The sequence below is a fragment of the Cellulosimicrobium sp. G4 BAM 1002 genome (assembly GCF_057126935.1).
In genome coordinates, this window is the sequence record NZ_CP182109.1 from 678,929 (window position 1) to 735,044 (window position 56,116).

The 56,116-nt window shown below is 73.6% G+C and carries 51 protein-coding genes and 2 riboswitches (2 of these 53 cut by a window edge); of the genes, 35 read left to right on the forward strand and 16 right to left on the reverse strand.

What is annotated here, in order from left to right; genetic code table 11:
* Positions 1–936: the 3' portion of an ABC transporter permease subunit gene (locus ACMXGY_RS03115; RefSeq protein WP_483775426.1), read on the forward strand. The gene continues 252 nt to the left of window position 1, outside the view; the window shows 936 of its 1,188 coding nt (coding positions 253–1,188); the start codon falls outside the window, past its left edge; its stop codon occupies positions 934–936.
* Positions 937–941: 5 nt separating this feature from the next.
* Entirely contained in the window at positions 942–2,234 is a 1,293-nt protein-coding gene (locus ACMXGY_RS03120; protein ID WP_483775427.1) for an ABC transporter substrate-binding protein, read from the forward strand.
* A 955-nt stretch (positions 2,235–3,189) separates the two neighbouring features.
* Here ACMXGY_RS03120 and ACMXGY_RS03125 read toward each other — a convergent pair.
* The 5 genes from ACMXGY_RS03125 to ACMXGY_RS03145 form a co-directional block, all read right to left on the reverse strand.
* Positions 3,190–4,914 (reverse strand): AMP-binding protein, encoded by a 1,725-nt coding sequence (locus ACMXGY_RS03125; RefSeq protein ID WP_483775428.1) that lies wholly within the window; start codon positions 4,912–4,914, stop codon positions 3,190–3,192.
* Positions 4,915–4,969: 55 nt separating this feature from the next.
* The gene (locus ACMXGY_RS03130; protein WP_483776775.1) at positions 4,970–6,202 is read right to left on the reverse strand and encodes an acyl-CoA dehydrogenase family protein; all 1,233 of its coding nucleotides are present in this window, start codon (positions 6,200–6,202) and stop codon (positions 4,970–4,972) included.
* 2 nt (positions 6,203–6,204) lie between these two features.
* The gene (locus ACMXGY_RS03135) at positions 6,205–7,278 is read right to left on the reverse strand and encodes a phosphotransferase family protein (RefSeq protein WP_483775429.1); all 1,074 of its coding nucleotides are present in this window, start codon (positions 7,276–7,278) and stop codon (positions 6,205–6,207) included.
* A gap of 164 nt (positions 7,279–7,442) precedes the next feature.
* On the reverse strand, positions 7,443–7,898 hold the full coding sequence (locus ACMXGY_RS03140; RefSeq protein ID WP_483775430.1) for an acyl-CoA thioesterase: 456 nt from the start codon (positions 7,896–7,898) through the stop codon (positions 7,443–7,445).
* Positions 7,895–8,656, reverse strand: coding sequence for a QsdR family transcriptional regulator (locus ACMXGY_RS03145; RefSeq protein WP_483775431.1), 762 nt, complete (start codon positions 8,654–8,656; stop codon positions 7,895–7,897). The genes ACMXGY_RS03140 and ACMXGY_RS03145 overlap by 4 nt, the downstream gene beginning before the upstream one ends.
* Positions 8,657–8,756: 100 nt before the next feature.
* On the opposite strand from ACMXGY_RS03145, the gene ACMXGY_RS03150 reads away from it, so the two are divergent.
* Together ACMXGY_RS03150 and ACMXGY_RS03155 are read left to right on the forward strand one after the other, a co-directional pair.
* A complete protein-coding gene (locus tag ACMXGY_RS03150) occupies positions 8,757–9,953 on the forward strand; it encodes an acyl-CoA dehydrogenase family protein (protein ID WP_483775432.1) in 1,197 nt (398 codons plus the stop codon).
* A gap of 55 nt (positions 9,954–10,008) precedes the next feature.
* Positions 10,009–11,232 carry an acetyl-CoA C-acetyltransferase gene (locus ACMXGY_RS03155; protein ID WP_483775433.1) on the forward strand — a complete coding sequence of 408 codons (1,224 nt, stop codon included), beginning with the start codon at positions 10,009–10,011 and terminating at the stop codon, positions 11,230–11,232.
* A gap of 117 nt (positions 11,233–11,349) precedes the next feature.
* On the opposite strand, the gene ACMXGY_RS03160 is transcribed toward ACMXGY_RS03155, so the two are convergent.
* The 3 genes from ACMXGY_RS03160 to ACMXGY_RS03170 are packed head-to-tail and all read right to left on the reverse strand — an operon-like array spanning position 11,350 to position 13,762.
* A complete protein-coding gene (locus tag ACMXGY_RS03160; protein WP_483775434.1) occupies positions 11,350–11,889 on the reverse strand; it encodes a MaoC family dehydratase in 540 nt (179 codons plus the stop codon).
* A complete protein-coding gene (locus ACMXGY_RS03165) occupies positions 11,886–12,647 on the reverse strand; it encodes an SDR family oxidoreductase (RefSeq protein WP_483775435.1) in 762 nt (253 codons plus the stop codon). Before ACMXGY_RS03165 ends, ACMXGY_RS03160 begins: the two co-directional genes overlap by 4 nt.
* Positions 12,644–13,762, reverse strand: a complete 1,119-nt coding sequence (locus tag ACMXGY_RS03170) for an alcohol dehydrogenase catalytic domain-containing protein (RefSeq protein WP_483775436.1) — start codon at positions 13,760–13,762, stop codon at positions 12,644–12,646. Before ACMXGY_RS03170 ends, ACMXGY_RS03165 begins: the two co-directional genes overlap by 4 nt.
* A 132-nt stretch (positions 13,763–13,894) precedes the next feature.
* On the opposite strand from ACMXGY_RS03170, the gene ACMXGY_RS03175 reads away from it, so the two are divergent.
* The 3 genes from ACMXGY_RS03175 to ACMXGY_RS03185 all read left to right on the forward strand — a co-directional run bounded on the left by ACMXGY_RS03175 (position 13,895) and on the right by ACMXGY_RS03185 (position 17,952).
* The gene (locus tag ACMXGY_RS03175) at positions 13,895–14,281 is read left to right on the forward strand and encodes a DUF1304 domain-containing protein (protein ID WP_483775437.1); all 387 of its coding nucleotides are present in this window, start codon (positions 13,895–13,897) and stop codon (positions 14,279–14,281) included.
* Positions 14,282–14,344: 63 nt separating this feature from the next.
* A complete protein-coding gene (gene purL, locus ACMXGY_RS03180) occupies positions 14,345–16,702 on the forward strand; it encodes a phosphoribosylformylglycinamidine synthase subunit PurL (protein ID WP_483775438.1) in 2,358 nt (785 codons plus the stop codon).
* Between the two features lie 242 nt (positions 16,703–16,944).
* Positions 16,945–17,952, forward strand: coding sequence for an endonuclease/exonuclease/phosphatase family protein (locus ACMXGY_RS03185; RefSeq protein ID WP_483775439.1), 1,008 nt, complete (start codon positions 16,945–16,947; stop codon positions 17,950–17,952).
* 70 nt (positions 17,953–18,022) lie between these two features.
* Here the strand turns inward: ACMXGY_RS03185 and ACMXGY_RS03190 are convergent, their stop codons facing one another.
* A complete protein-coding gene (locus ACMXGY_RS03190; RefSeq protein ID WP_483775440.1) occupies positions 18,023–20,638 on the reverse strand; it encodes an MMPL family transporter in 2,616 nt (871 codons plus the stop codon).
* 62 nt (positions 20,639–20,700) lie between these two features.
* Positions 20,701–21,441 (reverse strand): helix-turn-helix domain-containing protein, encoded by a 741-nt coding sequence (locus tag ACMXGY_RS03195; RefSeq protein ID WP_483775441.1) that lies wholly within the window; start codon positions 21,439–21,441, stop codon positions 20,701–20,703.
* A gap of 169 nt (positions 21,442–21,610) precedes the next feature.
* Positions 21,611–21,734: riboswitch (SAM riboswitch) on the forward strand.
* Positions 21,735–22,066: 332 nt separating this feature from the next.
* Between ACMXGY_RS03195 and ACMXGY_RS03200 the strand changes: the two genes are divergently transcribed.
* From ACMXGY_RS03200 to ACMXGY_RS03280, 17 genes are all read left to right on the forward strand, one after another.
* Positions 22,067–23,221, forward strand: a complete 1,155-nt coding sequence (locus tag ACMXGY_RS03200; protein ID WP_483775442.1) for an LLM class flavin-dependent oxidoreductase — start codon at positions 22,067–22,069, stop codon at positions 23,219–23,221.
* 19 nt (positions 23,222–23,240) lie between these two features.
* On the forward strand, positions 23,241–24,638 hold the full coding sequence (locus tag ACMXGY_RS03205) for an NtaA/DmoA family FMN-dependent monooxygenase (protein WP_483775443.1): 1,398 nt from the start codon (positions 23,241–23,243) through the stop codon (positions 24,636–24,638).
* A gap of 43 nt (positions 24,639–24,681) precedes the next feature.
* Positions 24,682–25,626, forward strand: coding sequence for a DUF1684 domain-containing protein (locus ACMXGY_RS03210; protein WP_483775444.1), 945 nt, complete (start codon positions 24,682–24,684; stop codon positions 25,624–25,626).
* Entirely contained in the window at positions 25,623–26,222 is a 600-nt protein-coding gene (locus ACMXGY_RS03215; protein WP_483775445.1) for a GNAT family N-acetyltransferase, read from the forward strand. Before ACMXGY_RS03210 ends, ACMXGY_RS03215 begins: the two co-directional genes overlap by 4 nt.
* A complete protein-coding gene (locus tag ACMXGY_RS03220) occupies positions 26,219–27,319 on the forward strand; it encodes an amino acid ABC transporter permease (protein ID WP_483775446.1) in 1,101 nt (366 codons plus the stop codon). The genes ACMXGY_RS03215 and ACMXGY_RS03220 overlap by 4 nt, the downstream gene beginning before the upstream one ends.
* Positions 27,316–28,128: an amino acid ABC transporter ATP-binding protein gene (locus ACMXGY_RS03225; protein ID WP_483775447.1), complete on the forward strand. Its 813-nt coding sequence runs from the start codon at positions 27,316–27,318 to the stop codon at positions 28,126–28,128. The genes ACMXGY_RS03220 and ACMXGY_RS03225 overlap by 4 nt, the downstream gene beginning before the upstream one ends.
* A gap of 107 nt (positions 28,129–28,235) precedes the next feature.
* Positions 28,236–29,258 (forward strand): ABC transporter substrate-binding protein, encoded by a 1,023-nt coding sequence (locus ACMXGY_RS03230; protein WP_483775448.1) that lies wholly within the window; start codon positions 28,236–28,238, stop codon positions 29,256–29,258.
* A gap of 7 nt (positions 29,259–29,265) precedes the next feature.
* Entirely contained in the window at positions 29,266–30,444 is a 1,179-nt protein-coding gene (locus tag ACMXGY_RS03235) for an FAD-dependent oxidoreductase (RefSeq protein WP_483775449.1), read from the forward strand.
* Entirely contained in the window at positions 30,441–31,361 is a 921-nt protein-coding gene (locus tag ACMXGY_RS03240; RefSeq protein WP_483775450.1) for an NADPH-dependent oxidoreductase, read from the forward strand. The genes ACMXGY_RS03235 and ACMXGY_RS03240 overlap by 4 nt, the downstream gene beginning before the upstream one ends.
* Positions 31,362–31,421: 60 nt before the next feature.
* Positions 31,422–32,738, forward strand: coding sequence for an LLM class flavin-dependent oxidoreductase (locus ACMXGY_RS03245; RefSeq protein WP_483775451.1), 1,317 nt, complete (start codon positions 31,422–31,424; stop codon positions 32,736–32,738).
* A gap of 28 nt (positions 32,739–32,766) precedes the next feature.
* Positions 32,767–33,153, forward strand: a complete 387-nt coding sequence (locus ACMXGY_RS03250) for a rhodanese-like domain-containing protein (protein ID WP_483775452.1) — start codon at positions 32,767–32,769, stop codon at positions 33,151–33,153.
* Positions 33,154–33,196: 43 nt separating this feature from the next.
* Complete coding sequence (locus ACMXGY_RS03255; protein WP_483775453.1) at positions 33,197–34,312, forward strand: LLM class flavin-dependent oxidoreductase; 1,116 nt, start codon at positions 33,197–33,199, stop codon at positions 34,310–34,312.
* Between the two features lie 247 nt (positions 34,313–34,559).
* Positions 34,560–35,657, forward strand: a complete 1,098-nt coding sequence (locus ACMXGY_RS03260) for an LLM class flavin-dependent oxidoreductase (protein ID WP_483775454.1) — start codon at positions 34,560–34,562, stop codon at positions 35,655–35,657.
* Between the two features lie 168 nt (positions 35,658–35,825).
* A riboswitch (SAM riboswitch) is annotated at positions 35,826–35,939 on the forward strand.
* A gap of 48 nt (positions 35,940–35,987) precedes the next feature.
* Positions 35,988–37,616: an ABC transporter substrate-binding protein gene (locus ACMXGY_RS03265; RefSeq protein ID WP_483775455.1), complete on the forward strand. Its 1,629-nt coding sequence runs from the start codon at positions 35,988–35,990 to the stop codon at positions 37,614–37,616.
* A 27-nt stretch (positions 37,617–37,643) separates the two neighbouring features.
* On the forward strand, positions 37,644–38,594 hold the full coding sequence (locus ACMXGY_RS03270; protein ID WP_483775456.1) for an ABC transporter permease: 951 nt from the start codon (positions 37,644–37,646) through the stop codon (positions 38,592–38,594).
* Positions 38,591–39,613 (forward strand): ABC transporter permease, encoded by a 1,023-nt coding sequence (locus ACMXGY_RS03275; RefSeq protein WP_483775457.1) that lies wholly within the window; start codon positions 38,591–38,593, stop codon positions 39,611–39,613. Before ACMXGY_RS03270 ends, ACMXGY_RS03275 begins: the two co-directional genes overlap by 4 nt.
* On the forward strand, positions 39,610–41,325 hold the full coding sequence (locus tag ACMXGY_RS03280) for a dipeptide ABC transporter ATP-binding protein (RefSeq protein WP_483775458.1): 1,716 nt from the start codon (positions 39,610–39,612) through the stop codon (positions 41,323–41,325). The genes ACMXGY_RS03275 and ACMXGY_RS03280 overlap by 4 nt, the downstream gene beginning before the upstream one ends.
* Before the next feature lie 62 nt (positions 41,326–41,387).
* Here the strand turns inward: ACMXGY_RS03280 and ACMXGY_RS03285 are convergent, their stop codons facing one another.
* The 3 genes from ACMXGY_RS03285 to ACMXGY_RS03295 all read right to left on the reverse strand — a co-directional run bounded on the left by ACMXGY_RS03285 (position 41,388) and on the right by ACMXGY_RS03295 (position 43,099).
* The gene (locus tag ACMXGY_RS03285; protein WP_483775459.1) at positions 41,388–41,873 is read right to left on the reverse strand and encodes a Dps family protein; all 486 of its coding nucleotides are present in this window, start codon (positions 41,871–41,873) and stop codon (positions 41,388–41,390) included.
* A gap of 183 nt (positions 41,874–42,056) precedes the next feature.
* A complete protein-coding gene (locus ACMXGY_RS03290) occupies positions 42,057–42,725 on the reverse strand; it encodes an NUDIX domain-containing protein (protein ID WP_483775460.1) in 669 nt (222 codons plus the stop codon).
* Positions 42,722–43,099, reverse strand: coding sequence for a DUF4406 domain-containing protein (locus tag ACMXGY_RS03295; RefSeq protein ID WP_483775461.1), 378 nt, complete (start codon positions 43,097–43,099; stop codon positions 42,722–42,724). Before ACMXGY_RS03295 ends, ACMXGY_RS03290 begins: the two co-directional genes overlap by 4 nt.
* Before the next feature lie 26 nt (positions 43,100–43,125).
* On the opposite strand from ACMXGY_RS03295, the gene ACMXGY_RS03300 reads away from it, so the two are divergent.
* Entirely contained in the window at positions 43,126–43,911 is a 786-nt protein-coding gene (locus tag ACMXGY_RS03300; protein WP_483775462.1) for a DeoR/GlpR family DNA-binding transcription regulator, read from the forward strand.
* 120 nt (positions 43,912–44,031) lie between these two features.
* A complete protein-coding gene (locus tag ACMXGY_RS03305; RefSeq protein WP_483775463.1) occupies positions 44,032–45,066 on the forward strand; it encodes an aldo/keto reductase in 1,035 nt (344 codons plus the stop codon).
* Positions 45,067–45,075: 9 nt separating this feature from the next.
* Here ACMXGY_RS03305 and ACMXGY_RS03310 read toward each other — a convergent pair whose 3' ends face one another.
* Positions 45,076–45,537, reverse strand: a complete 462-nt coding sequence (locus tag ACMXGY_RS03310) for a hypothetical protein (protein WP_483775464.1) — start codon at positions 45,535–45,537, stop codon at positions 45,076–45,078.
* A gap of 170 nt (positions 45,538–45,707) precedes the next feature.
* Between ACMXGY_RS03310 and ACMXGY_RS03315 the strand changes: the two genes are divergently transcribed.
* Positions 45,708–46,127 (forward strand): hypothetical protein, encoded by a 420-nt coding sequence (locus ACMXGY_RS03315; RefSeq protein WP_483775465.1) that lies wholly within the window; start codon positions 45,708–45,710, stop codon positions 46,125–46,127.
* A gap of 49 nt (positions 46,128–46,176) precedes the next feature.
* Here the strand turns inward: ACMXGY_RS03315 and ACMXGY_RS03320 are convergent, their stop codons facing one another.
* Both ACMXGY_RS03320 and ACMXGY_RS03325 read right to left on the reverse strand, forming a co-directional pair.
* On the reverse strand, positions 46,177–46,755 hold the full coding sequence (locus tag ACMXGY_RS03320; protein WP_483775466.1) for a flavin reductase family protein: 579 nt from the start codon (positions 46,753–46,755) through the stop codon (positions 46,177–46,179).
* A complete protein-coding gene (locus ACMXGY_RS03325; RefSeq protein ID WP_483775467.1) occupies positions 46,752–47,375 on the reverse strand; it encodes an NADPH-dependent FMN reductase in 624 nt (207 codons plus the stop codon). The genes ACMXGY_RS03320 and ACMXGY_RS03325 overlap by 4 nt, the downstream gene beginning before the upstream one ends.
* Before the next feature lie 213 nt (positions 47,376–47,588).
* Here ACMXGY_RS03325 and gdhA point away from each other — a divergent pair, with 213 nt between their 5' ends.
* The 8 genes from gdhA to ACMXGY_RS03365 form a co-directional block, all read left to right on the forward strand.
* Complete coding sequence (gene gdhA, locus ACMXGY_RS03330) at positions 47,589–48,926, forward strand: NADP-specific glutamate dehydrogenase (RefSeq protein WP_483775468.1); 1,338 nt, start codon at positions 47,589–47,591, stop codon at positions 48,924–48,926.
* Positions 48,927–49,009: 83 nt separating this feature from the next.
* Entirely contained in the window at positions 49,010–49,831 is an 822-nt protein-coding gene (locus tag ACMXGY_RS03335) for a copper homeostasis protein CutC (protein ID WP_483775469.1), read from the forward strand.
* Between the two features lie 221 nt (positions 49,832–50,052).
* Positions 50,053–51,735, forward strand: a complete 1,683-nt coding sequence (locus tag ACMXGY_RS03340) for an ABC transporter substrate-binding protein (protein ID WP_483775470.1) — start codon at positions 50,053–50,055, stop codon at positions 51,733–51,735.
* A 46-nt stretch (positions 51,736–51,781) separates the two neighbouring features.
* Positions 51,782–52,780: an ABC transporter permease gene (locus ACMXGY_RS03345; protein ID WP_483775471.1), complete on the forward strand. Its 999-nt coding sequence runs from the start codon at positions 51,782–51,784 to the stop codon at positions 52,778–52,780.
* A complete protein-coding gene (locus tag ACMXGY_RS03350; RefSeq protein WP_483775472.1) occupies positions 52,773–53,924 on the forward strand; it encodes an ABC transporter permease in 1,152 nt (383 codons plus the stop codon). Before ACMXGY_RS03345 ends, ACMXGY_RS03350 begins: the two co-directional genes overlap by 8 nt.
* Before the next feature lie 50 nt (positions 53,925–53,974).
* Positions 53,975–54,874, forward strand: coding sequence for an ABC transporter ATP-binding protein (locus ACMXGY_RS03355; protein WP_483776776.1), 900 nt, complete (start codon positions 53,975–53,977; stop codon positions 54,872–54,874).
* Positions 54,871–55,758 (forward strand): ABC transporter ATP-binding protein, encoded by an 888-nt coding sequence (locus tag ACMXGY_RS03360; RefSeq protein ID WP_483775473.1) that lies wholly within the window; start codon positions 54,871–54,873, stop codon positions 55,756–55,758. Before ACMXGY_RS03355 ends, ACMXGY_RS03360 begins: the two co-directional genes overlap by 4 nt.
* A gap of 93 nt (positions 55,759–55,851) precedes the next feature.
* Positions 55,852–56,116: the 5' end (the start) of an RNB domain-containing ribonuclease gene (locus tag ACMXGY_RS03365; protein ID WP_483775474.1), read on the forward strand. The gene runs 1,316 nt beyond the window's last position; 265 of the gene's 1,581 nt are visible here — the first part of the coding sequence; the start codon lies at positions 55,852–55,854; its stop codon lies off the right edge, out of view.

Consider the following 56,116-nt stretch of genomic DNA (forward strand, 5'->3'; position numbering starts at 1 on the left):
GGCTACGCGCTCACCGCGAACGCGCTGACCGAGGCCGGGCTCGAGGGTGCCGCACGGGTCGTGCCGTCCGTGCTCGCCGGTGCCCTGGTCGCGGGGGCGCTCGGGCTGCTCCTCGGGCTCGCCGGTGCACGTCTGCACGGCCCGTACCTCGCCGGGCTCACGCTCGCCCTCGTCCTCGCGCTCCCCGCGCTCGCCACGACGTGGAGCACGGTGCTCCGCGGCGACCAGGGCGTCCAGGTCGCGTTCGACGGCGTGCCCGAACCCTTGCAGCGGTTCGTCGCCCTCGAGCAGTGGCAGGCGTGGGTCGCGGTCGTCGTGGCCGCCGTCGTCGTCACCGGTCTCGCGCTCCTGCGCGACGGCCGCCTCGGCCTGCGCATCCGCGCGGTGCGGGACGACGCCGTCGCCGCCCGGCTGGCCGGCATCCCCGCCGGGCGGGTCATGGTCGCGACCTTCACGGCGAGCGCCGTCGGGGCAGGCCTGGGCGGCGCCGTGCTCTGCTACGTGACCCAGTCGGTCGCCCCGGGCGGCTACGGGCTGGCGCTGTCGCTCCTGCTGCTCGTCGCCGTCGTCCTGGGCGGCCTCGGCAGCCTGCGCGGCGCGACGGTCGGCGCCGTCCTGCTCGTCCTCGTGCCCTGGCTCGCCGGTCTCGCGGCCGACGCCCTGCCCGTGCCCGCGGACCTGGCCCAGCGGCTCGACGGCAACCTCGCCGTCCTGCTGTTCGGCGTCCTGCTCGTCGTCGTCATGGTCGCCGCCCCGGGCGGCGTCGTCGGCGCCCTGCAGTCCCGGTCGAGGTCCCGGCACTCGTCCCGGCCGAGCCGCGCGCCGTCGACCCCGGCCCCCGGCCCGGCCGGACCGGCCGCCGCCGGACCAGCCACCGCAGCGCCAACCCCCGCAGAACCTCCCGCCGAACCGACCTACGCCGACACAGAGAGGTGACGTCGATGTCACTCCCCACCCGCCGCCCGCGCGCGGCCGCAGCCCTCGTCCCCGTGCTGGCGCTCAGCCTCGCGGCCTGCAGCGTCCCCGGGTCCACCGCGACCGACGACGACGGCGGCGACGCCACCGGCGTCACCGACTCCACGGTCACCGTCGGGACGCACACGCCGCTCACCGGCCCCGCCGCCGCCGGCTACTCGTCGATCTCGGCCGCGGCCACCGCGTACTTCGCCTACCTCAACGAGAAGGGCGGGATCAACGGCCGCACGATCGAGTACGTCGTCAAGGACGACGGGTACAACCCCGCGAACACCCAGACCGTCGTGCGCGAGCTCGTCCAGGAGGACGAGGTCTTCGCGATCCTCAACGGGCTCGGCACGCCCACCCACTCCGCGGTCCTCGACTACCTCGACCAGAACGAGGTGCCCGACCTCTTCGTCGCGTCCGGCAGCACGAGCTGGGACCAGCCCGAGGAGTACCCCTGGACGTTCGCGTTCAACGCCGACTACGTGGTCGAGGGCAAGGCCCTCGCCCACTACGCCCAGGAGGAGCTCGACGGCACCACCTACTGCGTGCTCGGCCAGGACGACGACTTCGGGGAGGAGTTCCGGCAGGGCCTCGAAGCGGTCCTCGGCGCCGACGGCCTCGCGTCCGTCCAGACGTACTCCGTCTCGAACCAGGACGTCTCCGCGCAGATCGGCGCCATGCAGGCCGCCGGGTGCGACACGAACTTCCTCGCGACCGTCAACGGCTTCACGGCGCTCGCGCTCGGGACGGCGGCGAAGCTCGGCTACCAGGCCCGGTGGCTCTCGTCGTCGTCCGGCGGCGACTACCCGACCCTCGCGGGCTTCCTCGGCGAGGACGTCGCGCCCCTGCTGCTCGAAGGCTTCGTCTCGACCAACTACCTGTCCTTCAGCCCCGACGACCCGTGGGTCGCGCACTTCCGCGAGGTGAACGACGAGTACAACGACGGCGCGCCGTTCGACGGCAACACCGTCTACGGGATGTCGGTCGCCTACACGTTCGCGGAGGCGCTTGCTCGGGCCGGCGTCGACCCGACGCGCGAGAGCCTCGTCGAGGCGCTCGAGTCCGGCGACGTCGTCGGCGCGGGGATCATGCCGCTCGGCTTCTCCGCCGACAGCCACTCGGCGTACGACGGCGTCGGCATCACCGTCGTGGCGAGCGGCGTCCAGGACTACGTCGGCCCGGTCTACGCCACCGACTCCGCCGACGGCCCCGTCGAGGACTTCACCGGCGACCCGGTCCCGTTCGAGAACGACGGCATCCCTCAGCCCTGACGAGCGAGAACCCGAGTCCGCCGAGGGAGGACCGCGGTCGCGCGAGATAGAACCCCGGTCTGCCGAGGTAGAACCGTGGTCCGCCGAGGTAGAACCCTGGTCGCGCGAGATAGAACCCTGGCCGCGCGAGGTAGAACCGTCGTCACGCTGCCCGACGGCGCGTGGTCGCCCTGGGTTTCGGGGTGGGTGGGGGCGCCGCGTCTATCCGCGCCGCTCGTTCCTCGCGGCGCTCCCGCCAGGCCCGACCACGACGCGGCGCCCCCACCCACCCCTCCCGGCGTCGTCCCACCCCGGTCCTCGCTCGCCTCGGGCGACCGCCCGGATGCTGGGTCGAGCGTTAGGGGGCTCACCCGGACGGTGCTGACGGGGCCTCGCCGAGCGGGCGAGCGGGCTCGTCCTACCCGGGTGACCGGCAACGGCACTCCGCGCCCGCGAGCTGGTGATCAGTCGACCCGCCCACAGCGGGCTCGCGCACCCGGGTCCCGCACTTCGGCGCCCGACCAGGGCCGACCACGGCTCTACCTCGCACGGCCAGGGTTCTATCTCGCGCGACCACGGTTCTACTTCGCGCGACCACGGTTCTACCTCGCCCGACCAGAGGGTTCTACCTCGGCGGGCCGGGGTTCTGCCTCGCGGCGCCACGGTTCTGCCTCGCGGCGCCACGGTTCTGCCTCGGCGGGGCCCGGCCGCGTGCTGCCCGCGGAGAGGTGAGGGCTGAGCGGGTGGGGCGGCGTCGGATGCGAAGGGCGTCAAGGCCGCGCTCCTCAAACCCAAGCCCGAAAGGCCAGGGTGACGGCGCGGACAGCCCGAGCACCGACGCCGCCCCGCACGCGGACCCGACCACCACCGCCCGCGCCGCCCGACCGAGGTCATACCTAGGTCGACCAGGGTTCTACTTCGGCGGACCAGGGTTCTACCTCGGGCTACCAGGGTTCTACCTCGGGCTACCAGGGTTCTACCTCGGCGCTGGCTCAGCGGGATCGGTGGTGCGGGCGGCCTCGAAGGTCGCGACGAGCTCGCGCTTGAGGACCTTGCCCGAGCCGCCCAGCGGGAGGGACTCGACCAGGTGCACGTGGCGCGGGAACTTGTACGCGGCCACGCGCTGCTGGGTGAACTCGATGATCTCCGCGGGATCCGCCGTCCGGCCCGGCATGAGCACGACGGCGGCGTGCACCTCCTGCCCGCGCGTGTCGTCCGCGAGGCCGAACACCGCGGCCTGGGCGACGGCGGGGTGGCCCGTCATGACGTCCTCGACCTCGCTCGGGTACACGTTGTAGCCGTTGCGGACGATCATGTCCTTCTTGCGGTCGACGATCGTGACGATGTCGTCGGCGTCCTTGGTGCCGAGGTCGCCGGTGCGGAACCAGCCGTCGACGACGGTCTGCGCGTTCGCCTCCGGGTTGCCGAGGTACCCCTTGAAGAGGTTGTGGCCCCGGATGACGATCTCGCCGAGCTCGCCGGGGCCCAGGAGGTCGACGCGGTCGTCGACGTCGGCGGCGGCGATCTCGACGTCCACGCCCCAGAGCGGGCGCCCGACCGTCCCGGGCCGGATCGGCTCGCCGACGGGGTTGAACGCGGCCGTGGGCGACGTCTCGGTGAGCCCGTAGCCCTCGTGCACCTCGGCGCCGAACGTGCGCGAGAACGCCTCGAGCAGCGGCACGGGGAGCGCGGCACCGCCGGACACGGCGTAGCGCAGCGGCGGCCGGTCGGGGTTGCGCTCGGCGGCCTGGACCATGCCGACGAACATCGTGGGGACGGCCGTGAACACCGTCGCGCGGTGCCGGACGAGGAGTGCGAGCGCCTCGTCCGGGTCGAACTTCGGCAGCAGCACGATCGCCGCGCCCTTGCGGAACGCGATGTTGAGCACCGCCATCTGCCCGAACGTGTGGAAGAACGGCAGCCCGCCGAACACGACGTCCTCGGGCCGCAGGTCGAACGTGTCGATGAGCGCGACGTGCACCTGCTCGATCATCGCCAGGTGCGAGCCGACCGCGCCCTTGGGGCGCCCGGTCGTGCCGCTCGTGTAGAGGATCGTCGCGGCGGCCAGCGGGTTGACCGACGCGTACGTGCGGACCGGCTCGGCCTGTGCGGCCTCGTCCTCCAGCCGCGGGAACGGCACCTGGTCGCGCAGCGCGTCCGGCACGAGCACGGTCACCGTCGGGATCCCCGCCGCGGCGGCCGCCGGCCCCGCCTCGGCGAGGAACGGCGCGCCCGCGACGAGGAGGCTCGCTCCGGCGTCGCGCAGCACGAACTCGATCTCCGTGGCCTTGAACAGCAGGTGGATCGGCACGACGACGGCGCCGATCGACAGCGCCGCGTAGTAGACGCGCGCGAAGTCGGGCACGTTGGGCACGAGCATCGCGACGCGGTCGCCCGGGCGCACGCCGCGCGCGAGCAGCGCACCGGCGTACGCGCGCGTCTGGTCCCACAGGTCGCCATAGGTGACGACGGCGTCGCCCACGAGGAAGGCCGTCGCGCCCGGCCGGCGGTGCGCGGTCTCCGCGAGGTTGGCCGCGATGGACAGAGTGCCGAACCCCGGGCCGGTCAGCACGGGGTCGGGCACGAGGCCGGCTCGGGCGTCAGGGGGAGTGGACGACGACGGCGCGGGCGCCGGGCGGGAGGCGTCGCCCGGTGCCGGTGCGGGGGAGAGGTCACGGTCGAGGTCACCTGGAGCAGTCATTGGTCGAGGTCCCTTCGGTGTCGGTGGTGCGTGGCGGGTGTCGGTGGTGCGACGGTCACCGGCGCCCGGACGGCGTCGGCGGTGCGGGGGTGGCGAGCTCGGCGCGGCCGAGCGTCGCGAGGTGGACCTCGTCGGGTCCGTCGGCGAGCCGCATGGCGCGTGCGGCGGCGAACATCTCGGCGAGCGGCTGGTCGCCGGAGAGGCCGGCGGCGCCGAACACTTGGATCGCGCGGTCGAGGATCTGCTGGACGGCGCGCGGCACCGCGATCTTGATGGCCTGGATCTCGCGCATCGCCGCGCGGTTGCCGACCGTGTCCATGAGCCACGCCGTCTTGAGCACGAGCAGTCGCAGCGCCTCGAGCTGGACGCGCGACTCGGCGACCCACTCGCGGACGACGCCCTGCTGGGCGAGCGTGCGCCCGAACGCGGTGCGCGTCGTCGCGCGCTCGCGCACGAGGTCGAGCGCGCGTCCGGCCATGCCGAGCGCGCGCATGCAGTGGTGGATCCGGCCCGGACCGAGCCGGGCCTGGGCGATGCGGAACCCGTCGCCCTCGCCCGCGACGAGGTTCGACGCGGGGACGCGGACGTCGTCGAGCACGATCTCCGCGTGGCCGCCGTGCTCGCGGTCGTCGTAGCCGAACACGGTCAAGGGCCGGACGACGCGCACGCCCGGGATGTCGCGCGGCACGAGGATCATGCTCTGCCGGCGATGGCGGTCCGCGTCCGGGTCGGTGGACCCCATGACGACGAGGATCCGCGCGTCGGGGTTCATCGCGCCGGTCGACCACCACTTGCGGCCGGTGATCACGTAGTGGTCGCCGTCCCGGCGGATGCGCGTCGCGATCTGGCTCGCGTCCGACGACGCGACGTCGGGCTCGGTCATGCAGAACGCCGAGCGGATCTCGCCGCGGAGGAGCGGGGCAAGCCACTGCTCCTTCTGGGCGGGCGTGCCGAACTCGTGCAGGAGCTCCATGTTGCCCGTGTCGGGTGCGGCGCAGTTCATCGCGACCGGCGCGAGGCGTGGGCTGCGGCCGCTGAGCTCGGCCACCGGCGCGTACTGGAGCGTCGTGAGGCCGCCGCCGTCCGGCCCGGGCAGGAACAGGTTCCACAGGCCGCGCTCGCGCGCCTCGGTCTGCAGCTCGCGCACGACCGGCCGGAACGACCAGTCGTCGGGGGTCGCCTCGACCTGGCGCGCGAGCACCGGCTCCGCGGGGAGCACGTGCTCGTCGAGGAAGGCCTGGGTGCGCGCGACGACGTCGCGCGTCGTGGCGTCGGGCTCGAAGTCCACGGTCATCCCCTCCGGGCGCCCGCGAGTCGCGCGAGGCCCTCGTCGGCGAGCGGGGTGACGAGGTCGCCGATGACGTCGAAGCCGTCGCCGACCGTCTCGCCCGCGCGGTAGCGGAAGTGCACGCCCTCGAGGATCACGCCGAGCTTGTACGCGCCGAACGCGCGGTACCACGACAGCTCGGGGACCGGCCAGCCGCGCCGGGCCTCGTACGCGTCGACGAGCTCCTCGAACGCGGGGTACCCGGCCGCGGCGTCGACGGCGCTCGTCGCGACGCCCGCGGCGGCCTCGCCGAGCGCGCGGATGTCCCAGTACAGGCCCAGCATGCCGAGGTCGACGGTCGGGTCCCCGAGCGTCGCCATCTCCCAGTCGAGGATCGCCGCCACGCGGGGGGCCCTCCCGGCCCCGCGGCTCACGATGGCGTTGTCGAGCCGGAAGTCCCCGTGCACGATCCCGGCTGCCAGCTGCTCGGGGACGTGCTCGCGGAGCCGCGCGCCGAGCTGCTCGAGGGCGGGCACGTCGCGCGAGCGCGACGCGTCGAGCTGGGTGGCCCACCGGCGCAGCTGGCGCTCGAGGTAGCCGTCGGGCCGGCCGAAGTCCGCGAGGCCGACGGCGGCCGGGTCCACGCGGTGCAGCTCGGCGAGGGTCTCGGCGAGCTCGAGCGAGAGCGCGCGCAGCTCCGCGGCGGAGTACGCCGCGTTCTGGGCCGGGTCCGCCAGCACCTCCCCGGCCACGTGCTCCATGAGGAAGAACGGCGTCCCGGTCCCGGCCGTGCCGTCGTGGTCGTCGACCAGGTCGACGACGCGCGGCACCGGCACGGGCGTGCCCTGCAGCGCCGCGATCACGCGGTGCTCGCGCGCCATGTCGTGCGCGGTGGACAGCACGTGGCCGAGCGGGGGCCTGCGCAGGACCAGCGGCACGACGGCGCCCTCGACGCGGTAGGTGAGGTTGCTGCGGCCGCCGGCGATCACCGTCGCGGACAGCGGGTCCTGCGTGGCGAGCTCGGGGTGCGTCCGGCGCAACCACTGGTCGAGCCGGTGCACCTCGAGCCCGGGCGGGCTCGCCGTCGGACGGGTCATCGTCGACCACCTCTCCGCGCTGCGTCGCGCGTCGTCGGGATGCCGGGCGACCCCGGCTCGGTCGATCATACCGCGCGGTCGGTATGGGGCGATCGATCCTCCGCTGCCGCTGAGTGCTGGAGATTTGTCGTCGTCGCGGCCTCTCCGCGACAAGAGGCCCGCACTCAGCGCGCGGAGACCAGGAGGTCGCGCTCGATCGCGGCACGGATCGGGTCCGGGACAGGCGTCGGGCGCCGCGTCTCGCGGTCCACGAACACGTGCACGAACCGGCCCTCGGCGATCGGCACGTCCTCGCCCGCGCGCAGGATGCCCAGCTCCCACCCGACGCTCGACGTCCCGAGGCGTCCCGCCCGCAGGCCGACCTCGAGCGCGTCGGGGAACGACGCCGACGCACGGTACTCGCACGAGCTGCTCACGCACAGCCCGATCGCCGGCCCGGCCAGCCGGTCGAGCCCCGCGACGCGCACGAGCCACGTGTTGATCGCGGTGTCCATCGCCTCGTAGTAGACGGTGTTGTTGACGTGGCCGTAGACGTCGTCGTCGTTCCAGCGGGTGGGGAACGGCGAGCGATGTCCGTAGGCGGGGGGTGCATCGGTCACGGGCTCCTCCGTGGTGGTCATGCGGGCGAGGGTGCGCCCGTACCGGGGCGGTCGAGGTGCAGCACGAGCTCGAACGCGGTCCGCGCACGCGTCGCGCTCGGGACGTCGCCCGCGATGAGGTCGGCGTACGTGAACGACTCGCTGATGCGGACGAGCAGGTAGGCGATCTCGCGGGGCTCGATGTCGCGGCCGAGGGGGCGCGGGCCGAGCTCGGCGTCGACGAGCGCCTCGACCTCGGCGACGTAGCGCCGCTGGATCTGGCTCTCCTTCGTCGTGAGCAGGCGCAGCGCACGGGCGGGCTCGCGCTGCAGGAACGTCCGGAAGTACCCGGCCGTGATGAGGTCGTGGACGAAGGTCGTCAGGACCGACGCCACGCGCTCGGCGCCGTGCAGCCCGGCGGCCGCGGCGTCGGCCTGCTCGAGCGTGGGCACGGCGAGCGACCACAGCACCTCGGAGAGCAGGGCGTCACGGTTCCCGACCCAGCGGAACAGGCTCGTGCGGTCCACGCCGAGCGACGTCGCGAGGCGGCCCATGTCGATCCGCTCGCCCGCGATGAACGTCTCGCGCGCCCGGCGGAACGCCGTGACGGTGTCGGCGTGCGTCCCGGAGACGAGCCGCTCCGACAGCCACGACGGCGCGGCCGCCGTCCCCACGTGCCCGAGCCGAGCCTCCGGCAGGGGCACGCCGGGTGCCGGGACGGTCGCGCCGGTCGCCAGGGCCGTCGTCGGGCCGGCCGCTCGGGTCGTCTCCGCGCCGGGGGCGTCGTCGTCACCTGCCATGCCGGGCACTCTACCGCCGTGGAAACCGATGCGTGCAACATTTTCGATTTTGATGCACACTGGCGGCGAGGAGATCACCGACGATCCACCGGAGGCACGCATGACCACGACCACCGCGGCACCGCCCGCGACGCTCGCGAGCGACTTCTACGGGGTGCAGACCGAGCTCTCGCCCGACGAGCAGGGACGCGTCCTGACGATCCGCGAGTTCCTCGAGCGCGAGGTGCGCCCGATCGCCGACGACTGCTGGGACCGCGCCGAGTTCCCCCACCACCTGATCCCCGGGCTCGCCGACCTCGGCCTGTTCGGCGCGCACCTGCCGGAGACCGCGCGATTCGAGAACGGGATGCTCTACCGCGGCTGGGTCGCGCTCGAGCTCGCGCGCGTCGACCCGTCGATCGCGACGTTCGTCGGCGTCCAGACCGGGCTCACCATGACCGCGATCGCGGGCGGCGGCTCCCCGGAGCAGCGCGAGCGCTGGCTCCCGCCGATGGGCCGGGGCGAGGTCATGGGCGCGTTCGGGCTTACCGAGCCGTACTCCGGGTCCGACACCTCGCGCGGCCTGCGCACGACGGCCGAGCGTCGCGGCGAGACGTGGGTCCTGCACGGGGCCAAGCGCTGGATCGGCAACGCGACGTTCGCGGACGTGATCGTCGTGTGGGCCAAGGACGTCGCCGACGACCAGGTCAAGGGCTTCCTCGTCCGCACGGGCACGCCCGGCCTGACGGTCACGAAGATCGAGCGCAAGCAGGCGCTGCGCACCGTGCAGAACGCCGACATCGAGATCGACGGCGTCGAGGTCGCCGAGGAGGACCGCCTGCAGCGGGTCTCGTCGTTCCGCGACGTCGCGGCCGTGCTGCGCCCCACGCGGGCCGAGGTCGCGTGGCAGGCGGTCGGGCTCGCCGTCGGCGCGTACGAGGCCGCCGTGGCCTACGTGGCCCAGCGCGAGCAGTTCGGCCGCCCGCTCGGGTCGTTCCAGCTCGTCCAGGACAAGCTCGCGGAGTCCCTGGCCGACATCACGGCGAGCATCGCGCTGTGCCGCCGGCTCTCGCTGCTCGCCGAGGAGGGCAACCAGCGCGACGAGCACGCCGCGCTCGCCAAGTCGTTCGCGACCACGCGCATGCGGGCGACCGTCGCGCGCTGCCGCGAGGTGCTCGGCGGCAACGGCATCCAGCTCGACCACGGCGTCGCGCGCTACTTCGCCGACGCCGAGGCCGTCTACACCTACGAGGGCACGCGCGACATGAACACGCTCATCGTCGGGCGCGCGATCACGGGCCATCAGGCCTTCGTCTGAGCCCTTCGCCGACACGAGACCCACCACCGACACGCACCACCGGAAGGAGGCCACCGTGCAGGAGGCCTACGTCGTCGCCGTCGCCCGCTCGCCCATCGGGCGCGCGTTCAAGGGGTCGCTGCGGGAGGTGCGCCCGGACGACCTCGCCGCCGAGATGGTCCGGGCCGCGCTCGCCCAGGTCCCCACGCTCGACCCGGGCCGGGTCGAGGACCTGCTGCTCGGGTGCGGGCAGCCGGGTGGGGAGCAGGGCATGAACATGGCCCGCGTCGTCGCCGTGCTGCTCGGGCTCGACGGCGTGCCCGGCACGACCGTCAACCGCTACTGCTCGTCGAGCCTGCAGACCACGCGCATGGCGTTCCACGCGATCCGCGCGGGGGAGGGCGACGTGTTCGTCTCCGCCGGCGTCGAGTCCGTGAGCAGCACCGCGCGCGGCACGGCCGACCACATCCCGGGGGAGGACCTCACCAACCCCCGGTTCGCGACCGCCGTCGGACGCACCGTCCGCCGCGCCGAGGCGGGCGCCGAGCCCTGGACCGACCCGCGCCTCGCGGGCGAGCTCCCGGACGTGTACGTCGCGATGGGCCAGACGGCGGAGAACGTCGCGCAGCTCACCGGCACGTCGCGCCGCGAGCAGGACGAGTACGCGGCGCTGAGCCAGCAGCGCGCGCAGGCCGCGATCGCGAGCGGGTTCTGGTCCCGGGACATCACGCCCGTCACGCTCCCGGACGGCACGCGCGTGACGGCCGACGACGGCCCGCGCGCGGGCGTGACCGTCGAGTCGCTCGCAGGGCTGGACCCCGTGTTCCGCCCCGACGGGACCGTGACCGCCGGGAACTGCTGCCCGCTCAACGACGGGGCGGCCGCGGTGGTGGTCGTGAGCGGGCGCGTCGTCGACGAGCTCGGCCTGCAGCCTCTCGCCCGGATCGTCTCGACCGGCGTCAGCGGGCTGTCGCCGGAGATCATGGGCCTCGGGCCCGTCGAGGCGAGCCGCCAGGCGCTCGCGCGCGCCGGGCTGACGATCGACCAGGTGGACCTCGTCGAGATCAACGAGGCGTTCGCCGCGCAGGTGCTGCCGAGCGCGAAGGAGCTCGGCGTCGACCTCGACCGGCTCAACGTCCACGGCGGGGCGATCGCCGTCGGGCACCCGTTCGGCATGACGGGTGCGCGCATCACGTCCACCCTGGTCCATGGCCTCGCCGAGACCGGTGGGCGCTACGGGCTGGAGACGATGTGCGTGGGCGGGGGCCAGGGCATGGCGATGGTCCTCGAGCGCGTCTGATCCGACACAGCGCTGAGTGCATGAGAATGGCGGTCCCGAATCGTTTCGAGGCCGCACATCTCATGCACTCAGCGTTCTGGTCGGCGCTCGTGGCGGGTGGGCGGGTGACCCGGCCGGTCAGGCCGGGACGACGAGCACGACGGTGTCCGCGACGAGCGCGGGCTTGTCCGAGCCCTCCGAGCCCTCCGAGCCCTCCGAGCCCTCGACCTCGACGGTGACGCGGATGCGGACCTTCGCACCCCGGGGGGAGTCGTCGACGCCCGTGACGGTGGACGTCGCACGCACCCGTGAGCCGGCACGGACCGGGGCGATGAAGCGCACCGAGTCGAGGCCGTAGTTGACGTGCATCGCGACGCCGCCCACGTCGAGCAGCCCCGCGGTCAGGACGGGCAGGAGCGAGAGCGTGAGGTACCCGTGCGCGACGGGCGCGCCGAACGGGCCGGCCGCCGCGCGCTCGGGGTCGACGTGGATCCACTGGTGGTCCTCGGTGACGTCCGCGAACGCGTCGATGCGCGCCTGGTCGACGGCGACCCACCGCTCGGACGTGGCCGTGCGCCCGACGGCGGACGGCAGGTCGGCGACGGACGCGACCCGGATCACGGTGTCGGTCGCCGGGGTCGACGGGGACGCCGTCGGGCCGGACGCCGTGGCGCTCATGCGCGCGGCCCTCCCGCCGCGTAGACGACCTGGCCGGAGACGAACCCGGACTCCTCGGAGCACAGGAACGACGCGAGCGCGGCGACGTCCTCCGGCTGCCCGGCCCGGCGCACGGGGATCTCCTGCGCCGCGGCCGCGACGAAGTCGTCGAACTCGACGCCGATCCGCTCCGCCGTCGCGCGCGTCATGTCGGTGACGACGAACCCCGGGGCGATCGCGTTCGCCGTCACGCCGAACGGGCCGAGCTCGAGGGCCAACGTCTTGGTGAGCCCCTGCATGCCCGCCTTCGCGGCGGCGTAGTTCGCCTGGCCGCGGTTGCCGAGCGCCGACGTGCTCGACAGGTTCACGACCCGCCCCCAGCCGGCCGCGACCTGGTGCGCCTGGACGGCCCGCGCCATGAGGAACGCCCCGCGCAGGTGAACGCGCAGCACGGTGTCGAAGTCGTCGTCGGACATCTTGAACAGCAGGTTGTCGCGCAGCACGCCCGCGTTGTTCACGAGCACCGTCGGGGCGCCGAGCTCGTCGACGACGCGCGCGACCGCGGCCTGGACCGCGTCGGCGTCCGAGACATCCGTGCCGAGCGCGAGCGCCTCGCCGCCCGCCGCGGCGATCTCCTTCGCGACGAGCGCGGCGTCGTCCTCGCGCAGGTCGAGGACGGCGACCCGCATGCCGTCGCGGGCGAGGCGTCGCGCGATCGCGGCACCGATGCCGCGCGCGCCGCCGGTGACGATCGCGGTGCGAGGGGTCGGTTCGGTCATGAGGGTGTCCCTTCGTGAGGCCGGACGAGCTGGCGCAGCTCCGCGCCGGTCGCCAGGCGGTCCATGGCGGAGCAGAGGTCGTCGAGCGCCACGTGCGCGGACACGAGGCGCTCCAGGGGGAGCGCGCCGTCGCGCCAGAGCTGCACGTAGCGCGGGATGTCGCGCGCGGGCACGGCCGAGCCGAGGTAGCTCCCGACGACGGTGCGCGCCTCGGCGGTGAGCGTCAGCGGGGAGATCGACGAGCGGGCGTCGGGCCCGGGCAGGCCCACGGTGACCGTCGTGCCGCCCGGCGCGGTCGCGGCGAACGCGGTCTCGAACGCGCGGGCGCTGCCCGCGGCCTCGACGACGACGGGCGCCCGGAGCCCGGCCTCGACCAGCGACGCGGGCGTGTGCACCGCGGACGCGCCGAGCGCGCGGGCCGTGGCGAGCTTGTCCTCGACCGCGTCGACGCCGATCACGTCGTGACCCAGCGCCTGCGCCACGAGCAACGCGGCCATGCCCACGCCGCCCAGCCCGACGACGAGCACCGGCTCGCCCGGTCGTGGGCGCCCGGCGTTGAGGACGGCCCCGCCCCCGGTGAGCACCGCGCAGCCGAGGAGGGCAGCGACGTCGGGCGGGACGTCGTCGTCCACCGGGACGACGGACGTGCGGCTCACGACGGCGTGCGTCGCGAACGCGGAGACGCCGAGGTGGTGGTGGACCGGGACGCCGTCGCGGTGCAGACGGCGCGCGCCGCCGACGAGCGTCCCGGCGGCGTTCGCGGCGCTGCCCGTGCGGCACGGCAGGCGCCCGTCGGTCGCGCACTCGGGGCACGCGCCGCAGCGGGGGAGGAAGGTCATGACGACGCGGTCACCGGGCCGGACGTCGTCGACGCCGTCGCCGGCCTGCTCGACGACGCCCGCCGCCTCGTGGCCGAGCAGTATGGGCACGGGCCGGGGACGGTTGCCGTCCACGACGGACAGGTCGGAGTGGCACAGCCCCGCGGCCTCGATGCGCACGAGGAGCTCGCCCGGCCCGGGCGGGTCGAGCTCGACCGTCGTCACGCGCAGCGGGCGCGACCCGGCGAAGGGCGACGGGGCGCCCGTCCGTTCGAGCACGGCTCCGAGGATCTCCATCCTGGCCCACCTCTCCTCGACGTCGTCGTCGCGACGTACCGACCGTGCGGTATGTCGCTCCGACAGTACACGACGGCTCACCTCGCCGGTACCCGCCCGGCGGTCGCGCCACAGCGGTGGGAGAGTGTGCGCATGCTGCTCACCGGGCTCGTCCTCGCGGGTGTCGCCGCCGCGATCCACGTCTACATCTTCGTCATGGAGTCGCTCACCTGGACGAGCGACCGCACGCGCGCGACGTTCGGCACGTCGCGCGCCGAGGCGGAGGCGACCAGGGAGCTCGCGTTCAACCAGGGCTTCTACAACCTGTTCCTCGCCGTGCTCGTCGCGCTCGGCATCGTCCTGCACGCGGCGGGCTGGACGACGGCGGGGGCCACGCTCGTCCTGGCCGGCGCCGGGTCGATGGTCGCGGCGGGCCTCGTGCTGCTCGTGTCGTCGCCGTCGAAGGCCCGGGCGGCGCTCGTCCAGCTCGTCCCGCCGCTGCTCGGCGTCGTCGGGGTCGTCCTGGGCCTCGTGCTCTGAGCCGCCGGTAGACTGGGCGCGCGCCGTCGTGCGCTCCCCGCCAGCGCCCACCCGAGGGAACCGATGACCGCCCCCGCATCCCAGGCTTCTGCACGCCCCGCTGCTCGCCCGACGTTGGACACCGTCGAGCACGCCGCCGCGACTCCGGACGAGGCCCAGCCGTACGCCGAGCTCGGCCTCAAGCCCGACGAGTACCAGCGCATCCGCGACATCCTGGGGCGCCGCCCCACGGCCGCGGAGCTCGCGATGTACTCCGTCATGTGGTCCGAGCACTGCTCCTACAAGTCGTCCAAGGTGCACCTGTCGAAGTTCGGCAAGGCCACGACGGACGAGATGAAGAAGCACCTGCTCGTCGGCATCGGCGAGAACGCGGGCGTCGTCGACATCGGTGACGGCTGGGCCGTGACGTTCAAGGTCGAGTCGCACAACCACCCGTCGTTCGTCGAGCCCTACCAGGGCGCGGCGACGGGCGTCGGCGGCATCGTGCGCGACATCATCTCGATGGGCGCGCGGCCGGTCGCCGTCATGGACCAGCTCCGGTTCGGCGCGGTCGACCACCCGGACACGGCGCGCGTCGTGCACGGTGTCGTGAGCGGCGTCGGCGGCTACGGCAACTCGCTCGGCCTGCCGAACATCGGCGGCGAGCTCGTCTTCGACCCCTCGTACCAGGGCAACCCGCTCGTCAACGCGCTGTGCCTCGGCGTGCTGCGCCACGAGGACATCCACCTCGCGAACGCGTCCGGCACCGGCAACAAGGTCATCCTCTTCGGCGCCCGCACGGGCGGCGACGGCATCGGCGGCGCCTCGATCCTCGCGTCCGAGACGTTCGAGGACGGCGTGCCCGCGAAGCGGCCGAGCGTCCAGGTGGGCGACCCCTTCATGGAGAAGGTCCTCATCGAGTGCTGCCTCGAGCTCTACGCGGCGAAGGTCGTCGAGGGCATCCAGGACCTCGGCGCGGCCGGCATCTCGTGCGCGACGTCGGAGCTCGCCTCCAACGGCGACGGCGGCATGCACGTGTGGCTCGACGACGTCCTGCTGCGCGACCCGACGCTCAACGCGGGCGAGATCCTCATGTCGGAGTCGCAGGAGCGCATGATGGCGGTCGTCGCGCCCGACAAGCTCGACGAGTTCCTCGCGATCACGGGCAAGTGGGACGTCGAGACCGCCGTCATCGGCGAGGTCAACGGCTCGGGCCGCCTGACGATCGACCACCACGGCCAGCGCATCGTCGACGTCGACCCGAAGACCGTCGCGCACGAGGGCCCCGTCTACCACCGCCCGTACGCGCGGCCGTCGTGGCAGGACGGGCTCAACGCCCGGACTGCCGCGGACCTCGCCCGCCCCGAGACCGGCGACGACCTGCGCGCCACCGCGCTGCGCCTGCTCGCGTCGCCGAACCTCGCCTCGAAGGAGTGGGTGACGGACCAGTACGACCGGTTCGTCCAGGGCAACACCGCGCTCGCGCAGCCCGACGACTCCGGCGTGATCCGCGTCGACGAGTCCACGGGACTCGGCGTCGCGCTCGCGACGGACGCGAACGGCCGCTACGGCAAGCTCGACCCGCGCACGGGCGCCCGGCTCGCGCTCGCGGAGGCGTACCGCAACGTCGCGACGACGGGCGCGCGCCCGCTCGCCGTGACCGACTGCCTCAACTTCGGCTCGCCCGAGGACCCCGACTCGATGTGGCAGCTCGTCGAGGCGATCGAGGGCCTCGCGGACGCGTGCCGCGAGCTCGGTGTCCCGGTCACGGGCGGCAACGTGTCGCTCTACAACGGCACGGGCGAGCCCGGCCAGATCGACTCGTCCATCCACCCGACCCCGGTCGTGGGCGTCCTCGGTGTGCTCGACGACGTCGCGCACGCCACGCCGTCGGGCTGGCGCGAGACCGGCGAGAGCATCTACCTGCTCGGCACGACGCGCGCCGAGCTCGACGGCTCCGCGTGGGCCGACGTCGAGCACGCTCACCTCGGTGGCGTGCCGCCCCGCGTCGACCTCGCCGCGGAGAAGGCGCTCGCCGGCGTGCTCGTCAACGCGAGCCGCGACGACCTCGTCTCCGCCGCGCACGACCTGTCCGAGGGCGGGCTCGCCCAGGGGCTGCTCGAGGCGTCGCTGCGGTTCGGCGTCGGGGCGAGCGTGTCGCTCGACGCGCTCGTCGAGCGCGACGGCGTGACGCCGTTCGAGGCGCTGTTCTCGGAGTCGACGGCGCGCGCGCTCGTCGCGGTTCCGCGCGGCGAGGAGTCCAAGCTCGTCGACGCGTGCGTCGCACGCGGCGTCCCCGTGCTGAAGATCGGCGAGACGGGCACCGAGCCCTCCGCTGCGGCGGAGTCCGGCGAGGTGCTCGAGGTCGCGGGCCTGTTCACCGTCCCGCTCAGCGAGGCGGACGCGGCCTACCGCGGCACGCTGCCGGCCATCTTCGGCTGACACCGCTCCACGACGCCCCGGTCACCGATCAGGTGACCGGGGCGTCGTCGTCTCCCGACCCGCCTCTCGGACGGGGTCGCCGAGCCCGCCGCTGCGCGCCGTCGACCACGAGGTTGGTGGCGCGAAGCGGTCGAGAACGACGGCAACGTCGTGCTCGGCGGGTGGGCGGGTTTCGTGGAGGACGGCGGGCGACGTGGTGCGGCGGGTCGCGGTGAGGACGGTGACGCTGCCAGAGTCCGGGCATGACCTCGGTGACAACGAGCCTCCCGCCCGGCCGCGTCACGACCCGGCGGCGACCGGGCGGCCCGGTGCTCACCGTGCTGCTCGCCACAGGGACCGCCGCCGTCGTCGTCCTCACGCTCGTGCGGGCCGTCCCGTACGACGCCGTGACGCCCCTCGCCCAGGTCGTGGGGTTCACGCCGTTCGTCGCGGTCGGGGCGGTCGTCGGCCTGGTGCTCACGCTCCTCGCACGGCGCTGGGTCCTCGCGGCGCTGCTCGCGGTGTGCGTCGCCGCGCAGGCGGTGTGGCTCGTGCCGGCGTTCGTCCCGGGCCCGGGAGCGCCCGACGACGCGGCGTCGCTGCGCGTGATGGGCGCCAACGCGTGGCTCGGGTCGGCGGACGCGGACGCGCTCGTCGACCTCGTGCGCGAGCAGGACGTGCAGGTGCTCGCGGTGCTGGAGCTGACGACCGACCTGCGCGAGCGCCTCGTCGCGGCCGGCATCGAGGACGTGCTCCCGTACAGCGCGGACGCGAAGGTCGGTTCCGGAGCGCTGGGCAGCGGGCTGTGGAGCGCCCTGCCGCTCGACGACGTGGACCTCGAGCCGTTCTCCAACGACGCCATGCCGGCCGCGACGGTCGAGGTCGACGGCGTGCCGGTCCGGGTCACGGCCGTGCACCCGATCCCGCCCATCCCGGAGTACGTGCAGGTCTGGGGCGAGGAGACGGCCGCGCTCGCCGAGCGGGCGGTGGCCGACCCGCTGCCGCAGGTGCTCGTCGGCGACTTCAACGCGACGTACGACCACGCCACGTTCCGCCGGTTGCTGGGTGACCGCTTCCACGACGCGTCGCGCGCGTCGGGCGGCGGTCTCGACCTGTCGTGGTCACCGCTGCCCGGCACGGTCCCGCCCGTGCTGAACCTCGACCACGTGGTGACGGACCGCGAGAACGCCGTGACGGACGTCGGCTCCCTGCACCTGGAGGGCAGCGACCACCGCGCGATCGTCGCGACGGTCCACGTGCCCCGCCCCTGACGCCGAACCCGGGGTTGCGGGCCACCGAGCGCACTCGGTGACACGGAGCACCGGGTTCGGCACCTCCTGGTCAGCTGCGTGCGGACTCCGGCTCCGGCTCCGGCGTCTCGACGTGGTGCGGGTGGCGGCGCTCGAGGGCGGCGCCCTCGACGTCGACGTCGGGCAGGACCCGGTCGAGCCAGCGGGGGAGCCACCAGGCCTTGTCGCCGGCCAGGTGCATGAGCGCCGGGACGAGCAGCATGCGCACGACGAACGCGTCGACCAGGACGCCGAACGCGAGCGCGAACCCGATGGGCCGGATCATCGCGCTGTGCGAGAACACGAACCCGCCGAACACGGAGATCATGATGATCGCCGCTGCCGTCACGACGGACCGCCCGGCGCGCACGCCCTGCACGATCGCGACGCGGGCCGGCGCCCCATGGGCGTACGCCTCGCGCATGCCCGTCCCGATGAAGAGCTGGTAGTCCATCGCGAGGCCGAACAGGATGCCGACCAGCAGGGTGGGCAGGAAGTTGAGCACTGGGCCCGGCGTCTCGACGCCGAACACGCCCGCGAGCCACCCCCACTGGTAGATCGCGACGACCCCGCCGAGCGCGGCGAAGTAGGACAGGATGAACCCGAGCGTCGCGACGACCGGCACGAAGATCGACCGGAACACGAGGATCAGGATGATCAGCGACAGGCCGACCACGACCGCGAGGTAGACCGGCAGTGCCTGCGCGAGCTTCTCGGAGATGTCGATGTTGCCGCTCGCCGAGCCGGCGACGCCGAGCGTCACCTCGCCGTCCAGCGGCTCGAGGGCACGGAGGCTGTGGACGAGCTCCTCGGTGGACTCGCTCGTCGGTCCCTCGGCGGGGATCACCTGGAACGCGGCGACCGTCCGGTCCTCGGACGTCCCGATCGGTGCGACCGCGACGACGTCGTCCTGCTCGAAGAGCTCCTCGGCGACGCGCACCTGGTACTCGAGCGACTCCGCCTCGGTGGGCTCGCCCGGGAGGTCGGCCACGACGAGCAGGGGCCCGTTCGTCCCCTCGCCGAACTGCTCGGCGATCGTGGAGTACGCGCGGTACTGCGTCGAGTCGTGCGCCTCGGAGGACCCGTCGGGCAGGTTGGTGCGCAGGTCGAGCGCGGGGAGGGCGACCACGGCGAGGGCGGCGATGCTCAGCAGCGCGGTCCCCACGGCGCGCACCGTCGACATCGGCCTCACGGGCTTCGTCGCCGGGAGCCCACCCGCGGCGGGGGTGTCGCTCGCCGTCGGGGTCGCCGCCGAGCCGTCCGCGAGGCGCGCCCGCTCGCGCTTGCTGAGGATGCGCATCCCGACCATGCCGAGCAGCGCGGGGGTCATGGTCACGGCGATGAGGACCGCGATGGCGACGCACAGCGCACCGACGCTGCCCATGAGGCCGAGGAACGGGATGCCGGTGACGTTGAGGGCGAGCAGCGCGATGAGGACGGTGGCGCCCGCGAACACGACCGCGTTGCCGGACGTGCCCGTCGCGAGCCCGATCGACTCGTGGAGGTCGTCGCCCTGCTTCAGCTGACGCCGGTGACGGTTGATGATGAAGAGCGAGTAGTCGATCCCGACGGCGAGGCCGAGCATGAGGCCGAGGACCGGGGTCACGGACGACATGTCGACGACGCCCGACAGGGACATGGCGGTGAGCGCGCCGATCCCGACGCCGACCAGCGCCGTGAGGAGCGGGAGCCCCGCGCCGACGAGCGTGCCGAGCATGACGATCAGCACGACCGCCGCGACGACGAGGCCGATCGCCTCGCCCACGCCGAACACCTGCGGGACGCCCTGGGTGATGTCGGCCGAGAACTCGGTCTGCACGCCGTCGACCGGTGCGTCGGTGAAGACGGCGACGAGGTCGTCCTTCGTCTGCTGCTCGATGTTCATGTTCGGCTCGGTGAAGGAGACGCTCGCGACGGCGGCGCTCCCGTCCTCGGAGACCATGCGGATCTCGGACGCCATCTCGAGCAGCGGCGCCGACGCCTCGAGCTGCGCGGACTGCTCCTCGAGCGTCGCGCTCTGGTCCTCGAGCGCCGTGAGCTGCTCCGCGAGCGCCGCGGCCTGCGCGTCCAGCTGGGCGCGACCGGCGTCGAGCTGCGCCTGCTGGGCGTCGAGCTCCGGCGCGGCCTGCTCGGCGGCGCCCGCGGCCTCGGCCTGCGCGCGGGCCTCGTCGAGCTGGGCCTGGCCTGCGTCGAGCTGGGCGAGCGCGGCGTCGATCTGCGACTGGCCGGCCTCGAGCTGGGTGCGCCCGTTCTCGATCTGCGTGCGGCCGTCGGCGATCTGGGTTCGACCGTCCTCGACCTGGGCGGCCTGGTCGGCGAGCTCGGCCGACGTCGCGAACGGGTCGATCACCGTCTCGACGCCGTCGACCTCGCTCGCGTCGGCGACGAGGTCACCGATCTGGGCTTCCTGCTCCGCGGTGAACGCCGAGCCGTCCTCGGTCGCGAAGACGATCGTGCCGCTCCCGCCCGAGGCCTCGGGGAGGGCGCTCTGCAGCCGCTCGGTCACCTCGGCTGTCGGGGTGCCGGGGATGGAGAAGCTGGTCGCGAGCGTGCCGCCGAACGCGACGAACGCCGCCCCGGCGAGCACGAGGACCGCGAGCCACGCGGCGACGACGGTCCTCGCCCGGCGCGCGCACGCGCGGCCGAGGCGGTAGAGGAGTTCAGCCATGAGGGTCCTTCGGTGGGAGTCCGGTCGGGTCAGGCGGTTCGGGAGAGAGAAGAGGGGAGCGGTCAGGTCGTGGGCGCGTAGCCGGCCCGGGTCCGTTCGACGAGCCGGTCGAGGAGCTCGGCCCACACTCGGCGCGAGGCCTCGTCGTCGGCGGCACCGGTGGCCGCCCACCAGCGTCGCTGGATGACGAGGACGCCGGCCATGAGCGCACCGACCAGCAGCTCGATCTCGAGCGGGTCGACGTCGGGGTGCTGGCGGGTGGTCCCGGCCACGAGGCGTTCGGCGAGGTGGGTGAACGTGCGGACGACCATCGTCGTCACCCGGGGGGTCGGCTCGGTTGCGTCGCCTCCGAGGGCGCGCGTGAGGTAGGCCATCGGCGCGACGAGGTCCGTGCTGCGCAGGGCCGCGGTGAGGTCGTCGAGCGGGGTCGCGCGTCCCGCGCCCGGCCCCGGGTCGCCTCCGGCATCCGGCCCCGCGTCGGGAGCGGCGGGCTCCGCCGCGCTCGCGCCCAGCGCGTCGACCACGGCGCCCAGCACGTCCTCGCAGACCTCGACCACGACGTCGTCGAGCGAGGAGAAGTGGTTGAAGATCGTGCGGCGCGCGACGTCGGCGCGTGCGGCGAGCTCGTCGACCGTGAAGCGGGCGCCGCCCTTGTCCTCCATGAGCGCGGCCGCGGCGTCGACGATGGCGCGCCGGTGGCGCGCGCGCAGGGCGCCCCGGCGGTCGGGCGTGGGATCCGCGGTTGCCGCGCCGCGCGCGGGCGCGGGCGCGACGAGGTGCTCGGATCCGGAGAGGGAGGGCACCCCATGACACTAGGTGCATCGATGCACTGAGTGCAAATAGGTCGGGCGGAGGCTGAAAGTCGACCGATCAAGTCCAGTATGTGGGAAGGTCCCGCCGGTGCGTTGACACCCCCGACGGCCGCTCGTAAGTTCCCGGCCAACCGAGGTCGTCACACCTCGGCGCAGACATGGTCATGAGCTCCGACACCAAGCCCCGGCTCGTCGGACGGCAACCCTCCCGCGCGGCGGGGTGCCCCGGGTGAGGACCAGGCCCCGCGCCACGCGTACCCACGCGCGGCGCGGGGCAACGACGCGGAGCCCGGCGACGGGCACGAAGGAGACGGACGATGGACAGGCGAGAGTCGAGCAGCGTGGTGGACCACCCGCAGGCGTCGACGTGCCCCTGTCCGCCCGTAGGCGTCGTCCGCGCGCCCGGGACCAGCGGTCCCGCGCGCAGCACCTGTTGTCGGTAGCCCCGACCCGGTCCTGACGTCGCGCGAGCGACGCACGCACACCCCGAACCGGTCACCCCCGGCCGTCCCGGCCCCCGTCCTGCCGCCGCGCGGCGGGACCGTTCTGCCCACCCTCCGGCACCCGCCGCGCCCTCCCGCGCGCCGTCGGCCTCCACTGAGAACGGATCCTCACGATGTCCGACCCCCGCCCCTCCCGCACCCTCCACCTCGGCGTGGACCTCAGCGACGCGGGTGCCCACCCCGCCGCCTGGCGCACCGTGGGCTCCCAGGCCCAGCGCCTGTTCGACGCCCAGCGCCTCGTCGACCTCGTCGCCACCGCACAGCGCGGTCTGCTCGACCTCGTCACGCTCGACGACGCGTTCACGCTCCGGCCGACCCGCGGCGGTTCCGTCCGGGGGCGGCTCGACGCCGCGCTCGTCGCCTCGCGGCTCGCGCCCCGCAGCGCGGGCATCGGCCTCGTCCCCACCGTGACGACGACGCACACCGAGCCGTTCCACGTGTCCAAGGCGATCGCGACGATCGACCACGTGAGCAGCGGCCGCGCCGGGTGGCAGGTCGGCTGGTCGACGACGCCCGCCGAGGCCGCCGCGTTCGGCCGCAAGGACGCGCAGGACGAGCCCGATGCGGTCGCCGAGGCCGACGAGGCGGTCGAGGTCGTGAGCCGCCTGTGGGACTCGTGGGAGGACGACGCGGAGATCCGCGACGTCGCCACGGGGCGGTTCGTGGACCGCGAGAAGCTCCACTACGTCGACCACGAGGGCATCCGGTTCGCGGTCAAGGGTCCGTCCATCACGCCCCGGCCGCCGCAGGGCCAGCCGCCCGTCGTCGTGCGCGCGGGGTCGCCGGCGTCGTTCGACCTCGCGGCCCGCCGCGCCGACGTCGTGCGCGTGCGCGCGGCGACCCGCGACGAGGCCGTCGCCCTGCGGACGCAGGTGCGCGACGCCGCCGCGGACGCAGGACGCGACCCCGACGACCTGCGCGTCCTCGTGGACGCGTACGTCGTCGTCGGTGACACGCGCGCCAGCGCGCAGGCCCGGCTCGACCTGCTCGAGGACCTCGAGGGCGTCACGTGGGACACGGACTCGCTCACGCACGTCGGCACGGCGCGCGACCTCGCGGTGACGGTCGAGGAGTGGGCGCACGCCGGCGCGGCCGACGGCTTCCTCCTGCGCCCGTCCTCGCTGAGCACGGATCTCGACGCGATCGTCGACGGCGTCGTGCCCCTCCTGCAGGGCGCCGGGCTGTTCCGCACTGCGTACCCCGGCACGACGCTGCGCGACACGCTCGGCCTGCCGCACCCCGCGAACCGCTACGCGGCGATCGCCTGAGCCCGGACGGACCGACGACATGAGCAACCACCCCCGCAAGCAGATCCACCTCGGCGCCCACTTCCCGGGCGTCAACAACACGACCGTCTGGAGCGACCCCCGCTCGCGCAGCCAGATCGACTTCTCCTCGTTCGAGCACCTCGCGCGCCGGGCCGAGGCGGCGAAGCTCGACTTCTTCTTCCTCGCGGAGGGCCTGCGCCTTCGCGAGCACAAGGGCCGCATCCACGACCTCGACGTCGTGGGCCGCCCGGACACGCTGCCGGTGCTCGCGGCGCTCGCCGCGGTCACGGACCGCCTCGGGCTCGCGGGCACGATCAACACGACGTTCAACGAGCCGTGGGAGCTCGCGAAGCAGTTCGCCACGCTGGACCTGCTCTCCGACGGCCGGGCCGCCTGGAACCTCGTGACGAGCCCCGACGCCTTCACGGGCGCCAACTTCCGCCGCGGCGGCTACCTGCCGTACCCCGAGCGCTACGCGCGGGCGGCCGAGGTCGTCGAGGTCGCGCGCGCCCTGTGGGACTCGTGGGACGACGACGCCGTCCTCGCCGACCGGGTCGCGGGCGAGTTCCTGCGGCCCGGGTCCGTGCGGCCGGTCGCGCACCACGGGACGTACGCGGACGTCGTCGGGCTGTTCGAGACGCCGCGCGGGCCGCAGGGCCACCCGGTCCTGTTCCAGGCCGGCGACTCCGCCGACGGGCGCGACTTCGCCGCGGCGACCGCGGACGTCGTGTTCTCCGCGCACTCGACGTTCGACGCCGGGCGCGCGTTCTACGAGGACGTCAAGGGTCGCCTCGCCGCCCACGGGCGCGACCGCGACTCGCTGAAGATCCTGCCCGCGACCGTCGTCGTGCTGGGCGACACGTCCGCGGAGGCCGAGGAGCGTGCGCGCGAGATCCGGCTCCAGCAGGTCTCGGGCCCGACGGCGATCGCGTTCCTCGAGCAGGTCTGGGGCCGCGACCTCGAGGCGTACGACCCCGAGGGACCGCTGCCCGACGTCGACCCCGACACGGAGAACCTGTCGATCACGCGGGGCCGCGTGCGGCACGCGAAGGACCCCGCTGCGGTCGCCGCGGCGTGGCGCGAGCAGGCCGAGGCGAACGGCTGGTCGATCCGCGAGCTCGTCATCCAGGTGACGTCGCGCGGCGGGTTCGTCGGCACGCCGGAGCAGGTCGCGGAGGACATCGACCGGCACGTCCAGGAGGACGCGTCCGACGGCTTCATCCTCGTCCCGCACCTCACGCCGGGCGGTCTCGACGACGTCTTCGACCGGGTCGTGCCGCTCCTGCAGGAGCGCGGCTCGTTCCGCACCGAGTACGAGGGCACGACCCTGCGCGACCACCTCGGGCTCCCGTACCCCGGCGCGCACCGCGCCGCCCACGAGCCGGCGGGCGACCCCGCCGCCGAGCTCGTCGGCTGAGACCGGCACCCGCCCACATCGTTCCCACCGACCGGAGGCCCTGATGACCACGAGCACGCTCCCCACCTCCCCGCACGGCCCCGCGGCGAGCAGCGCCGGGACGAGCGACGCCGCCGCGTGGGCGGCCTGGCACGCCGAGCGCGAGGACGGGCTGCGCCCGCCCCACGGCTGGCTCAGCCTCGTCGCCTACCACTGGCTCCCGAGCGCGCCGGCCGCGCTGCCCGGCGTCCCGGGCCTGTGGTGGGCGGACGCCGACGGCGCGCACCACCGCGGGGACCCCGGGGCGGGGGACCACGGCGTCGTGCGGACGGCCGAGGACCGCCCGGTCACGACGGTCGTCGTCGCGGAGGGCGGGTCGAGCGTCGCGGGGACGTACCTCCTCACGGGGCCCGTCGGTCCGTCGGGCGGGGCGGGCGCCGGACCGGCGACCGCACCGGACCTCGAGCGGCACGGGACGAGGGCCGTCGCCGTCGAGGTCGTGCGCCGCACGGGCCGGTACGCGGTCCGGCTGCGCGACCCGCTCGCACCCGCGCGGCTCGCGTTCGACGGCGTCCCGACGTTCCCGTACGACCCCGCCTGGGTCGTGGACGCCGTCGTGCGGTGGTACGACGCGCCGCGCCCCGTCGTCGTCGGCGCCGCGCGGCCGGGGCTCGTGCACCACGTGACGACGGTCGGCGAGGTCGACCTCGCGGTCGAGCGAGACGGAGTCGAGCACCGCGCCACGCTGGTCCTCACGGGCACGGCCGGAGGCGCGGTGACGCTGCTCTTCAGCGACGCGGCCCAGCACCTCCCCGCAGCCGTCGCGCCGTGGCGCGTGCTGGGGCTGGACGCGGTCGTGGCGCCCGGCACCGAGGGGCGTGTGCGCCTCGACCTCAACCGCGCGATCAACCTGCCGTACGCGTTCAGCGACTTTGGGACCTGCCCCGCGCCGGTCCCGGGCAACCACGTGCCGTTCGCCGTCACCGCGGGCGAGAGGGCGCCACGATGACGGCGCTCACCGGCCCGACGACGGCCCGCACGGCAGGCTCCCGGGAGGTCCGCTCCGTCCCGATGCACGACCCGCTCGTGCGGCCGCTGCTCGACGGGCTGTCCCACGAGTACTGGACGCGGTACCAGCGCGTCCTGACGGCTGAGCAGCTCCGCGAGGAGATGGAGCACTACCCGGCGCAGGACTTCGCGGCGCCGCACGGCGAGCTCGTCCTGGTGGTCGAGGACGGCGAGCCGGTCGCGGGTGGGGCGTTCCGCCGCCGGACCGAGCCGGAGCTCGGCGACCCGGCGCGCCTCGCCCGGTCCGCCGCCCGGCGCGCCGACGGGTCTCCCGCGGTCCGCACCGCCGAGCTCAAGCGCATCTGGACGCACTCGGCGCACCGGCGCCGCGGCCTGGCGCGCGTCGTGCTCGCCGAGCTGGAGCACCGCGCGGTCGAGCGCGGGTACCGGCGCCTCTACCTGACGACGGGACCGCGCCAGCCCGAGGCGGCCGGCCTGTATCTCGCGACGGGGTACACGCCCCTGTTCGACACCGGGGCCGATCCCGAGGAGATCGGCCCGCTCGCCTTCGAGAAGTGGTTGGAGGTCGTGCCATGAGCACCGTGTCGCTCCCGCAGGACGAGTCGCGGCAGCTCACGCCGCCGTCGGGCCGGCATCCTGCCGACCCGCCTGCCGGCCCGCCCCGGGTCCAGGACGCGCTGCCGCTCGAGAGCCTGCGCATCGTCCCCGCCCGGCACCCGGGCCGCTGGGCCGCGACGGCCGGCGTCGCGGTGCTGCTCGCCATGGTCGTCAGCTCGTTGGTGACGAACGACCGCTGGGAGTGGGACGTCGTCGCGCAGTACCTCACCTGGCCCTCGATCCTCGAGGGCGCGTGGGCGACGATCCGCCTGACGCTCGTCGCATCGGTCGTCGGGTTCGCGCTCGGCACGGTCCTCGCGCTCATGCGCCTGTCGCGCTCGCCGCTCCTGCAGTCGGTGTCGTGGACGTACACGTGGGTGTTCCGGTCGGTGCCGCTGCTGCTCCAGCTGCTGCTCTGGTACAACCTCGCGTACCTGTACCCGTACCTCAGCGTCGGCATCCCCTTCGGGCCCGAGTTCCTGTACTTCGACACGCTGTCCGTGATCGACAAGTTCTGGGCCGCGATCCTCGGCCTCGGGCTGTCGCAGGCCGCGTACTCGGCGGAGATCGTGCGCGCCGGGATCCTCTCGGTCGACCAGGGACAGCAGGAGGCCGCCGCGTCGCTCGGCATCCCCAGGCGTCGTCAGGTGAGCCGCATCATCCTGCCGCAGGCGATGCGCTCGATCATCCCGACGGCCGTCAACGAGGTGATCGGGCTGCTCAAGGGCACGTCGATCGTCTACGTGCTCGCGTACGGCGAGCTGTTCTACATCGTGAGCGTCATCTACGGGCGCAACGGGCGCGTCGTGCCGCTGCTCATCGTCGCGTCGATCTGGTACCTCGTGCTGACCACGCTCATCACGGTCGTCCAGTACTACGTGGAGCGGCACTACGCGAAGGGCGCGGTGCGCACGCTGCCGCCGACGCCGCTGCAGAAGGCGCGCTGGACCGTCCTGGTCTGGGCGTCGCGGCTCTCCGGCCGCCCCGTGCCTGACTCCGTCCCGCCGGCCTACGCGGCGCGCGCCCGGGTCGGCGTGCTCACGCGCACGGCGCGTACCTCGGGAGGTGCGGCATGAGCGCCACCGTCGACGCCGCCACGCACGACGCCGCCACTGGTACCGCGACAGCCGGGCTGGTCGAGATCCACGGCGTGCACAAGAGCTTCGGCACCCTCGAGGTGCTGCGCGACGTGTCGCTCACGGTCCGGCCGGGGTCGGTCACGGTCGTCCTCGGCCCGTCCGGGTCGGGAAAGTCCACGCTCCTGCGCGCGATCAACCACCTCGAGAAGGTCGACAAGGGGTTCATCTCGCTCGACGGCGAGCTCATCGGCTACCGCCGCAGGGGGAACACCCTGCGCGAGCTCAAGGAGCGCGAGATCCTCGGCCAGCGCACCCAGATCGGGTTCGTCTTCCAGAGCTTCAACCTGTTCCCGCACCTCACCGCGCTCGAGAACGTCGTCGAGGCCCCGGTCTCGGCGCAGCGCCGCCGCCGCGAGGACGTCGAGCCCGAGGCCCGCGCGCTGCTCGCGCGCGTCGGGCTCGCGGACAAGGCGGACGCGCGCCCACGCCAGCTCTCGGGCGGGCAGCAGCAGCGCGTCGCCATCGCCCGCGCGCTCGCGCTGCGGCCCAAGGTGCTGCTGTTCGACGAGCCGACGTCGGCGCTCGACCCCGAGCTCGTCGGCGAGGTGCTCGAGGTCATCCGGGACGTCGCGAGCACCGGCACGACGCTCGTCGTCGTCACGCACGAGATCGGATTCGCGCGCGAGGTCGCCGACACCGTCGTCTTCATGGACGAGGGGGTCGTCGTCGAGCAGGGCACGCCCGCCGAGGTGCTCGACGCCCCGCGCCACGAACGCACGCGCGCCTTCCTCGACAAGGTCCTCTGACCCGGGCCGACCCGGCCCCACGGCCGCCAGCCCGCGACCGGCCGACCGGCCGCCGTCCCACCGCACTCCCGCGTCTCTTGACGCACCACCGAAAGGCAGGACACCTCGTGACCGCAACGACCACCCGCGCCCGCGCCGTCCGCGCGCTCGCCGCCCTCGCCGCCGTGCCCCTGCTGGCGCTCACGGCGTGCTCCGGCGTGAGCACCGAGGCGCCCGCCGCCGCGGAGGAGGCGGCCACGACCGAGGAGAGCACGACGTCCGTGTCGGACGCCCTCGACGTGAGCACGAGCCCCGAGCAGGACCGCATCCGCACGACCGAGTCCGCCGAGGCCGTCGCGCTCCTGCCCGACGCGTGGAAGGACAAGGACGAGCTCGTCGTCGCGATCTCCGCCGGCGCCGCGCCGCCCCTCGGCTTCCTGGCCGACGACGACGAGACCCCCATCGGCAACGAGACCGACATCGCGCAGCTCGTCGCGGACGCGCTCGGCAAGGAGCTGCGCCTCGAGGTCAAGGCGTGGGCCGACTGGCCGCTCGCGCTCGGCTCGGGCGACGTCGACGCGGTGATCTCCAACGTCACCGTGACCGAGGAGCGCAAGGAGACCATCGACTTCTCCACGTACCGCAACGACGAGCTCGGCTGGCTCGTCGGCGCCGACTCCGACATCACGTCGATCACGAAGCGCGAGGACATCGCGGGCAAGGTCGTCGCCGTCGGCTCGGGCACCAACCAGGAGAAGATCGTGCTCGAGTGGGACCGCCTCAACCAGGAGGACGGCCTCGAGCCCATCCAGGGCCCCGAGTACTACGAGCAGTTCTCCGACGTGCTGCTCGCGCTGCAGTCCGGGCGCATCGAGACCTACGTCGGGCCCAACGCGTCGCTCGCGTACCAGGCGGCGGTCTCCCCGCAGGACTTCAGGGTCGTCGGAACGCTCAACGGCGGCTGGCCCGACACGGCGCAGATCGCCGTCGCCACGAAGAAGGGCAACGAGGCCGCGCCGGCCATCACCGCCGCGATCAACCACGCCATCGAGGACGGCACGTACCTCGAGGTGCTGCAGCGGTGGGGCCTGGAGTCGGAGGCCGTCGAGGAGTCGCAGACCAACCCGCCCGGCCTCCCGAAGACGGAGTGACCAGCGCATGACGACCAGCCAGCACGTCGACCACGTCGTGGTCGGGGGAGGCGTGATGGGCTCGGCCGCCGCGTGGCACCTCGCGCGGCGCGGGCGCGACGTCCTGCTGCTCGAGCGCTTCGCGCCCGGCCACGCCCACGGCGCGTCGCACGGCACGTCGCGCATCTACCGCACGACGTACGCCGAGCCCGAGTACCTCGACCTCGCTCAGGAGGCGCTGGGCCTGTGGCGCGAGGTCGAGGACGAGACCGGGACCGAGCTGCTCGCCGTGACCGGCGGCGTGAGCCACGGTCGGCGCGACGGCGCGGCCGAGCGGCGCCTCGGGGCGATCGGAGCGGCGTTCGCGGCGCGCGGGATCGAGCACGAGTGGCTCGACCCGGTCGCCGCGGCCGAGCGGTGGCCGGGCCTGCGGTTCGAGGGCCGGGTGCTGCACGAGGTCGCCACGGCGGGCCGGCTGCACGCCGACCGCGCCGTGGCTGCCCTCCAGGGCGCGGCCACGGCGAGCGGCGCCGAGATCCGGCACGAGGTCGCCGTCCGGCACGTCGAGCGGGTCGCGGACGGCGTCCGGGTCGTGACGGACTCGGGCGACGTCGTCGCGCGGGTCGTCGTGGTCGCCGTCGGGGCGTGGAGCGCCGGCCTGCTCGGCGGAGCGTCCGGAGGACTGCTCGGCCAGGAGCTCCCGCTCGTCGTCACGCAGGAGCAGCCCGCGCACTTCGCCCTCGCCCCGGGCGCGTTGCCCGAGGGGTGGCCCGCGTTCACGCACGACGTCGGTCCCGGCACGGCGTGGCCGAGCGGCGTCTACGGCCTCGCGACGCCGGGCGAGGGCGTCAAGGTCGGGTTCCACGGGGTGGGCCCCGTGGTCGATCCCGACCGCCGCTCCTACCGGCCCGAGCCGGGCCAGCTCTCCACGCTGCGCGACTACGCCCGCACGTGGTTGCCCGGGCTCGACCCGGACACGTACGTCCCCGTGAGCTGCACGTACACCACGACGCCGGACCACGACTTCGTGCTCGACCGCCGCGGCCCCGTCGTCGTGGCGGCCGGGTTCTCCGGACACGGCTTCAAGTTCGCGCCGGCGATCGGTCGCGTCCTCGCGGACCTCGCGACCGTGCCGGACGGCGTCCCTCCTGCCGAGCGGTTCGCGCTCGCCCGCCTCGCCGCACTCCCCGAGGGGACCGCCTCATGACGATCGCACCGGCCTCCGGCCCGAGCACCGTGCGCGGCCCCGACCCCGCAGGAGCGCCGCTCGACCGTGCCCGCGTCTCGCTCGGGGCGCGCTACGGCGTCGGGCCCGCGGACTCGGAGGACGTCGCACCGGGCGCCGCGGAGGGCGTCGCCCGCGCCGCGGGACCGCCCGCGACCGTGCTCGACACGCAGCTCGGGCACCGCACGGTGCGCCGCTACCTCGCCGACCCGCTGGACGACCACGTCGTCCCGACGCTCGTCGCCGCCGCGCAGTCGGCACCGACGTCGTCGAACCTCCAGCTCTGGAGCGTCGTCGCCGTCACCGACCCCGCGCGCAAGGACCGCCTCGCGGCGCTCGCGGGCGACCAGGAGCACGTCCGCACCGCGCCGCTGCTGCTCGTGTGGCTCGCCGACCTCGCTCGGGCACGGGCGCTCGGCGAGCGCGCGGGCGTGCGTCTCGAGGCGACCGACTACCTCGAGACGACGGTCGTCGCGTTCCTGGACGCCGCGCTCGCGGCACAGAACGCGCTCGTCGCCGCGGAGTCGCTCGGGCTCGGCACCGTGTACATCGGAGCGCTGCGCAACCACCCCGCGCAGGTGGCCGCGGAGCTCGGCCTGCCCGAGGGCGTCGTCGCGGTCGTCGGTCTCGTCGTCGGGCACCCCGACCCCGCGGGAGGGGAGCGCGTCAAGCCGCGGCTGCCGCAGGCCGCGGTGCTGCACGCCGAGCGCTACCGGGCCGTCGGGCGACACGAGCACCTCACGGCGTACGAGGAGCGCATCGCGCCCTTCTACCGCGAGGAAGGGCTCGACGGCGGCTGGCAGGAGCGCGTCGTCGACCGCCTGCGCGTCCCCGGCGCCCTGCGTGGGCGCGCCCACCTCCGACCCGCGCTCGCCGCGCTCGGGTTCCCGTCCAAGTAGCCCGGTACCCCGCCGACCACCGCGTCGCCGGGAGCCACCGCACCACCACCAGAGGAAGCCATGCCGTCCCACCAGCACCCGCACCAGACCGCCACGCCCGGCGGGCCGCGACCGGCGTCCGGCCGCGTCCCGCTGTCCGTCCTCGACCTCGCGATCGTCCCCGAGGGGGCGACCGGCCAGGACGCGGTGCGCCGCGCCGTCGGGCTGGCCCAGGACCTCGACCGGTTCGGCTACCACCGCGTCTGGTACGCCGAGCACCACCTGTCGCCCGGGGTCGGCTCCGCGTCGCCCGCGGTCCTCGCCGCCGCGGTCGCGGCCCGGACCGAGCGCATCCGCGTCGGCAGCGGCGCGGTGCTGCTCAGCACGACGAGCCCGCTCGTCGCCGCCGAGCAGTTCGGGACGATCGCCGCGCTGCACCCCGGACGCGTCGACCTCGGCCTCGGCCGCGCCCTCACCCCGCCGAAGAAGGCTGCCGATCCCGATGCCGCCGCCGGGACCGAGGCGACGGGACGCCCTGCGCCCGGAGCGTCGCCCGACGCACCAGGGCCGACCACGACCGGCCCCGGGCGACCCGCCGCCGGTCCGCGCGTCGTCGACGGCCTCTACGTGCCGGGCCCGCCGCCCGTCGACCACGGCGACTCCGCGCTGCGCGAGCGCTTCCTCGCGCAGAAGCGGATCGTCGGCGCCTCACGCACCCCGGCGAGCTTCCGCGACGAGCTCGACCTCGTCCTCGGCCTGCGTGCCGGCACGTACCGCGACGAGCGCGGGACGGCGTACGCGAGCCCGCCCGTCGAGGGCTCCGACTGGGACCTGTGGGTCCTCGCCTCGAGCCCGGGCGAGAGCGCACGCGTCGCGGGCGAGCTCGGGCTGCCACTCGCCGCGAACTACCACGTCGCGCCGTCGGCGACGCTCGACACCGTCGCCGCGTACCGCGCGGCGTTCCGCCCGGGCGTCCTGTCCGAGCCGTACGTCGTCGTGTCCGCCGACGTCCTCGTCGCGGACACGGTCGAACGGGCGCGTGAGCTCGCGACGCCGTTCGCCGACTGGGTCCTGTCCATCCGGAGCGGGCCCGACGGCGCGATCGCCTACCCCGAGCCGGGCACGTCACCCGCGTGGGAGGACCGGCCCGAGGCCGAGCGGGCGCTCGTCGCCGACCGGGTCGACACGCGCATCGTCGGCGACCCCGAGACGGTCGTGCGACGGCTCGAGACCCTGCGCCGCGCGACCGGTGCCGACGAGCTGCTCGTCACCACCGCCACCCACGACCCCGACGACGCGCGCCGCTCGTTCGAGCTGCTCGCCTCGCACTGGTTCGCCGCCGAGGGCTCGCCGTCGGGCTCCGCCGAGGCCGCGCCCGCACTCGTCCCCGCCCACTGACGCGGGACCACCACCGAAGGAGACACCCATGACGACCCCACCCCTCCAGACCGCGACCGACGCCGCCGCGAAGGTCGCCGACGGCGCCCTGCTCATCGACGTGCGCTCGGCCGGCGGGCGCGCCGCGCACGGCGAGATCCCCGGCGCCACCCTCGCCGACCGGCACGACCTCGACGCGCTGTTCGGCCCCGCCGACAACCCCGCCGTCTCGCTCGACACGCCCGTCGTCGTCGTGTGCGGGTCGCCGAACGGCTCCGGTCCCGTCGCCGAGGAGCTCGCCGCACGCGGGTACACGAACGTGTCCCACGTCGACGGCGGCTTCCCGTCCTGGAAGGAGGCCGGCCTCCCGGCGTCCGACCCGGTCGAGGTGCCCACGGAGCCGACGCCCGCGCAGCCGGCGCCCGCCCGGCCCTGACCCTCGAGAACCCCGCCCGACCCCGACCACACCGGAGACCCTCATGCCCGTCGAGTTCCTCGGCATCGCCACGACCAACGACGCCTCGGAGACCACCGAGCGCACCACCGCCGCGTTCGACCCCGCCTACCTCGAGCGCCTCGTGCGCGCGCACGAGGACAACGGCTGGACGCGCGTCCTCTTCGCGTACGGCTCGTCCGGCCCCGAGCCTGCCGCGCTCGCGGCGTACACCGCCGCACGCCTGCAGTCGATCGAGCTGCTGCTCGCGCACCGGCCCAACGTGTCCTACCCCACGTACGCCGCCAAGACGTTCGCGACCCTCGACCAGCTCTCCGGCGGTCGGCTCTCCGTCCACTTCATCACCGGCGGCAACGACCACGAGCAGGGCCGCGAGGGCGACACGCTGACGAAGGACGAGCGGTACGCGCGCACCCACGAGTACATCCAGATCGTCAAGCAGGCGTGGTCGAGCGCCGAGCCGTTCGACCACCACGGGCCGTTCTACCACTTCGACGACTTCGTGCTCGACGCCAAGCCGTTCGAGGGCCGCACACCGACCATCTCGTTCGGCGGGTCGTCGGACGCCGCGTTCCGCGTCGGCGCCGCCGAGGCCGACATCTACGCCGTCTGGGGCGAGCCGCTCGACCGCACGGCCGAGCAGATCGCGCGCGTGCACGCGGAGGCCAAGGCCGCAGGCCGCACCACGCCGCCGCGCATCCACGCCGCGTTCCGCCCGATCGTCGCGACGACCGAGGAGCTTGCGTGGGAGAAGGCCCACCGCATCCTCGACCGCATCGAGGCGCGCAAGGCCGCCGCGGGCGGGCAGCTCAGCCGTCGGCACCCCATCGACAAGCCCGAGAACGCCGGCTCGCAGCGCCTCCTCGAGATCGCGGCCCAGGGCGAGCGCTACGACACCGCCCTGTGGACCGCGACCGCCAGGGCCACCGGCGGCGCCGGCAACTCCAACGCGCTCGTCGGGACGCCCGAGCAGGTCGCCGAGGCACTCCTCGCCTACTACGACCTCGGCGTCCGCGTCATCTCGGCCCGCGGCTACGACCTGCTCGACGACGCGATCGACTTCGGCCGCTACGTCATCCCGATCGTCCGCGAGGAGGTCGCGAAGCGAGACGCCGCCACCGCCGAGGCCGCCGCGGCCTGACGGGTCCTGTGGGCCGGGTCTACGGCCCGCGTGGTCGGGTCCGCGGTGGGGTCGGACCCTGTGCTCGGACTGGCGCGCCGTCGCCGTGGCCTGTCGTGTCACGTTCTCGAGCGCGCCTTGACGTCCTTCGCACATGGTCCGACCCCACCGCTCGTCCTGCCCGTCGCCCATCCACCCCGACCACCCGACCCGACCCCGCGGGCAGTGAACCCGACGACGAACGACCACGACAGCAAGGAGAACGACCGTGCGATTCCAGGTGCTCGACATCGTGTTCAACCCGCCGCACCCGGTGACCGGGGAGGCGGTCGCTCCGGCGGACCGGCTGAACCGGGTCGTGGAGACGGCGGTGCTCGCGGAGGAGCTCGGGTTCGACTCGTTCGCGGTGGGGGAGCGGCACGCGGGGGAGGTGCTGTCGTCGGCGCCCACGGTGATCCTCGGTGCGGTGGCGGCGCGGACGTCGCGGATCCTGCTGTCGACGGGCGTGACGGTGCTGTCGCTGCTCGACCCGATCCGCGTCGCGGAGGACCTCGCGACGGTGGACCAGCTGAGCCGGGGGCGGCTGGAGATCGTCATCGGCAAGGGGAACGAGGTGCTGCAGTACCCGTTGCTGGGGCTCGACATCGACAAGCAGTACGAGTACCTGCAGGAGAACTACGAGCTGCTGCGGCTGCTGCTGTCGGAGGAGGACGTGAGCTGGTCGGGGCGGCACCGGCACGCGCTGGAGCACGCGACGACGCTGCCGCGCCCGTTCGCGGGGCCGTTCCGGATCTGGCACGGGTCGGCGACGTCGCGGTTCGCAGTCGAGCTCGCGGCGCGGTACGGCGACCCGGTCGTCAGCGCGAACGCGCTGCAGCCGCGCGAGAGCTACCAGGTGCTCATCGACCGCTTCCGCGAGCGGTACGCGGCGCACGGGCACGACCCGGCGTACGGGTTCGTCGGCTCGGGCTCGGGCGGGCTGTTCCTCGCGGACACGACGGAGGAGGCGGTCGAGCAGTACCGACCCATCTACGAGGGTCAGGTCGCCGCCGCCGCGCGCCGGGGCTACGGACCCGACGCCGTCGGGAAGGCGCCGAGCTTCCGCACGGTCGAGGACGCCGTCGAGCGCGGCCCGGCGCTCGTGGGCTCGCCGGAGCGGGTGGCGCAGAAGATCCTCGACTACCACGCGTCGTACGGCCACGACCTGCAGTCGGTCTCGGTCAACCACCTGATCCCCGCGACGCAGCAGGAGGACGTGCTGCGCCGGTTCGCGGAAGAGGTGATCCCGGTCGTGAGGGCCGAGGTGAAGACGGACCTCTGGGGCCCGGCCGACGCGCGCCGCGCGGCGGGCTTCACCGCCGGCTGACCGGCGGCTCGTGGAGTGCTGGGTAGTTGTCGTCGAGGACGCCGCCGGACGACAAGAACCCAGCCTGCAGTGGCTCTCTGGGTGCTCAACGTGAAACATGCGTCCGGCTGGCAAGACGTCCGTCTCGATACTTGACTCAACCGGTCGGGATTGTCTTTGCTGCTCCCAGGTGACGAGCGTCAGCACCCAGGCCCGGCTCGCTGACCAGCAACCCTTCGACGTGACGGGGTGCTCCGGGATCGACCTGACCGCGCAGCTCCCGCTGCGCGGTAAGCACGCCGCGCGGTCGGGTGTTCCGCCGCGCCAGTCCACGAGGAGAGCAGCACGACCATGAACCCCACACCTCACCGACGCCGGTACCTGACCGTCGCCGCGGCAGCCGCCGCGACCGGGCTCCTCCTCGGCGCGTGCGCGGGCGGCGGCTCGGGCGCGTCCGACGGCGGTGGCTCGCCCAGCCCCACGGGCGAGCCCGTGGCGGGCGGCGACCTGACCTTCGCGATCACGGTCGACTCGCACTGCATCGACCCCCAGCAGGTCGGCAACAACGACGCCATTGCCGCGGCGCGCCAGACGGTCGCGTCGCTCACGGCGCAGGACCCGGAGACGGGCGAGATCCTGCCGTGGCTCGCGGAGAGCTGGGAGGTGAACGAGGACGCGTCGAGCTACACGTTCCACCTGCGCGACGACGCGACGTACGCCGACGGCACCCCGATCGACGCAGCGTCGGTCAAGACCAACTTCGACGCGATCGTCGCCCTCGGCGCGACGGCGTCGCTCGGGTCGCAGTACCTCGTCGGCTACGAGGGCACAACCGTCACGGACCCGCAGACCTTCACGGTCGACTTCGCCGCGCCGAGCGCGCAGTTCCTCCAGGCGACGTCGACGTTCTCGCTCGGACTTCTGGCGCCGTCGTCCGCCGACCTGAGCGTCGAGGACCGCTGCGCCGGCGCGTTCGTCGGTTCGGGCCCGTTCGCCGTGCAGTCGTACACGCCGGACCAGGAGATCGTGCTCGAGAAGGTCCCGGGCTACGCGTGGGGCTCCGAGGCCAACGATCACCAGGACGAGGCGTACCTCGACACGGTGACGCTCAAGGTCATCCCTGAGGCGAGCGTGCGCAGCGGCAGCCTGCTGTCCGGGCAGATCGACGCGACGGCCGCCATCTCGACCGTCGACCTCCCGCAGTTCGACGGCAACGGGTTCTGGCTCGAGTACCGCGCCAACCCGGGCGTCGTGTTCAACCTCTTCCCGAACGAGTCGAGCCCCCTGGCGGGCGACGAGGCCGTGCGCACCGCGATCCTCAAGGGGATCGACCGCGAGCAGATCGCGGACACCGTGCTCAGTGAGCAGGACGAGCCCGCCACGGGCGTGCTGTCCCACTCGACGCCGCTCTACGAGAGCATCGCGGACGAGCTCGCCTACGACCCCGAGGGCGCCAGGAAGATCCTCGACGACGCAGGCTGGGTCGAGGGCGCCGACGGCGTCCGCGAGAAGGACGGGCAGAAGCTCTCCACCACCGTGACGTTCTGGCAGGTCCCGGAGCCGCTCGAGCTGGTCCAGCAGCAGCTCGCGCAGATCGGCGTCGACCTCCAGCTCCAGCACGTGACCGTCGCCGAGTCGACGGCGATCAAGGAGAGCGGCGACTTCGAGTTCGACTACTACAACCTCACGCGCTCCGACCCGGACGTGCTGCGGACGATCTTCTCGGCGAACGCGCGCAACATCAACCAGCGCGACGCGGAGGAGGTCGACGAACTGCTCGACGCGTCCGCGGCGGCGACCGACGCGGCCGAGCGGCAGAGGCTCGTCACGGAGGCGTCGCGCCTCCTGGTCTCGAAGGGCCACGCGATCCCGGTCTACGAGCTCTCGACCACGATCGCGGCCGCCGACACCGTCCACGGCCTGACGTTCGAGGCGTCGTCGCGCCTCGACTTCTACGACGCCTGGGTCACCCAGGACTGACCGCTCCCCACGGAAGGAGACCGACCCATGGGCCGGTTCGTCCTGCGTCGCGCCGGGCAGGGGCTGTTCGTGCTCTGGGCGGCGTTCACGATCTCGTTCTTCGTCCTGTACCTGCTGCCCAGCGACCCGGCCGCGCTCATGGCGAGCGGCGGCGGCGAGGCGGACCAGGTGGACCCGGCGCTCCTCGACGACCTGCGCGCGCAGTACGGCCTCGACCGGCCCGTGCTCGTGCAGTACGGCGACGCGCTGTGGCACGCGCTGCGCCTCGACTTCGGGGCGTCGTACGGGTCGGGGGCGCCGGCGACGCAGCTCGTCCTCCAGGCGCTCCCGGAGACGCTGCGGCTCACGGCCGCAGCGCTCGTGCTGGCGGTCGTCGCGGGAGGCGGCCTCGCGATCGCGAGCACCTACCCGCGCGCCCGATGGCTGCGGCACGCGCTCGCGTCGCTGCCGCCGCTCGGCGTCGCGCTCCCGACGTTCTGGGTGGGCCTGCTGCTCCTGCAGTGGTTCTCGTTCCAGGTCCCGGTCTTCCCGGCGATCGGCAACGAGGGCGCGATCAGCCTCGTGCTGCCCGCGGTCACGCTCGCGATCCCCGCGAGCGCCTCGATCGCCCAGATCCTGGCGCGCAGCCTGCGCGGCACGCTCACCGAGCCGTACGTCGAGACGGCGCGCGCCAAGGGCGCGAGCCGGGCGCGCGTCCACGTCGCGCACGCGCTGCGCAACGCCGCGATCCCGGCGCTCACGGTCCTGGGGGTGCTCGTGGGCGGGCTGCTCGGGGGCACCGTCGTCACGGAGACGGTGTTCTCGCGCGCCGGCCTGGGCCGGCTCACGGTGACGTCGGTCGACTCCCAGGACATCCCCGTCGTCCAGGCGGTCGTCGTGTTCTCGGCGCTCGTCTTCGTGGTGGTCACGCTCGTCGTCGACCTCCTCTACCCGCTGCTGGACCCCCGCATCGACGCACGACGGAAGGTGGCGGCATGAGCACCAGGCCAGGAGTGCGGATCGTGCTGCGCGACGACGTGGGGCTGCTCGCGACGGCGGCACCTCCCCGCGCGGAGCCGGGCGCGCCGGAGGTGCCCGACGCGCGGACGCCCGAGGAGGTCGAGATCGCGGACCGCGAGGACGCGCGGTCGATCATCCGTCGCGGCCAGGTCCGCGGTGCGGCGCTGCCGGGTCGCAGACGACGCACGGCGGCCTACCTCGTGCGGCGCCCGGGGCTCGTCGCGGCGGCTCTCGCGGTCGTCCTCGTCGCGGCGTGGGCCGTCGCGCCGCAGCTCTTCACGGCGTACGACCCGCTCGTGGGCGTGCCGGCCGACCGGCTGCAGCCACCGTCGGGCGCGCACCTGTTCGGCACGGACCATCTGGGGCGCGACGTGTACGCGCGCGTCGTGCACGGTGCGTCGGCGTCGCTGAGCGCAACCGTGATCGCGGTCGCGGTGGGCCTCGTCGTGGGGTCGCTGCTCGGCCTGCTGGCGGGGTTCGTGCGGGGCTGGGTGGACGACGTCGTCGGTCGCCTCGTCGACGTGCTCCTCGCCGTCCCGAGCATCCTGCTCTCGCTCGCGATCATCACGGCGCTCGGCTTCGGCACGGTCAACGTCGCGATCGCGGTCGGCATCACGAGCGTCGCGACGTTCGCCCGCGTCATGCGCGCCGAGGTGCTGCGCACGTCGACGTCGGTCTACGTGGAGGCGGCACGCGCGTCGGGCGTGCGCTGGTACGGCGTGCTGTGGCGGCACGTCCTGCCGAACTCGACCGGTCCGGTCGTGGCGCTCGTCGCGCTCGAGCTCGGGACGGCGGTGCTCGCGATCTCCGCGCTGAGCTTCCTCGGCTACGGGACGCCGCCGCCTGCGCCGGAGTGGGGGTCGCTCGTCTCCGGCGGGCGTGACTACCTGGCCGCCGCGTGGTGGCTGACGACGCTTCCCGGCCTGGTGATCGTCGTCGTCGTGCTGTCGGCGAACCGCATCGCACGGTCCCTGGAGAGGACGGGAGAGGACGCATGAGCACCACGGAGGCGCACACGGGCACGACGTCGGGCACGGCGCCCGTGCTCGAGATCAGCGGCCTGGAGGTCGCGTACCGCACGCGAGACGGCGGGTCGTACCCTGCCGTGCGCGGCGTCGACCTGACGGTCGGGCCGGGCGAGGTCGTCGCGCTGGTAGGCGAGTCCGGCTCGGGCAAGAGCACGACGGCGCACGCGGCCCTGCACCTGCTCTCGCGCGGGGGAGCGGTGACGGGCGGGACGATCCGGCTCGGCGGGCAGGACGTCGGCGGCCTCTCCGAGAAGGAGTGGCAGCAGGTGCGGGGCCGGGACGTCGGGCTCGTGCCCCAGGACCCGACGGTCTCCCTCAACCCCGTGACCCGCGTGGGCGACCAGGTCGCCGAGGTGCTCGTCATCCACGGCCTCGCGCGCCGCAGGGAGGCGCGCGAGCGCGCGGTGGAGCTGTTGCGACAGGCCGGGCTCGACGACCCGCAGGCGCGCGCCCGCCAGTACCCGTCACAGCTCTCGGGCGGGATGCGCCAGCGCGTGCTCATCGCGATCGCCGTCGCCGCCCGGCCACGCCTCGTCGTCGCCGACGAGCCGACGAGCGCGCTCGACGTGACCGTCCAGCGCCGCATCCTCGACCACCTCGACGCCCTCGTGCGCGAGCTGGGGACCGCCGTGCTGCTCATCACGCACGACCTCGGGGTCGCGGCCGACCGAGCCGACCGGATCGTCGTGCTCGAGCGCGGCGTCGTCGTCGAGGAGGGAACCGCCGACCAGGTGCTGAATGCGCCCCGGCACCCATACACGCAGCAGCTCATCGCGGCCGCCCCCAGTCTCGCGAGCTCGCGGCTCGTCGCGCGGTCGGCCACCACGGCGGCGGTTCCGCTGCCGACGGGCGTGCACGACGGCGGCGCGAACCCCGGCACGCCGGCCGTGCCCGTGCTCGAGGTGCGCGACCTGCGCAAGGAGTTCACGCTGCCGCGCGGCTCCGCGCACCGCACGCTCGTCGCCGTCGACGGGGTGAGCCTCACCGTCGGGCGCGGCGAGACGTACGCGCTCGTGGGGGAGTCCGGCTCGGGCAAGAGCACGACGGCGCGGCTCGCGCTGCGGCTCGAGCGCCCCACGGCCGGGACGGTCGAGTTCGCGGGCGAGGACATCACGACGGCGCGCGGCGAGCGGCTGCGGGCGCTGCGCCGCGGGTTCCAGGTCGTCTACCAGTCCCCGTACGCGTCGCTCGACCCGCGGTTCACGGTCGAGCAGATCATCACCGAGCCGCTGCGGGCGTACCGCGTCGGGTCGCGGTCGGAGCGAGCCGAGCGGGCCCGGGCCCTCGTCGAGGACGTCGCGCTGCCGCCCGACGTGCTGCGGCGCGGACCGTGCGAGCTGTCCGGTGGGCAGCGCCAGCGCGTGGCCATCGCCCGGGCGCTCGCGCTCAACCCGGCGCTCGTCGTGCTCGACGAACCCGTCTCGGCGCTCGACGTGTCGGTGCAGGCGCAGATCCTCGAGCTCCTCGTGCGGCTCCAGGCCGAGCACGGGCTCGCGTACCTCTTCATCTCCCACGACCTCGCGGTCGTGCGGCAGGTGTCCGACCACGTCGGCGTCATGCACCGCGGTCGGGTCGTCGAGCAGGGGTCGACCGACCAGATCCTGCTCGACCCGCAGGAGGAGTACACGCGCGAGCTGGTCGCGGCGATCCCCGGCCGGCGGGCGCGCACGGGGGCGAGATAGCGCCGCGACCCAGCGCGGGAGGGCCGCGGTCACGGGCGGTGACCACGGCCCTCCTCGACGGGTCAGACCTCGCGGTTCTCCGAGGAGAGGAACCAGGCCTGCTTCTCCAGGCCGGCGATGATCTCGTGGAGGATGTCGGCGCTCGTCGGGTCCTCGGCGTCGACGGCGTCGTGGACCTCGCGCACGACCTCGACCGTCTGGGCGATGCGCTCGACGACCGCGTCGACCGTGTCGCCGACCGACACGAGCCCGGCCGGGTACGGGGACAGGTCGGTCGTCGTGGCGACGGTCTCGGTCCGGCCGTCGGGCACGACCTGGAGCGCGCGCATGCGCTCGGCGACCGTGTCGCTGTGCTCGCGCGCAGCGTCCACGACCTCGTCGAGCTGCAGGTGCAGGTCGCGGAAGCCGCGGCCCGTGACGTTCCAGTGAGCCTGCTTGCCCTGGACGTGCAGGTCGACGAGCGCGACGAGGACGCGCTGCAGGTGGGCGCGGAGCTCCTCCGACGCCTCGAAGCGCGACGTGGTGCGGTGGATGGTGGGTGCGGACATGGTGCTCCTCGCTCTCTCGGGGATCGCCCGGAACGTGCGGCGGTCACCCCGACTTCCGTCGGTGCCGTTCTCTTGAACGATTCCAGACTAGGCAGCATTCCGGGCTCCCGCCAGCAAGGACAGGCGTGCCTGACCTGCGGCATCACCGGTAACCAGGACGGTTCCTCGGGGACGACTGCCGCCCTAGGAGGCGAGTGGCCCTGTTCGGCCGAGCGCCCACCACTGGAGCAGCATGATGGTCTTTCCGTCGACGATGCGACCGTCGCGGACCATGGCCAGGGCGTCGTCCAGGGCGAGCTCGACGACCTCGATGTCCTCGCCCTCGTGGGCGACGCCTCCGCCCGGTCCGGTGCGGTGGTGCTCGGTGTACGGGGCGGCGTAGAAGTGCACCTTCTCCGTGACGGACCCGGGGCTCATGTAGGCCGTGAACACGTGCGCGACGGGCCCCACCGTGACGCCCAGCTCCTCGGCGACCTCGCGCCGGATCGCGGTCTCGGGGTCGTCGTCGTCCAGGAGGCCGGCGGCCGTCTCGAGGAGCATGCCGTCGGGATGGTCGTTGACGTAGGCCGGGAAACGGAACTGTCGCGTGAGCAGCACGGTCGAACGTGCAACATCGTGCAGCAGGATCGTCGCACCGTCCCCGCGGTCGTAGGTCTCGCGCTGCAGCGTCTGCCAGCGCCCGTCGCGGCGCCGGTAGTCGAAGGTCGTCTGCCGCAGGACGTGCCACCCCTGGGAGGTGAGCTCGACGCCCCGGACCACGACGCCGGGGTTGCGGTCGAGGTCTCGTCCGGTCCGGTCGAGCCCCGTCCGGCCACGGTGGTCGGGGACGTCGACCCCGGGCTGCCCGCTCACCGGTCGCCCCCGACGAGTCGCGGCACGTCGGCGACGTCGTGGTAGACCGGCAGGCCGCGGCTGCGGGCGATCGCGACGTCCTGGTCCGCTCCCGCCGACTCGCCGGGCAGCCGGAGCACCGCGTCACAGTGCTGCAGGAGCCGCTGGGCTGTCGGGTAGGGCACGTCGGCAGCCAGGTCGTCGTCGACGGTGGCGCCCGCCGAGCGCAGGACCGGCAGTGCGACCCACTCGCCGATCATAGGGACGTGGCCCGCGGCGAAGACCGGCCAGGCGACTTCCTCGAGTCGTCGCAGGTTGGCCTCCATGGCGTCGTGGTCGCCGTCGGTGCCGGAGCGGTACGGGCCGGCGATCAGGATGAGCAGTGGTCTCGTCATGTGTCGTAGACTATCCACAAACATGCATGATCGTGAAGAAACGAGGGCTCATCATGCTGGCTGCCGAGAGACGCGACCACCTCCTGGACACGCTGCGCCGCGACGGCAAGATCGTGGCGAAGACCGCCGCGGCCGAGCTCGGCATCTCGGAGGACAGCATCCGCCGGGACCTGCGTGAGATGGCGGCCGAGGGTCTGTGCCAGCGTGTCTACGGGGGAGCGCTGCCGGTGTCACCGGCGCTGGCGGGCTACGAGGACCGGCAGCGGGTCGAAGCGCCCGGCAAGCAGCGTGTCGCCGATGCCGCGGTGCGGCTGATCGACCCGGGCAGCACGATCCTCCTGGACGGAGGCACGACCGCTCTCGCCGTGGCCTCCACGCTGCCGCACACGCTGCGGTGCACCGTGATCACGCACAGCCCGACCGTCGCGGCGGCGCTGGTCGCGCATCCCGGAGCCGACGTGTTCATCCTCGGTGGCAGGCTCTACAAGCACTCCGCGGTGGCGTGCGGTGCCGCCGCGGTCGAGGCGGCGCAGCAGATCACCGCGGACGTGTTCTTCCTCGGGGTCACCGGGATCCATCCGGACGCCGGGCTGACCACCGGGGACGCGGACGAGGCAGCGATGAAGCGGGTCCTGGCCTCCCGGGCCGCCGAGACGTACGTGCTGGGCTCGTCCGAGAAGGTCGGCGCCGCGTCCCCGTACCGGGTGCTCGGGTTCGACGCCGTGGCCGGCGTGATCACCGACGCGGACGCGGACTCCGACGTCATGCGCCGACTCAGTGAGCGCGTCCGCATCGTCGGCGCGCCTCGGTGACGGCGCACCTGCCCTCCTGAGGACCTCGGCGAGCCGACCGGCCACGTCACGTTCTCTCGCCAGGTGAGAGGACCGGCCGCTGCCCTTGCCGTGCGGCGCTCGTGATGGTCCGCTGGCGGGATGACCGACGACCGCGGTACCTCCGCGCCCTCAGCCCCGGCCCGTCCGACCGAGCGGACGCTCGGCTCCGGTGACGCGGCCCTCACCGTCTCCGCGCTCGGGTTCGGTGGCATGTCCGTCACCGACGCCTACGGCCCCGCGGACGCCACCGAGGCCGAGGCGGTGCTGCGACGCGCGCTCGAGCTCGGCGTGACGCTGATCGACACCGCCGACGTCTACGGGCACGGCCGCAACGAGGAGCTCATCGGCCGCGTGCTCGGGGCGCACCGCGACGAGATCGTCCTGGCCTCGAAGTTCGGGCTGCCTCCGGCCGACGGCCACCCCGACGGCCGCCGGGTCGACGGGCGCCCCGAGTACGTGCGCACCGCGATCGACGCGAGCCTGGAGCGCCTCGGCACGGACCGCCTCGACCTGTACTACCTGCACCGCATCGACCCGCAGGTGCCGATCGAGGAGACCGTGGGTGCGCTCGCCGAGCTCGTGACGGCCGGCAAGGTGCGGGGGATCGGGCTCTCGGAGCCGTCGGCCGCGACCGTGCGCCGCGCCCACGCGGTCCACCCCGTCACGGCCGTCCAGAGCGAGTACTCGCTGTGGACGCGCGACCCGGAGGACGAGGTCCTGCCCGCCCTGCGCGAGCTCGGCGTCGGCTTCGTGCCGTTCTCGCCGCTGGGTCGCGGGATCCTCACCGGCACGGTCGACGCTCCCGACGGCTTCGCCGCCGACGACGTCCGACGCGCGCACGCCCGCTACGCGGGCGACGCCTTCGAGCACAACCGTGGGCTCGTGCGCTCGCTCGAGCAGCTCGCGGCCGAGCGCGGCGTCACGACGGCGCAGCTCGCGCTCGCGTGGCTCCTCGCCCAGGGCGACGACATCGTGCCCATCCCCGGGACCAAGCGGGTCGCGTACCTCGAGCAGAACGTCGCCGCGGCAGCGGTCGAGCTCACGGCCGAGGACGTCGCGGCGATCGGCGCGACGATCCCGCGCGAAGCGGTGCAGGGCGTGCGGCACCCGCAGGCGGACCTCCTCGCCGGGTAGCGCTGGCGGTCACGCCGCCGGCGCGGTCACGGGCGCGCGGCGTCGGGCCCGGGCACCGGCGAGCGCGAGGGCGAGCTGGGCGACCCACAGGAGGACCACCGCGGGGCCGACGACGGCGCTCGCGGCTTCCGCGGCGTCGTAGCCCGGCGGAAGGGGCACGTACGCGGTGGGCACGGGCTGGGTGTACGTCACGAGGAACCCGAGGGGGAGCACGGCGACCCAGAGTGCGACGGTCACGAGCGCGTACGGGAGCGGGACGTCGTCGGCGGCGCGCATCCGCCCGACCGACGTGCCGAGGAGCGGGGCGAGCGCGAAGAGCCCCGCGACCGGGATCGCGCCGACGACGAACCCGGCCATCATCAGGCCCCCGCCGGCGACGACCGCCCCCGCGAGCAGGGCGACGGGCACGAGCAGGGCCGCCCAGAGCTGGCCCCGGAACACGACGGCCCTCAGCCGGGCTGCGGTCGTCATGCGGTGCCCCCGTCGTCGTGCGCCTCGTCGCGCGGCCGTGCCGTCGTCCGCATCGTACGGCGGGCGACGGCGGGACGTGGGCGACCGGGCGGCACGCAGTACCGGGGTACGAGGCGCGGATCTAGACTGGAGTGGTCCTGTGGGTACCCCCGCGCAGAGGATCGGCTCCGATGGCGTGGCTGCTGATGGTCTGGTGCGCGACGGCGTGCACGGTCGCCGCCGTGTGGTGGGTGCTGCGCGCTCCTCGACACGTGCCGACCGACCGGATCGCCCGTCGAGCCCGCGGGGAGCGACGGGGCCCGCTGCGCCGTCGGGTGCCTGCCCCCGACCCGCTCGCGACGCTCGCGCTCCAGGTCCGGCTGAGCGAGCTCGCCGCGGAGATGCGGCGCATCGAGGCGGACCCGGACGTCTACGCCCGAGCGCACCACTACCTCGCCGTGCAGGGCGCGTACGACGCGCTCCTGCGCGAGGCGTGCCGGCTCACCGGTCTGCCCGTCGAGGACGCGCCGCTCCGGGCGGGCTTCCGCACCGGCGACGACGAGCGGTTCCGCGAGGAGCTCGAGCTCAGCTCGCGCGGCTGGAGCTGGTGAGGCGCCCGGCCGCGCGCGGACGGCCGCGGCCTCGGCGGCCTCCCCGAGCTCACAGCGCGGAGTGGCCGCCGATCCGGTGGTAGGTGCGGTCGTGGTAGACGAGCGGCGACGCCGCGCCCGACGACGGGCGCGCGCCGTGGGCGCTACCGGTGCGGGTGCTCGCGCTCGACCGGAGCGCGCGCAGCGACACCAGGTACGAGTCGCCCACGGGTGTGCGCTGCAGGACGCGGCCGCGCACCCACGCGAGGGCGCCGTCGATCACGGGCTCCCCGGTCTCGAGGCGGGACCAGCCGCCGTCGGCGAACCGGTCGATGCCGCTCGTCGCGAACCGGGCGGAGACGTCGTCCTGGTGGTCGGCGAGGAAGCTCACCGTGAGGGTGCGCGCCGCGGAGACCGCGGGCCACGACGAGGACGTCGAGGCGAGCGAGAACGCGAGCAGCGGGGGCGCGGCCGAGACGGAGATGACGGACGTCGCTGTGAAGCCGACGAGACGGCCGTCGTGCTCGAGCGCGATCACGGCGACCCCGGCGGGGTGCCCGCGGAACACGGACTTGTACTCGTCGGGGGAGAGCTGCGGCTCGTCCTGCTCCGCGAGGAGTGCTTCCAGGTGGGTGAGCTCGGCGGTCATCGGGCCACCCCCGCGAACGCGTCGGCGACGGCCTGGTCCCGGTCTGCACCGGGCAGCGGGACGGGTCCGGCAGCCGGGAGCGGAGCCACGGCGCGCCGCAAGGCGTCGCCCTCGCGCGCGAGCCAGGCGTCCACGACCGGGCCGAGCTCCGCGAGCTGCGCCTCCGTGACGGTGAACGACCGCGTCGGCACGACGGCGCCGAGCTCGACGAGCACCGGGCGCAGGTGCACCTCGCCGACGAGCGCGTGGGCGGGGTTCCCCGAGACGACGAGCGGGACCGCGACGACGCTCGCGAGCCCGTCCGGGCCGTAGAGGTCGAGGAACGCCTTGAGCAGGCCGGTGTACGACGCCTTGTAGACGGGCGTCGCGACGACGGCGACGGTCGCGGCGGCGACCTGCTCGCGCGCGGCGTCGGCCGCGGGGTGCTCAGGGGCGAGGAGCTCGCCGGCGAGCGTCGCAAGGTCGATCGTCGTGACGTCGCCAGGTGCGTCCGGTTCGAGGTGGGCGGCGACCCGTGCGCCGAGCGTCCTGGCCGTGGCGAGCGTGCGTGAGCCCGGGCGCGGGTTGCCGGAGACGGCCACGACCGTGGCACGGGCGGACGGGGAGAGATGGTCTGTCATGTCGGTTCCTCGCAGTTCTCGACGGTCACGCGTGGGACCGGTATAACCACCCGCTCGCCAAAGTGCACTGAATCGGTCGGGTTTCTCACCACGTGGACGCATGTGTCGTCCGCGGACGACGGCGGTGGCGTCGGAAAGTGAGACGCCGGTACGAGGAGATCTGGCACAGGCGTACCGTCGAGGGTTCCGCCCGTGTCCAGACGAGGAGAGCCCATGGACAGCCGACTGCAGTCCGTCTACGACGAGGTCCTGCGTCGCAACCCCGGCGAGGCCGAGTTCCACCAGGCCGTGCGCGAGGTCTTCGACTCGCTCGGCCCCGTGCTGCGCAAGCACCCGCGCTACGTCGAGGCAGCCGTGCTCGAGCGCGTGTGCGAGCCCGAGCGCCAGATCATCTTCCGCGTCCCGTGGGTGGACGACGCAGGCCGCGTGCAGATCAACCGCGGCTTCCGGGTCGAGTTCAACTCCGCGCTCGGCCCCTACAAGGGCGGGCTGCGGTTCCACCCGTCGGTGTACCTCGGGATCGTCAAGTTCCTCGGCTTCGAGCAGGTCTTCAAGAACTCGCTCACCGGCATGCCCATCGGCGGCGGCAAGGGCGGGTCGGACTTCGACCCCCGCGGCCGCTCGGAGGGCGAGGTCATGCGGTTCTGCCAGTCGTTCATGACCGAGCTCTACCGGCACATCGGCGAGAACACCGACGTCCCGGCGGGCGACATCGGCGTGGGCGGTCGTGAGATCGGCTACCTGTTCGGCCAGTACAAGCGCATCACCAACCGCTACGAGTCGGGCGTGCTCACCGGCAAGGGCATCTCCTGGGGCGGCTCGCTCGTGCGGACGGAGGCGACGGGCTACGGCACGGTGATGTTCGCCGAGCGCATGCTCGCGACGCGCGGCAAGCGGCTCGACGGCCGACGCGTCGTCGTCTCCGGCTCCGGGAACGTCGCGACGTACGCGATCGCCAAGGCGCAGGACCTCGGCGCGCAGGTCGTCGCGTTCTCCGACTCCTCGGGCTACGTCGTGGACGACGCCGGGATCGACCTCGACCTCCTGCGTGAGGTCAAGGAGGTCCAGCGCGGCCGGGTCGCGGACTACGCGGCCCGGCGCCCGGGTGCGAGCGTCGTGACCGGTGGCAGCATCTGGGACGTCCCGTGCGACGTCGCGCTGCCGTGCGCGACGCAGAACGAGCTCGACGAGCGCGCGGCGAAGCAGCTCGTGGCGAACGGCGTGGACGCGGTGGCCGAGGGCGCGAACATGCCGACGACGCCCGCCGCCGTCGCGCTGCTCCAGGACGCGGGGGTGCTGTTCGCGCCCGGCAAGGCGGCGAACGCGGGCGGCGTCGCGACGTCGGCGCTCGAGATGCAGCAGAACGCGTCGCGCGACGCCTGGACGTTCGAGTACACCGAGGAGCGGCTCGAGCAGATCATGACGGGCATCCACGACCGGTGCGTCGAGACCGCCGACGAGTACGGCGCACCGGGCAACTACGTGCTCGGCGCCAACATCGCGGGCTTCACCAAGGTCGCCGACGCCATCATCGCGCTCGGCGTGATCTGAGGCGTCGTCTACCCTGTCCGACGGCCGCCGTCGTGCCTCGGCGCGACGGACGGACCGGCCGCACCGGACGACGGGAGAGCGCAGTGACGACCACCTACCCCGAGGGGACCGCCCGGGACGCGCGCCGCGAGGTCGCGCTCGAGCTCGCCGTGCAGGACCCGCAGGGCGTCCGGATCGCGGCGGCCGTGGGTGCACGGCGGGTCGAGCTGTGCGTCGGTCTCGGCGCGACGGGCGGACTCACGCCGAGCGCCGGGCTCGTCGAGGCGGCCGTCGAGGCTTCCCGCTCGACGGTGGTCGCGGCTCCCGGGCCGGGCGTCGACGACCGCCCGCGCGTCGAGGTGCACGTCCTCGTCCGGCCTCGTCCGGGCGGGTTCGTGCTCACGCGCGACGACCTCGACGTCCAGGTGCGCGACGTGCGCGCCGCCGTCGCCGCGGGAGCTGCCGGCGTCGTCGTGGGGGCCCTGACCTCCGCGGGCGAGGTGGATGCCGACGCCGTGCGCGCGCTCGTCGACGCGGCCGGCGGCCGTGAGGTGACGTTCCACCGGGCGATCGACGTCGTCGCCGACCCGCTGGCAGCGCTCGACCGGCTCGCTGGTCTCGGCATGGTGCGCGTGCTCACGTCCGGCGGCGCGCCGCGCAGCATCGACGGCGTGGACCGGCTGCGGGCGATGGCCGCGCACGCCCGCGGCTCTCTGGGTGGGGCGGTCCAGGTCATGGCGGGCGGGGGAGTGCGGCCCGAGGACGTCGGCGCCCTCGTCGCCGCCGGCGTCGACGCCGTGCACCTGTCCGCCAAGCGTGTCGTGGCCGACGACGCGGGGCCCGGCGGCGGAGCGGGGTCGGGTGGCGGCTACGAGGTCACCGACCGGGACGTCGCCGCCGCTGCCCGCGCTGCCCTGGGTGCCTGACACGCCTCCTGCCGGGGGCTCCTCCTGACGGTTCCGAGGCGCTCCAGGGTGCGCCTCCGTCGCGCCCCCGTGAGGTCCTCGTTGCCGGGAGGTATCAGTTAGGTAACTTTCCTGTCGTATTCGATCGTGCGCTGCGGGGAGTTAGTTAGTGTTCCTGCACACGCCCCCGGGCGCCACGACGAACGACGCGAAGACGCGTCGTCCATGCGAAAGGACCGATGATGATTCGAAGCACGGCGCGCAAGCGTCTGCTCACGGCGGTTGCGCTCGTGACCGGCGTGACCCTCCTGGCGGCCGGCTGCTCCGGCTCCGGGAACGGTGACGGCGAGGGTCAGGACGGCGGCGAGGCGCGTGCCCTCAACGTCTGGGCCGGTACTCAGACCCCGATCGTCGCGAACTTCAACCCGTACTCGCCCAACCCGCTGCACGCGGCGAACGGCGCGATCTACGAGCCGCTCTTCTACTACAACAAGGCGCAGGCCAGCGAGCCGGAGCCCCGCCTCGGCGAGTCCTTCGAGTGGTCCGAGGACGGGCTCGAGCTCACGGTCAAGCTCCGCGAGGGCGTGAAGTGGACGGACGGCGAGGACTTCGACGCCGACGACGTGGTGTTCTCCCAGACCAACGACGCCGCGAAGCGCGACTTCGTCGTGTCGGTCGAGGCGGTCGACCCGTACACCGTGAAGTGGACGTTCGACTCGCCGCAGTTCACGACCGAGGTGCAGCTCCTCGGCACCGCGCTGGTCGTGCCCGAGCACATCTTCTCCGAGGTCGACGACCTCGTGACCTTCGCGAACGAGAACCCGGTCGGCACCGGACCGTTCCAGGCCGACGCCGTCACCGAGGCCGCCTACACGGTCGTCGCGAACGAGGACTACTGGGGCGGCGCCCCGAAGGTGAAGAAGGTCCGCTACCTCGGCATCGACGCGAACCAGAGCGCCGAGGACCTCATGACCACGGGCAAGGTCGACTGGACGGCCATGTTCGTCGCGGACCCCGACCGCATCACCGCGGACGGCCGCCTGACCATGGTCAACACGCCGCAGGACCCGACGACGATCTACACGTGCGTGTCGGTCGACCTCGGCTGCACCGGACCGCAGACCGACGTCGCGGTGCGCCAGGCGATCAACCTCGCGATGGACCGCACGGAGATCAACGAGAAGGCCTTCGCGGGCCTCGCTGCGACGGCGTCCCCGACGTTCGCCCTGCTCGGCCGCGACGACCGCTGGATCTCGCCCGACGTCGAGGCCGAGAGCCCGCAGACGGCGGACCCGGCCGCGGCGGCGGCGGTCCTCGAGGAGGCCGGCTACGCCAAGGGCGCCGACGGCATCTACGAGAAGGACGGCCAGAAGGTCGAGCTGACGCTCATCACGGTCGACGGCTGGAACGACTACAACGCCGTGGGCGACCTGCTGGTCGAGCAGGCCAAGGCCGCGGGCATCTCGATCGTCCACAACAAGGTCACCCAGCAGGAGATGTCGGACGCTCGCGTCGCCGGCACCTACCAGCTCATGGTCGGCGGCATCACGGGCCCGTCGCTCGACGACCCGTTCAGCATCTACCGCCAGTGGATGACGACGGAGTACACCGGCCCCGTCGGTGAGGTCCTCGAGTCGGGCCGCTTCAACTACGTCCGCTACTCGAACCCGACCGTCGACGCGGCCGTGGCCGCCGCCGCCGCGACCGACGACGAGGCCGCGAAGCAGGAGCAGTACGCCATCGTCCAGGAGGAGATCGTCCGCGACCTGCCGTACATCCCCGTCGTCGTCAACGCGACGCAGACCTTCATGGACACGAAGGACTTCACGGGCTGGCCGACGGAGGACGACCTCTACGCATTCCCGCCGTCGTGGAGCACGGTCTCGCTCGGCGTCGTGCTGTCGAAGCTCGAGCCCGCGAGCTGATGGTGCCGCGCCGAAGAGGAGGACCGAGGAGCGAGGGACACGCATCATGAGGTACTACGTCCGGCGGATCACGTTCTACGTGATCACCCTCTGGGCAGCGGTGTCGCTGAACTTCCTGCTCCCGAAGCTCATGCCTGGTGACCCCAAGCAGATCTTCATCGACAAGTTCATGCGCAAGGGCGGCGAGCTGACGCCCCAGATGCAGAACAGCATCGACCTCCTCTTCGGCGCGGACGGCGACGCCTCCCTGTGGGACCAGTACGTGGACTACTGGGGGCGTCTCTTCCAGGGAGATCTCGGGATCTCCATCACCTACTACCCCCAGCCCGTCACCGAGCTGATCGGCCAGGCCCTGCCCTGGACGGTCGGCCTGGTGGGACTCGCGACGATCATCTCGTTCGTCCTCGGCGTCGGGCTGGGTGCGTGGGCCGGCTGGAAGCGCGGCACCTGGGTGGACAGCATCATCCCGGCGTCGACCCTCCTGCAGGCCGTGCCCTACTTCTGGCTCGCCCTCATCCTCGTCTCGGTCTTCTCGGTCTCGACGGGGTGGTTCCCGCGGATCGGGAACTACGACATCTTCGGTTTCGACAACGGGCCCGAGTGGTCGTGGGCCTTCGTGGGCAGCGTGATCTACCACGGGTTCCTGCCGGCGCTGACGATCGTGCTCTCAGCGGTCGGCGGCTGGCTGCTCGGGATGCGCAACATGATGGTCTCGACGCTCTCCGAGGACTACGTCGTGACGGCGGAGGCCAAGGGGCTGCGGCGCATGCGCGTCGCGATCACCTATGCGACGCGCAACGCGGCGCTCCCGTCGTTCGCCGGCTTCGGCGTCGCGCTGGGGTTCGTCGTCGCCGGGTCGGTCGTCATGGAGCAGGTCTTCAGCTACCCGGGCCTCGGCAAGCTGCTCTTCAACGCGGTCCAGGCGAGCGACTTCGCGCTCATGCAGGGAACGTTCCTCGTGATCACGCTGTCGGTGCTCGCGGCGAACTTCCTCATGGACATCATCTACGGACTCATCGACCCGAGGACGCGCAACAATGGCTGACGACATCCGCGACGCCGAGATCGTCACCCCGGCCGCGGACGCGGCGCCCGCCGCCACCGTCGTGGCGGACGGCCTGCCGGTGCCCGACGACGTGGTGGGGACCGTGCCCGACGTGCCCGCGGGCGCGGACCAGGCGGTCCCCCCGGTCGCGGCCCGGCGCGGGCTGCGGGCGATGCTGCCGCGCCGCTCCGGCAAGCTCGTCACGGGCGTGGCCCTCGTGGTCGCGATCCTGCTGTTCACGTTCGTGGCGCCGTTCTTCACGCAGAGCCCTACGGCGACCGACAACGAGCGGTTCCTCCCGCCCAGCGCGGACCACCTGCTCGGCACGAACCACATCGGTGTCGACATCTTCGCCCAGCTCGCCCGCGGCGGGACGGGCTCCCTCATGGTCGGCCTCGTCGCGGGAGTGATCGCGCTCGTGCTCTCGATCCTCTTCGGGATCGTGGCGGGGTACCGGGGCAGGCTCACCGACGAGACGCTCTACCTCGTCACGAACATCATGCTCGTGATCCCCGGGCTGCCGCTGATCATCGTCATCTCGGCGTACCTGCAGACGCGGTCGCTGATCATCGTCGCCGTCATCCTCGGCCTGACGGCGTGGCCCGGCGCCGCCATCGTGCTCCGCATGCAGGCCAAGTCGCTGCGATCACGGGACTACGTCTCGGCCGCACGCGTCGCCGGGGAGAAGACCCCCCGGATCATCCTCGTCGAGATCTTCCCGAACCTCCTGCCCCTCCTCACGGCGCAGTTCCTCGGCGCGGTGCTCCTCGCGATCCTCGCCGAGGCCGGACTGTCGTTCCTGGGCCTCGGGCCGTCCGGGTCGATCACGTGGGGCACGATCCTCAACCAGGCCAGCGCGAACAACGCGCTGAGCCTCGGGATGTGGTGGTGGTTCGTCCCGCCGGGGCTGCTCATCGCGCTCTTCGGCTGCGGTCTGTCGCTCATCAACTTCAGCCTCGACGAGATCATCAACCCGCGCCTGCGCCTCGCGCCGGCAGCCGTGAAGAGCGTGCGCCGGGCGCGCAAGGCGGGGCTCGGCGTCGACGCCGGGACCCACCCGGCCGTCGGCCCGACGGCGGGCACGAGCCAGGCGAGCGCGGGAGCGTCCACGACCGACGACGAGAAGGAGAAGGTGGGCGCATGACCGCCACCACGACGCGTCCCGCGGACGGCCGGACCACGACCGCCGGGCCGATGACGAGCGACGCCCACGCCGCCTACCTCGTGGGCAAGGAGCCGGTGCTCACCGCGCGGCACGTCTCGATCGACTACGAGGTCACCCCCGTCGTCCACGCGGTCAAGGACGTGTCGCTCACGCTGCACCGCGGCGAGATCCTGGGCCTGGCCGGGGAGTCGGGCTGCGGCAAGACGACGCTCGCGTACGGGCTCAACCGCCTGCTCAAGCCGCCGGCGCTCATGACGAGCGGGTCGGTGACGTTCCACGACCAGGGCGGGACGGACATCGACGTCGTCGCCCTCGGCGGCGAGTCGCTGCGCACGTTCCGCTGGGACAAGGTCTCGATGGTCTTCCAGGGGGCGATGAACTCGCTCAACCCGGTCATCAGCGTGCGGGACCAGCTCGGGGACGTCCTCAAGACCCACCGTGCGGGCATGTCGCGCAAGGAGCGCGCGGCGCGGTCGGCCGAGCTGCTCGAGCTGGTGGGCGTCGACCCCGTGCGGCTCGACAGCTACGCGCACGAGCTCTCGGGCGGCATGCGCCAGCGCGTGATGATCGCGATGGCGCTCGCGCTGAACCCCCAGGTCATGATCATGGACGAGCCGACGACGGCGCTCGACGTCGTCGTCCAGCGCGGCATCCTGCGCGAGATCATGCGGCTGCGCGAGCAGTTCAACTTCGCCGTCGTGTTCATCACGCACGACCTCCCGATGCTCCTGGAGATCAGCGACCGCATCGCGGTCATGCTGCGGGGCGAGATCGTCGAGCTGAACACGGCCGAGAGCATCTACGAGAACGCCCTGCACCCGTACACACGCCGGCTGCTCGGCTCGTTCCCGAGCCTGACGGGTGCGCGTGGTTCCTTCGTCCGCACGGGCGAGGGCACGGGCGAGAGCCAGGAAGGAACCCCCGCATGAGCACGCTCAAGGTCCGCAACCTGGTCAAGGACTTCACGATCCGCAAGGGCTTGAAGCGCACGACGCTGCGTGCCGTGAACGACGTGTCCTTCACGCTCGAGCCGGGGAAGACGATCGCCGTCGTCGGGGAGTCCGGCTCGGGCAAGTCGACCGTGGCCCGCATGATCGCGAAGCTCGAGACCCCGACGTCGGGGCGCATCATGCTCGACGGCGAGCTCTCCGCGACACGTGGACGACGTCTCGACGCCTACCGGCACGACGTGCAGATGGTCTTCCAGGACCCGTTCGCCTCGCTCAACCCGTTCCACACCGTGGGGCACCACCTCGAGCGCCCGCTGCGGATCCACAAGGTCGCGCGGACCAGGGCCGAGCTCGAGACGCACGTGCACGGTCTCCTCGAGCGCGTGAACCTCACGCCGCCCGACGTCTACGCGGCCAAGCAGCCGCACGAGATGTCGGGCGGGCAGCGGCAGCGCGTCGCGATCGCCCGTGCGCTCGCGCCGGGCGCGCGCTTCCTCGTCGCCGACGAGCCGGTCTCGATGCTCGACGTCTCGATCCGCCTCGGCGTGCTCAACCTGCTCGCCCGCCTGCAGCGCGAGGAGAACCTCGGCGTCCTCTACATCACGCACGACCTCGCGACCGCGCGGCACTTCAGCGACGAGATCCTCGTGATGTTCCGCGGGAACGTCGTGGAGCGCGGCCCGTCCGACCGGGTCATCCTCGACCCGCAGCACGAGTACACGAAGCTGCTCCTGAGCGCCGCACCCGACCCGCAGAACCACGGTCGCCTGCGCGACGAGGTCCGCGCCGAGCTCGCGGCCACCTCCACCGGCACCGGGAGCGGCGACGCCGACCGCGACCGGTTCGGGACGCGGGGCCTGTGACCGGCAGGTGAGGCGGGCGCGGGCCAGGTCCGTCGGACGGCCTGGCCCGTGCGTCCTCCCGGCGACGACGGTCGGATGGGTAGTGTCGGGCTCGTGCACGCACCCCACCTGCGCCTCGCGCCCCCTCCCGCCCCGACCACCGCGGCGACGGCAGCCGCCGCCGTCGGCGAGGCGCTCGCCGCGCTGCGGCGCGAGATGGAGGTCCCAGACGCGTTCCCCGCGGACGTGCTCGCCGAGGCGGAGGCGGTCGCCCGCCGCGGGTCCCCCGCCGAGGACGGCAGTGCTGCACGTGTGGACCTGCGTGCGCTGCCCTTCGTCACGATCGACCCGCCGGGGTCGATGGACCTCGACCAGGCGC

Bases quoted from the DNA above. Each gene is read 5' to 3' on its own strand.
- ACMXGY_RS03120 (WP_483775427.1), top strand. From the start codon at position 942: ATGTCACTCCCCACCCGCCGCCCGCGCGCGGCCGCAGCCCTCGTCCCC.
- ACMXGY_RS03125 (WP_483775428.1), bottom strand. From the start codon at position 4,914: ATGACTGCTCCAGGTGACCTCGACCGTGACCTCTCCCCCGCACCGGCA.
- ACMXGY_RS03135 (WP_483775429.1), bottom strand. From the start codon at position 7,278: ATGACCCGTCCGACGGCGAGCCCGCCCGGGCTCGAGGTGCACCGGCTC.
- ACMXGY_RS03140 (WP_483775430.1), bottom strand. From the start codon at position 7,898: ATGACCACCACGGAGGAGCCCGTGACCGATGCACCCCCCGCCTACGGA.
- ACMXGY_RS03145 (WP_483775431.1), bottom strand. From the start codon at position 8,656: ATGGCAGGTGACGACGACGCCCCCGGCGCGGAGACGACCCGAGCGGCC.
- ACMXGY_RS03150 (WP_483775432.1), top strand. From the start codon at position 8,757: ATGACCACGACCACCGCGGCACCGCCCGCGACGCTCGCGAGCGACTTC.
- ACMXGY_RS03160 (WP_483775434.1), bottom strand. From the start codon at position 11,889: ATGAGCGCCACGGCGTCCGGCCCGACGGCGTCCCCGTCGACCCCGGCG.
- ACMXGY_RS03165 (WP_483775435.1), bottom strand. From the start codon at position 12,647: ATGACCGAACCGACCCCTCGCACCGCGATCGTCACCGGCGGCGCGCGC.
- ACMXGY_RS03170 (WP_483775436.1), bottom strand. From the start codon at position 13,762: ATGGAGATCCTCGGAGCCGTGCTCGAACGGACGGGCGCCCCGTCGCCC.
- ACMXGY_RS03175 (WP_483775437.1), top strand. From the start codon at position 13,895: ATGCTGCTCACCGGGCTCGTCCTCGCGGGTGTCGCCGCCGCGATCCAC.
- purL (WP_483775438.1), top strand. From the start codon at position 14,345: ATGACCGCCCCCGCATCCCAGGCTTCTGCACGCCCCGCTGCTCGCCCG.
- ACMXGY_RS03185 (WP_483775439.1), top strand. From the start codon at position 16,945: ATGACCTCGGTGACAACGAGCCTCCCGCCCGGCCGCGTCACGACCCGG.
- ACMXGY_RS03190 (WP_483775440.1), bottom strand. From the start codon at position 20,638: ATGGCTGAACTCCTCTACCGCCTCGGCCGCGCGTGCGCGCGCCGGGCG.
- ACMXGY_RS03200 (WP_483775442.1), top strand. From the start codon at position 22,067: ATGTCCGACCCCCGCCCCTCCCGCACCCTCCACCTCGGCGTGGACCTC.
- ACMXGY_RS03205 (WP_483775443.1), top strand. From the start codon at position 23,241: ATGAGCAACCACCCCCGCAAGCAGATCCACCTCGGCGCCCACTTCCCG.
- ACMXGY_RS03210 (WP_483775444.1), top strand. From the start codon at position 24,682: ATGACCACGAGCACGCTCCCCACCTCCCCGCACGGCCCCGCGGCGAGC.
- ACMXGY_RS03215 (WP_483775445.1), top strand. From the start codon at position 25,623: ATGACGGCGCTCACCGGCCCGACGACGGCCCGCACGGCAGGCTCCCGG.
- ACMXGY_RS03220 (WP_483775446.1), top strand. From the start codon at position 26,219: ATGAGCACCGTGTCGCTCCCGCAGGACGAGTCGCGGCAGCTCACGCCG.
- ACMXGY_RS03225 (WP_483775447.1), top strand. From the start codon at position 27,316: ATGAGCGCCACCGTCGACGCCGCCACGCACGACGCCGCCACTGGTACC.
- ACMXGY_RS03235 (WP_483775449.1), top strand. From the start codon at position 29,266: ATGACGACCAGCCAGCACGTCGACCACGTCGTGGTCGGGGGAGGCGTG.
- ACMXGY_RS03240 (WP_483775450.1), top strand. From the start codon at position 30,441: ATGACGATCGCACCGGCCTCCGGCCCGAGCACCGTGCGCGGCCCCGAC.
- ACMXGY_RS03245 (WP_483775451.1), top strand. From the start codon at position 31,422: ATGCCGTCCCACCAGCACCCGCACCAGACCGCCACGCCCGGCGGGCCG.
- ACMXGY_RS03250 (WP_483775452.1), top strand. From the start codon at position 32,767: ATGACGACCCCACCCCTCCAGACCGCGACCGACGCCGCCGCGAAGGTC.
- ACMXGY_RS03255 (WP_483775453.1), top strand. From the start codon at position 33,197: ATGCCCGTCGAGTTCCTCGGCATCGCCACGACCAACGACGCCTCGGAG.
- ACMXGY_RS03265 (WP_483775455.1), top strand. From the start codon at position 35,988: ATGAACCCCACACCTCACCGACGCCGGTACCTGACCGTCGCCGCGGCA.
- ACMXGY_RS03270 (WP_483775456.1), top strand. From the start codon at position 37,644: ATGGGCCGGTTCGTCCTGCGTCGCGCCGGGCAGGGGCTGTTCGTGCTC.
- ACMXGY_RS03275 (WP_483775457.1), top strand. From the start codon at position 38,591: ATGAGCACCAGGCCAGGAGTGCGGATCGTGCTGCGCGACGACGTGGGG.
- ACMXGY_RS03280 (WP_483775458.1), top strand. From the start codon at position 39,610: ATGAGCACCACGGAGGCGCACACGGGCACGACGTCGGGCACGGCGCCC.
- ACMXGY_RS03285 (WP_483775459.1), bottom strand. From the start codon at position 41,873: ATGTCCGCACCCACCATCCACCGCACCACGTCGCGCTTCGAGGCGTCG.
- ACMXGY_RS03295 (WP_483775461.1), bottom strand. From the start codon at position 43,099: ATGACGAGACCACTGCTCATCCTGATCGCCGGCCCGTACCGCTCCGGC.
- ACMXGY_RS03300 (WP_483775462.1), top strand. From the start codon at position 43,126: ATGATCGTGAAGAAACGAGGGCTCATCATGCTGGCTGCCGAGAGACGC.
- ACMXGY_RS03305 (WP_483775463.1), top strand. From the start codon at position 44,032: ATGACCGACGACCGCGGTACCTCCGCGCCCTCAGCCCCGGCCCGTCCG.
- ACMXGY_RS03310 (WP_483775464.1), bottom strand. From the start codon at position 45,537: ATGACGACCGCAGCCCGGCTGAGGGCCGTCGTGTTCCGGGGCCAGCTC.
- ACMXGY_RS03315 (WP_483775465.1), top strand. From the start codon at position 45,708: ATGGCGTGGCTGCTGATGGTCTGGTGCGCGACGGCGTGCACGGTCGCC.
- ACMXGY_RS03320 (WP_483775466.1), bottom strand. From the start codon at position 46,755: ATGACCGCCGAGCTCACCCACCTGGAAGCACTCCTCGCGGAGCAGGAC.
- ACMXGY_RS03325 (WP_483775467.1), bottom strand. From the start codon at position 47,375: ATGACAGACCATCTCTCCCCGTCCGCCCGTGCCACGGTCGTGGCCGTC.
- gdhA (WP_483775468.1), top strand. From the start codon at position 47,589: ATGGACAGCCGACTGCAGTCCGTCTACGACGAGGTCCTGCGTCGCAAC.
- ACMXGY_RS03340 (WP_483775470.1), top strand. From the start codon at position 50,053: ATGATTCGAAGCACGGCGCGCAAGCGTCTGCTCACGGCGGTTGCGCTC.
- ACMXGY_RS03345 (WP_483775471.1), top strand. From the start codon at position 51,782: ATGAGGTACTACGTCCGGCGGATCACGTTCTACGTGATCACCCTCTGG.
- ACMXGY_RS03350 (WP_483775472.1), top strand. From the start codon at position 52,773: ATGGCTGACGACATCCGCGACGCCGAGATCGTCACCCCGGCCGCGGAC.
- ACMXGY_RS03355 (WP_483776776.1), top strand. From the start codon at position 53,975: ATGACGAGCGACGCCCACGCCGCCTACCTCGTGGGCAAGGAGCCGGTG.
- ACMXGY_RS03360 (WP_483775473.1), top strand. From the start codon at position 54,871: ATGAGCACGCTCAAGGTCCGCAACCTGGTCAAGGACTTCACGATCCGC.